This is a genomic window from Arthrobacter wenxiniae (assembly GCF_013376105.1).
Lineage (GTDB): Bacteria > Actinomycetota > Actinomycetes > Actinomycetales > Micrococcaceae > Specibacter > Specibacter wenxiniae.
In genome coordinates this window covers 282,854-338,670 of record NZ_JAAMFM010000001.1, presented here as the reverse complement: position 1 = coordinate 338,670, position 55,817 = coordinate 282,854, and the positions used below count along the sequence as shown (strand labels likewise).

Annotated in this window: 54 protein-coding genes and 1 riboswitch (2 of these 55 running past the window's edge); of the genes, 20 read left to right on the top strand and 34 right to left on the bottom strand. The window is 69.0% G+C overall.

Features of this window, described 5'->3' with window-relative positions; translation table 11 throughout:
* Window positions 1–860, top strand: the 3' portion of a protein-coding gene (locus tag G6034_RS01615; protein ID WP_176633333.1) for a UDP-N-acetylglucosamine 1-carboxyvinyltransferase. It extends 673 nt beyond the left edge of the window; the window shows 860 of its 1,533 coding nt (coding positions 674–1,533); the start codon falls outside the window, past its left edge; the stop codon is at window positions 858–860.
* Window positions 861–906: 46 nt separating this feature from the next.
* Here the strand turns inward: G6034_RS01615 and G6034_RS01610 are convergent, their stop codons facing one another.
* The 4 genes from G6034_RS01610 to G6034_RS01595 all read right to left on the bottom strand — a co-directional run bounded on the left by G6034_RS01610 (window position 907) and on the right by G6034_RS01595 (window position 4,122).
* Window positions 907–2,118 carry an O-succinylhomoserine sulfhydrylase gene (locus G6034_RS01610; RefSeq protein WP_176633332.1) on the bottom strand — a complete coding sequence of 404 codons (1,212 nt, stop codon included), beginning with the start codon at window positions 2,116–2,118 and terminating at the stop codon, window positions 907–909.
* Between the two features lie 66 nt (window positions 2,119–2,184).
* On the bottom strand, window positions 2,185–2,577 hold the full coding sequence (locus G6034_RS01605) for a rhodanese-like domain-containing protein (protein ID WP_176633331.1): 393 nt from the start codon (window positions 2,575–2,577) through the stop codon (window positions 2,185–2,187).
* Entirely contained in the window at window positions 2,574–2,834 is a 261-nt protein-coding gene (locus G6034_RS01600; RefSeq protein ID WP_176633330.1) for a DUF1737 domain-containing protein, read from the bottom strand. Before G6034_RS01600 ends, G6034_RS01605 begins: the two co-directional genes overlap by 4 nt.
* An 85-nt stretch (window positions 2,835–2,919) precedes the next feature.
* Window positions 2,920–3,042, bottom strand: a riboswitch (SAM riboswitch).
* Between the two features lie 162 nt (window positions 3,043–3,204).
* Window positions 3,205–4,122 carry an aminodeoxychorismate lyase gene (locus G6034_RS01595; RefSeq protein WP_176633329.1) on the bottom strand — a complete coding sequence of 306 codons (918 nt, stop codon included), beginning with the start codon at window positions 4,120–4,122 and terminating at the stop codon, window positions 3,205–3,207.
* A gap of 111 nt (window positions 4,123–4,233) precedes the next feature.
* On the opposite strand from G6034_RS01595, the gene cls reads away from it, so the two are divergent.
* Complete coding sequence (gene cls / locus G6034_RS01590) at window positions 4,234–5,712, top strand: cardiolipin synthase (RefSeq protein WP_425485438.1); 1,479 nt, start codon at window positions 4,234–4,236, stop codon at window positions 5,710–5,712.
* Window positions 5,713–5,878: 166 nt separating this feature from the next.
* Here the strand turns inward: cls and pabB are convergent, their stop codons facing one another.
* Genes pabB through G6034_RS01565 form a run of 5 tightly spaced genes read right to left on the bottom strand, consistent with a single transcriptional unit; the run spans window position 5,879 to window position 10,100 of the window.
* Window positions 5,879–8,014: an aminodeoxychorismate synthase component I gene (gene pabB / locus G6034_RS01585; protein ID WP_176633389.1), complete on the bottom strand. Its 2,136-nt coding sequence runs from the start codon at window positions 8,012–8,014 to the stop codon at window positions 5,879–5,881.
* A 43-nt stretch (window positions 8,015–8,057) separates the two neighbouring features.
* Window positions 8,058–8,561, bottom strand: a complete 504-nt coding sequence (locus G6034_RS01580; protein ID WP_176633328.1) for a low molecular weight protein-tyrosine-phosphatase — start codon at window positions 8,559–8,561, stop codon at window positions 8,058–8,060.
* A gap of 48 nt (window positions 8,562–8,609) precedes the next feature.
* Window positions 8,610–9,230, bottom strand: coding sequence for a LysE family transporter (locus G6034_RS01575; protein ID WP_176633327.1), 621 nt, complete (start codon window positions 9,228–9,230; stop codon window positions 8,610–8,612).
* 25 nt (window positions 9,231–9,255) lie between these two features.
* Complete coding sequence (locus tag G6034_RS01570; RefSeq protein WP_176633388.1) at window positions 9,256–9,732, bottom strand: GNAT family N-acetyltransferase; 477 nt, start codon at window positions 9,730–9,732, stop codon at window positions 9,256–9,258.
* Between the two features lie 17 nt (window positions 9,733–9,749).
* Window positions 9,750–10,100 carry an ArsR/SmtB family transcription factor gene (locus G6034_RS01565; RefSeq protein WP_176633326.1) on the bottom strand — a complete coding sequence of 117 codons (351 nt, stop codon included), beginning with the start codon at window positions 10,098–10,100 and terminating at the stop codon, window positions 9,750–9,752.
* 209 nt (window positions 10,101–10,309) lie between these two features.
* Between G6034_RS01565 and arsB the strand changes: the two genes are divergently transcribed.
* From arsB to G6034_RS01540, 5 genes are read left to right on the top strand one after another with little or no spacing between them, the layout of a single operon-like run.
* Window positions 10,310–11,296 (top strand): ACR3 family arsenite efflux transporter, encoded by a 987-nt coding sequence (gene arsB, locus G6034_RS01560; protein ID WP_218063458.1) that lies wholly within the window; start codon window positions 10,310–10,312, stop codon window positions 11,294–11,296.
* A 7-nt stretch (window positions 11,297–11,303) separates the two neighbouring features.
* Complete coding sequence (locus tag G6034_RS01555; RefSeq protein ID WP_176633324.1) at window positions 11,304–11,711, top strand: arsenate reductase ArsC; 408 nt, start codon at window positions 11,304–11,306, stop codon at window positions 11,709–11,711.
* The gene (locus tag G6034_RS01550) at window positions 11,708–13,090 is read left to right on the top strand and encodes an NAD(P)-binding domain-containing protein (protein WP_176633323.1); all 1,383 of its coding nucleotides are present in this window, start codon (window positions 11,708–11,710) and stop codon (window positions 13,088–13,090) included. Before G6034_RS01555 ends, G6034_RS01550 begins: the two co-directional genes overlap by 4 nt.
* Window positions 13,087–13,416, top strand: a complete 330-nt coding sequence (locus G6034_RS01545) for a hypothetical protein (protein WP_176633322.1) — start codon at window positions 13,087–13,089, stop codon at window positions 13,414–13,416. Before G6034_RS01550 ends, G6034_RS01545 begins: the two co-directional genes overlap by 4 nt.
* A 14-nt stretch (window positions 13,417–13,430) precedes the next feature.
* Window positions 13,431–13,952, top strand: a complete 522-nt coding sequence (locus G6034_RS01540; protein WP_176633387.1) for a DinB family protein — start codon at window positions 13,431–13,433, stop codon at window positions 13,950–13,952.
* Here G6034_RS01540 and G6034_RS01535 read toward each other — a convergent pair.
* Both G6034_RS01535 and G6034_RS01530 read right to left on the bottom strand, forming a co-directional pair.
* Entirely contained in the window at window positions 13,949–14,533 is a 585-nt protein-coding gene (locus G6034_RS01535; RefSeq protein WP_176633321.1) for a TMEM175 family protein, read from the bottom strand. The two genes, G6034_RS01540 and G6034_RS01535, sit on opposite strands and share 4 nt — an antisense overlap.
* A 24-nt stretch (window positions 14,534–14,557) precedes the next feature.
* Complete coding sequence (locus G6034_RS01530; RefSeq protein WP_176633320.1) at window positions 14,558–15,376, bottom strand: methyltransferase domain-containing protein; 819 nt, start codon at window positions 15,374–15,376, stop codon at window positions 14,558–14,560.
* A 348-nt stretch (window positions 15,377–15,724) separates the two neighbouring features.
* On the opposite strand from G6034_RS01530, the gene dnaK reads away from it, so the two are divergent.
* The 4 genes from dnaK (at window position 15,725) to G6034_RS01510 (ending at window position 19,817) form a co-directional block, all read left to right on the top strand.
* A complete protein-coding gene (gene dnaK, locus G6034_RS01525) occupies window positions 15,725–17,593 on the top strand; it encodes a molecular chaperone DnaK (RefSeq protein WP_176633319.1) in 1,869 nt (622 codons plus the stop codon).
* A gap of 2 nt (window positions 17,594–17,595) precedes the next feature.
* Window positions 17,596–18,189: a nucleotide exchange factor GrpE gene (locus G6034_RS01520; protein WP_176633318.1), complete on the top strand. Its 594-nt coding sequence runs from the start codon at window positions 17,596–17,598 to the stop codon at window positions 18,187–18,189.
* 162 nt (window positions 18,190–18,351) lie between these two features.
* Window positions 18,352–19,329, top strand: a complete 978-nt coding sequence (locus tag G6034_RS01515; RefSeq protein WP_176633317.1) for a DnaJ C-terminal domain-containing protein — start codon at window positions 18,352–18,354, stop codon at window positions 19,327–19,329.
* A 47-nt stretch (window positions 19,330–19,376) separates the two neighbouring features.
* Window positions 19,377–19,817, top strand: coding sequence for a heat shock protein transcriptional repressor HspR (locus G6034_RS01510; RefSeq protein ID WP_176633316.1), 441 nt, complete (start codon window positions 19,377–19,379; stop codon window positions 19,815–19,817).
* 14 nt (window positions 19,818–19,831) lie between these two features.
* Here G6034_RS01510 and G6034_RS01505 read toward each other — a convergent pair whose 3' ends face one another.
* The 4 genes from G6034_RS01505 to G6034_RS01490 all read right to left on the bottom strand — a co-directional run bounded on the left by G6034_RS01505 (window position 19,832) and on the right by G6034_RS01490 (window position 27,232).
* Window positions 19,832–23,269 (bottom strand): SNF2-related protein, encoded by a 3,438-nt coding sequence (locus G6034_RS01505; protein WP_176633315.1) that lies wholly within the window; start codon window positions 23,267–23,269, stop codon window positions 19,832–19,834.
* A 369-nt stretch (window positions 23,270–23,638) separates the two neighbouring features.
* Entirely contained in the window at window positions 23,639–24,547 is a 909-nt protein-coding gene (gene trmB / locus G6034_RS01500; protein ID WP_176633314.1) for a tRNA (guanosine(46)-N7)-methyltransferase TrmB, read from the bottom strand.
* Window positions 24,548–24,621: 74 nt separating this feature from the next.
* Complete coding sequence (locus G6034_RS01495; RefSeq protein WP_176633386.1) at window positions 24,622–25,920, bottom strand: MFS transporter; 1,299 nt, start codon at window positions 25,918–25,920, stop codon at window positions 24,622–24,624.
* A gap of 61 nt (window positions 25,921–25,981) precedes the next feature.
* Entirely contained in the window at window positions 25,982–27,232 is a 1,251-nt protein-coding gene (locus tag G6034_RS01490) for a M20 metallopeptidase family protein (RefSeq protein ID WP_176633313.1), read from the bottom strand.
* A 93-nt stretch (window positions 27,233–27,325) separates the two neighbouring features.
* Here G6034_RS01490 and G6034_RS01485 point away from each other — a divergent pair, with 93 nt between their 5' ends.
* Window positions 27,326–28,324: an Lrp/AsnC ligand binding domain-containing protein gene (locus G6034_RS01485; RefSeq protein ID WP_176633312.1), complete on the top strand. Its 999-nt coding sequence runs from the start codon at window positions 27,326–27,328 to the stop codon at window positions 28,322–28,324.
* 277 nt (window positions 28,325–28,601) lie between these two features.
* Window positions 28,602–30,281, top strand: a complete 1,680-nt coding sequence (locus G6034_RS01480) for a DEAD/DEAH box helicase (protein WP_176633311.1) — start codon at window positions 28,602–28,604, stop codon at window positions 30,279–30,281.
* Window positions 30,282–30,493: 212 nt separating this feature from the next.
* Here the strand turns inward: G6034_RS01480 and G6034_RS01475 are convergent, their stop codons facing one another.
* Entirely contained in the window at window positions 30,494–31,642 is a 1,149-nt protein-coding gene (locus tag G6034_RS01475; protein ID WP_176633310.1) for a cation:proton antiporter, read from the bottom strand.
* Window positions 31,643–31,706: 64 nt separating this feature from the next.
* On the opposite strand from G6034_RS01475, the gene G6034_RS01470 reads away from it, so the two are divergent.
* Window positions 31,707–32,060: a hypothetical protein gene (locus G6034_RS01470; protein ID WP_176633309.1), complete on the top strand. Its 354-nt coding sequence runs from the start codon at window positions 31,707–31,709 to the stop codon at window positions 32,058–32,060.
* On the opposite strand, the gene G6034_RS01465 is transcribed toward G6034_RS01470, so the two are convergent.
* The 4 genes from G6034_RS01465 to G6034_RS01450 form a co-directional block, all read right to left on the bottom strand.
* On the bottom strand, window positions 32,013–32,624 hold the full coding sequence (locus G6034_RS01465; RefSeq protein WP_176633308.1) for a HutD family protein: 612 nt from the start codon (window positions 32,622–32,624) through the stop codon (window positions 32,013–32,015). The two genes, G6034_RS01470 and G6034_RS01465, sit on opposite strands and share 48 nt — an antisense overlap.
* Window positions 32,624–32,857, bottom strand: coding sequence for a hypothetical protein (locus G6034_RS01460; protein ID WP_176633307.1), 234 nt, complete (start codon window positions 32,855–32,857; stop codon window positions 32,624–32,626). The genes G6034_RS01465 and G6034_RS01460 overlap by 1 nt, the downstream gene beginning before the upstream one ends.
* Window positions 32,858–32,866: 9 nt before the next feature.
* Window positions 32,867–33,892: an aldo/keto reductase gene (locus tag G6034_RS01455; protein ID WP_176633306.1), complete on the bottom strand. Its 1,026-nt coding sequence runs from the start codon at window positions 33,890–33,892 to the stop codon at window positions 32,867–32,869.
* A gap of 75 nt (window positions 33,893–33,967) precedes the next feature.
* Entirely contained in the window at window positions 33,968–34,369 is a 402-nt protein-coding gene (locus G6034_RS01450; RefSeq protein WP_176633305.1) for a YccF domain-containing protein, read from the bottom strand.
* A 141-nt stretch (window positions 34,370–34,510) separates the two neighbouring features.
* On the opposite strand from G6034_RS01450, the gene G6034_RS01445 reads away from it, so the two are divergent.
* Both G6034_RS01445 and G6034_RS01440 read left to right on the top strand, forming a co-directional pair.
* Entirely contained in the window at window positions 34,511–35,086 is a 576-nt protein-coding gene (locus G6034_RS01445) for a hypothetical protein (protein WP_176633304.1), read from the top strand.
* A gap of 6 nt (window positions 35,087–35,092) precedes the next feature.
* Window positions 35,093–35,611, top strand: a complete 519-nt coding sequence (locus G6034_RS01440; RefSeq protein WP_176633303.1) for a hypothetical protein — start codon at window positions 35,093–35,095, stop codon at window positions 35,609–35,611.
* Here G6034_RS01440 and G6034_RS01435 read toward each other — a convergent pair.
* The 6 genes from G6034_RS01435 to G6034_RS01410 form a co-directional block, all read right to left on the bottom strand.
* Window positions 35,608–37,218 (bottom strand): sialidase family protein, encoded by a 1,611-nt coding sequence (locus G6034_RS01435; RefSeq protein WP_176633302.1) that lies wholly within the window; start codon window positions 37,216–37,218, stop codon window positions 35,608–35,610. The two genes, G6034_RS01440 and G6034_RS01435, sit on opposite strands and share 4 nt — an antisense overlap.
* Before the next feature lie 48 nt (window positions 37,219–37,266).
* Window positions 37,267–38,250 carry an aldo/keto reductase gene (locus G6034_RS01430; protein WP_176633301.1) on the bottom strand — a complete coding sequence of 328 codons (984 nt, stop codon included), beginning with the start codon at window positions 38,248–38,250 and terminating at the stop codon, window positions 37,267–37,269.
* 176 nt (window positions 38,251–38,426) lie between these two features.
* On the bottom strand, window positions 38,427–39,086 hold the full coding sequence (locus G6034_RS01425) for a pentapeptide repeat-containing protein (RefSeq protein ID WP_176633300.1): 660 nt from the start codon (window positions 39,084–39,086) through the stop codon (window positions 38,427–38,429).
* Window positions 39,087–39,286: 200 nt separating this feature from the next.
* A complete protein-coding gene (locus G6034_RS01420; RefSeq protein WP_176633299.1) occupies window positions 39,287–39,712 on the bottom strand; it encodes an ASCH domain-containing protein in 426 nt (141 codons plus the stop codon).
* 9 nt (window positions 39,713–39,721) lie between these two features.
* A complete protein-coding gene (locus G6034_RS01415; protein ID WP_176633298.1) occupies window positions 39,722–40,606 on the bottom strand; it encodes a DUF4031 domain-containing protein in 885 nt (294 codons plus the stop codon).
* A 93-nt stretch (window positions 40,607–40,699) separates the two neighbouring features.
* Window positions 40,700–41,467 carry a MerR family transcriptional regulator gene (locus tag G6034_RS01410; RefSeq protein WP_176633297.1) on the bottom strand — a complete coding sequence of 256 codons (768 nt, stop codon included), beginning with the start codon at window positions 41,465–41,467 and terminating at the stop codon, window positions 40,700–40,702.
* 153 nt (window positions 41,468–41,620) lie between these two features.
* On the opposite strand from G6034_RS01410, the gene clpB reads away from it, so the two are divergent.
* On the top strand, window positions 41,621–44,239 hold the full coding sequence (clpB, locus tag G6034_RS01405; protein ID WP_176633296.1) for an ATP-dependent chaperone ClpB: 2,619 nt from the start codon (window positions 41,621–41,623) through the stop codon (window positions 44,237–44,239).
* 121 nt (window positions 44,240–44,360) lie between these two features.
* Here the strand turns inward: clpB and G6034_RS01400 are convergent, their stop codons facing one another.
* Window positions 44,361–45,722 (bottom strand): septum formation family protein, encoded by a 1,362-nt coding sequence (locus G6034_RS01400; RefSeq protein ID WP_176633295.1) that lies wholly within the window; start codon window positions 45,720–45,722, stop codon window positions 44,361–44,363.
* Window positions 45,723–46,039: 317 nt separating this feature from the next.
* Between G6034_RS01400 and G6034_RS01395 the strand changes: the two genes are divergently transcribed.
* Window positions 46,040–46,270 (top strand): DUF3073 domain-containing protein, encoded by a 231-nt coding sequence (locus tag G6034_RS01395; protein ID WP_176633294.1) that lies wholly within the window; start codon window positions 46,040–46,042, stop codon window positions 46,268–46,270.
* Window positions 46,271–46,456: 186 nt separating this feature from the next.
* On the opposite strand, the gene purM is transcribed toward G6034_RS01395, so the two are convergent.
* The 7 genes from purM to G6034_RS01360 all read right to left on the bottom strand — a co-directional run bounded on the left by purM (window position 46,457) and on the right by G6034_RS01360 (window position 53,887).
* Entirely contained in the window at window positions 46,457–47,602 is a 1,146-nt protein-coding gene (gene purM / locus G6034_RS01390; RefSeq protein WP_176633293.1) for a phosphoribosylformylglycinamidine cyclo-ligase, read from the bottom strand.
* A gap of 22 nt (window positions 47,603–47,624) precedes the next feature.
* Window positions 47,625–49,190: an amidophosphoribosyltransferase gene (gene purF, locus G6034_RS01385; protein ID WP_176633292.1), complete on the bottom strand. Its 1,566-nt coding sequence runs from the start codon at window positions 49,188–49,190 to the stop codon at window positions 47,625–47,627.
* Window positions 49,191–49,241: 51 nt separating this feature from the next.
* Complete coding sequence (locus G6034_RS01380) at window positions 49,242–49,580, bottom strand: hypothetical protein (protein ID WP_176633291.1); 339 nt, start codon at window positions 49,578–49,580, stop codon at window positions 49,242–49,244.
* Window positions 49,581–49,599: 19 nt separating this feature from the next.
* Window positions 49,600–49,956 carry a sterol carrier family protein gene (locus G6034_RS01375; RefSeq protein ID WP_343037889.1) on the bottom strand — a complete coding sequence of 119 codons (357 nt, stop codon included), beginning with the start codon at window positions 49,954–49,956 and terminating at the stop codon, window positions 49,600–49,602.
* A 12-nt stretch (window positions 49,957–49,968) separates the two neighbouring features.
* A complete protein-coding gene (locus G6034_RS01370) occupies window positions 49,969–50,973 on the bottom strand; it encodes an asparaginase (protein WP_176633290.1) in 1,005 nt (334 codons plus the stop codon).
* Between the two features lie 4 nt (window positions 50,974–50,977).
* Window positions 50,978–51,607 carry a hypothetical protein gene (locus G6034_RS01365; RefSeq protein ID WP_176633289.1) on the bottom strand — a complete coding sequence of 210 codons (630 nt, stop codon included), beginning with the start codon at window positions 51,605–51,607 and terminating at the stop codon, window positions 50,978–50,980.
* A gap of 78 nt (window positions 51,608–51,685) precedes the next feature.
* A complete protein-coding gene (locus G6034_RS01360) occupies window positions 51,686–53,887 on the bottom strand; it encodes a hypothetical protein (protein ID WP_176633288.1) in 2,202 nt (733 codons plus the stop codon).
* A 282-nt stretch (window positions 53,888–54,169) separates the two neighbouring features.
* Between G6034_RS01360 and purD the strand changes: the two genes are divergently transcribed.
* Window positions 54,170–55,462: a phosphoribosylamine--glycine ligase gene (gene purD / locus G6034_RS01355; RefSeq protein ID WP_176633287.1), complete on the top strand. Its 1,293-nt coding sequence runs from the start codon at window positions 54,170–54,172 to the stop codon at window positions 55,460–55,462.
* A 10-nt stretch (window positions 55,463–55,472) separates the two neighbouring features.
* Window positions 55,473–55,817, top strand: partial view of a phosphoribosylaminoimidazolesuccinocarboxamide synthase gene (locus G6034_RS01350; protein ID WP_176633286.1) — the beginning only. It continues 669 nt past the right edge of the window; only the first 345 of its 1,014 coding nucleotides appear in the window; the start codon lies at window positions 55,473–55,475; its stop codon lies beyond the right edge, outside the window.

Below are 55,817 nucleotides of genomic sequence, written 5' to 3'. Positions count from 1 at the left end.
CGGTCAGCGACGCCACGGACCGCACCTTTGTGCTGACCGAGCGCGGCGACACCGTCACGGAAAACGCCATCATGGCCGCCACGCACCGCGAGGGCACCACCGTGATCCGCAACGCCAGCCCCAACTACATGGTTCAGGACCTCTGCTTCTACCTGCAGGAACTCGGCGTCGAGGTGGAGGGGATCGGCTCCACCACGCTCACCATCCGCGGCAGGGCCCGCATCGACGTGGACATCGAGTACGCCCCGTCCGAGGACCCCATCGAGGCCATGAGCCTGATCACCGCGGGGATCGTGACCAAGTCGCGGGTCACGGTGACCCGCGTGCCCATCGAGTTCATGGAAATTGAGCTCAAGGTGCTCGAGCAGATGGGCTTCCGCTATCTCAAATCCGCCGAATACGTGGCCCGCAACGGCAAGACCCGCCTCGTTGACATCACCACGCTGCCCTCCGAGCTGCACGCCGCCCCGGACAAGATCCACCCCATGCCGTTCCCGGGCCTGAACATCGACAACCTGCCATTTTTCGCCGTCATTGCCTCCTGCGCCGAGGGCACCACGCTGATCCACGACTGGGTCTACGAGAACCGTGCCATCTACCTGACCGAGCTGAACCGCCTGGGTGCGGGCGTCCGCCTCCTGGACCCGCACCGCATCGACATCAAGGGCCCGACGGCGTGGCGCGCGGCCGAGATCGGCTGCCCGCCGGCCCTGCGCCCCGCGGCCTGCATCCTGCTGGCCATGCTCGCGGCCAAGGGCACCTCGGAGCTGCGGAACATTTACGTCATCGAGCGCGGCTACGAGGACCTGGCGGAGCGCCTGAACACCGTCGGCGCCGAGATCGAGTACTTCCAGGACTAGGTCCCCCAGCGCGGCCGGCCGTGATCTCCAACCTCGGCGGGAGGGGCTAGATCGAGGAGAGGGCCTGCTCCAGGTCCTTTGTCAGGTCGGCCAGGTCCTCCAGGCCCACGGAGAGGCGGAGGACGCCGGCGGACAGGCCGATGGCTGCGCGGCCCTCGGGCCCCATGGCCCGGTGCGTGGTGGTGGCCGGGTGGGTGATGAGCGACTTGGTGTCGCCGAGGTTGTTCGAGATGTCCACGACCCGCAGGGCGTTGAGGAGCTTGAAGGCGGCGTCCTTCCGGGTCCCCACGGCTGGCTGCGCCAGTTCAAAGGTCAGCACGGTGCCTCCTGCCTTCATCTGCTTCCTGGCCAGCTCGTACTGCGGGTGGGAGGGCAGCAGCGGGTACTTGACCCAACTGATCTGCGGCTGCGCCTCCAGGAATTCGCCCAGGGCCAGGGCGCTGGCGCACGAGGCGTTGACACGCAGGCCCATGGTTTCCAGCCCCTTGGTCAGCACCCACGCGTTGAACGCGGACAGCGCAGGGCCCGTGTGTCGCATCAGGTTCTTCACGGGGCCGTCGATGAACTCCTTGGTGCCCAGGATGGCGCCGCCCAGCACGCGGCCCTGGCCGTCGATGTGCTTGGTGCCGGAGTACACGATGACGTCAGCGCCGAAGTCGCCGCAACGCTGGAGCAGGGGGGTGGCGAAGACGTTGTCCGCCACCACCTGGGCGCCGGCCGCGTGGGCCAGCTCGCAGACGGCGGCGATGTCCACGATTTCCTGCATGGGGTTGGACGGCGATTCAAAGAAGACGGCGGTGGTCGGCACGGACAAGGCCGACCGCCACTGGTCCAGGTCCGGCCCGTCCACAAACACGGTTTCGACGCCCCAGCGCGGGAGCAGTTCGTTCAGGATCACAAAGCAGGAGCCGAACAGCGAGCGGGAGGCCACCACGCGGTCACCGGCCCCCAGCAGGGCGCCCAGGGCGGTGAAGACGGCGGACATGCCGGACGCCGTCGCAAAGCAGGCCTCCTTGCCCTCGAGCAGCCGCAGCCGTTCCTGGAAGGTGGCCACGGTGGGGTTGCCGTAGCGGGAGTACACGAAGCGGTCCACCTCGCCGGTGAACGACTGCTCCGCGTGCTCGGCGGATTCGTAGACGAAGCCGGAGTTGAGGAAGAGGGCCTCGGAGGTCTCCTGGAAGTTGCTGCGGTCCAGGCCGCCACGGACCGCCTGGGTCCCTTCGGCCCAACGGGCGGCATTTTCATTAAAGTTGCTCAATTGCGTGTGTTTCCTTAGCGTTCGCGGGTGGTGCCGGGTGCAGCCCCGGAAGGTGCGGGGGCGGGCTTACTTCCAGGGCAGCTTGCGGTTCTTCCAGCCGTTGACAACCCTGTCGCCATAGCCGTCGGGCACGCCCTCAAAGCCCTCGAGCACATTGAAGGCGGTGTACCCGGCGGCCGTGGCGGCCTCGGCGGCAGCGATGGAGCGCGCCCCGGAGCGGCACAAAACCACCAGTTCCTTGTCGGCGGGCACCGCCTTCCGCAATTCGGACACAAAGGCGGGGTTGGGCTCGCCGGAGGCAAGGCTCCACTGGATGAAGACCGGCTCCGCCGCCAGCCCGGAGGTGTCCGGGACGCCGATGTGCGCCCACTCGCCCGCCGTCCGCACGTCGACGAGGATGGCACCGGCGGCCACCCTGTCCCAGGCCAAGGCGGGTTCCAGGTCCCCGGCGTAGCTCACGCGATGCCCTCGCCGTCGAACTCCTCGGGGTCTTCCAGCCTTGACACGGCATTTGCCACGGCAGCGTCGGACGAGGCCACCGCATGGGGAAGGATGACGGCCTGGGCACAGATCACGGCCACGCCGTTGAAGGTCACGGCGGGGTTGCCGTGCAGGATGTAGCCCTCGGCCAGGGCGGCGGAGATCCGCTCGCAAAAGGAGCGGTCGTCCGGGCCGGTGATCAGCCGGTAGGTCAGCGGGGATTCTTCTGCGCTCATTGTGTACTCCTCCATGCAGGGGGCCGCATCTGCAAGCGGGTACCGGGCGGTGGACGGGCCAGTGGCACCGGGCAGACCGCGGGGCAGTTCGCGCTTGCAAGCCGCAGCCTTGGGTTGGCCGGGTTTGCCGAGTAGTCACCTGAGGCACCCCGCCGACACAGAGGGTTGCCGTCCAGCAAGTCAGGGCTTGGCGCTGGCACTCGTTACTCACTTGAAAACTAACACACCGCCCCCGGCCGGGGGACAGCCGGAGAGGGAAATATGGCGCAACATGACATTTTCGACCCCTGCGCGGCGGAGCGCGGCGCGGCCCATTGCGTTCCGCAGGCTGGGGGTCGAGGTCCCACCAACCGCCCCGCGCTGAAACGGCCTAGTGCGTTTGCGCGAGCAGCGCGCTGAGCTCGGCCGTCAGGCGGGCGCGCACCTCCGCCGTGCCGATCTCCGTGCCGTCAATGCTGTTGACAGGGGCGAGCAGCCTGATGCTGGAAACCAGCCAGACGGCGTCGGCGTCGAGCAGGTCCGCGGGCACCAGCGGGCCGTAGCCCAGCTCCCAGCCGGCCGCCTTCGCCGCCGTAAACAGGGCGCCCTGGGTGGTGCCGGGCAGGATGCCGCTGTCCAGGCTGGGGGTGATGAGCCGCTTGACGGGTGCTCCGCCGTCGTCCTTCAGGTGCGCCAGGAGGACGGACGACGTCGGCCCCTCCAACACGTGTCCGTCACTGCTTGTGAAGATCACGTCATCCGCGCCCTGGGCGTGGGCGTGGCGCAGGGCGGCCATGTTCACCGCGTAGGAAAGCGTCTTGGCGCCCAGCAGCAGCCACGGCGCCCGCTGCGCCACCGTGCTGTCGTAGCCGCGGTCCAGCAGGATCACGGCCAGGCCGTGGGCGCGCTGTTCGGCCAGGGCGGGGGGAACGGCGGTGGCCTGCACCCAGGACGTGGGCGAGCCGGCGCCCTCGGGGCCGCGGGTGGCGATCAGCTTGACCACGACGTTGGTGTTGCCGTCCTCGTCCGGCGCCGGGGGCGAGGCGGAGGCGAAGGCCCCGACCGCCGTCGCAATGGCACGCAGCCAGGCCTCCTCGCCGGGGACGTCCAGGCTGAGCGACTGGGCCGAGGCGGCGAGGCGGCCCAGGTGCGCCTGGACCTTGCGGGGGGCGCCATTGACGGCCAGCAGCGTTTCAAAAATGCCGTCGCCGCGCGTGACGCCCTGGTCGGTGGCCAGCAGGGCGGGCACGCCGGCGTCGGCAATGCGGCCGTCGGGGTGGGCGGGGTCCAAAAACACCAAAACAGTCATGGGTCGAGTTTAGTGCCCGGCAGGGGTGAATTTACTGCCCGAAACGTGTGCCGGCACCCGGTAGGCTAAGGTCACCCGAGGCGTCACTGGCGCCACCTGAGGAGGCACTGCTTGTTCTGGACAGCGTTCAGCCTGCCGGCCGGACCAGGCTGGCTCTCGGCCCTGCTGCTGCTCGCGGACCTGGTGATCCGCCTCGTGGTGCTGGGCATCATTCCCGGCAACCGCCGCCCCACCACGGCCATGGCCTGGCTGCTGTGCATCTTCTTCCTGCCCTACATCGGGCTGCTCCTGTTTCTCATGTTCGGCAATTTCCGGCTGTCGCGGCACCGGCGCGAAACCCAGGAGGCGGTCAACCGCCGCGTGGTGGAAGGGACGCGGGAGATCGCCAAACAGGTCACGCCCTACGACGGTCCGTCCTGGATCAACCTGGTCGTGGAACTGAACCGCAACCTGGGCTTCTTCCCGGCCCTGGGCGCCAACACGGTCCAGCTGATCAAGGGGTACCAGGAATCCCTGGACGCCATGGCCGACGCCGTCAGCGAGGCCACCGACTACGTCAACGCCGAGTTCTACATCATGAGTTCCGACTCCTGCACCGACCGCCTGTTCCGGGAGTTGGAGGCCGCCGCCGCACGCGGCGTCCGGGTGCGGGTGTTGTTCGACCACATCGGCTCGCTCCGCGTGCCCGGCTACCGGGACATGATCCGGAGGCTGGAGGCCAGCGACATCCAGTGGCGGCGGATGCTGCCGCTGCTGCCCGTGAAGGGCCAGTGGCGGCGGCCGGACCTGCGCAACCACCGCAAGATCCTGGTGGTGGACGGCCGCGTCGGCTTCACCGGCTCGCAGAACGTGATTGAACCGTCGTACCGCAAGAAGCGCAACGCCAAGGTGGGGCGCAAATGGGTGGAACTCATGGCCCGGCTCGAGGGGCCCATCGTGGGAACCCTCAACGTCATGTTCGCCACCGACTGGTCCAGCGAGACCGAGGAGAACCTTGAATCCCAGCTCGGCACGCACCACTGGGATTCGTTCGACGGCGGCGTGCTCTGCCAGGTGGTCCCCAGCGGCCCCGGCTTTGTCACCGAAAACAACCTGCGCCTGTTCAACACCCTGCTGTACTCGGCGGAGGAACGCATCACCATCTCCAGCCCCTACTTTGTCCCCGACGACTCCCTGCTCTACGCCATCACCACGGCGGCCCAGCGCGGCGTGGTGGTGGAACTGTTTGTCTCCGAAGTCGGCGACCAGTTCCTGGTCCACCACGCCCAGCGTTCCTATTACGAGGCGCTGCTGAAGGCCGGCGTGAAGATCTTCCTCTACCCCAAGCCGCTGGTGCTCCACGCCAAGCACTTCACGGTGGACGCGGACGTCGCCGTGATCGGCTCCTCCAACATGGACATGCGCAGCTTCTCGCTGAACCTGGAGGTCTCCGTCATGATGATCGACGCGGACGTGGTCCAGGACATGCACGGTGTCGAGGAGCAGTACCGGGCCGTCTCCCGCGAACTGCAGCTGGACGAATGGCTAACCCGCCCCATCCTGGCCCGCTACGTGGACAACGTGGCCCGCCTGACGGCCACGCTGCAGTAGGTTCCGGTGGTCGACGGGCGGTGGGCCGGCTTGTCCAGACCCAGGCGGCGGACCGGCGTTTTTCCGTCCGGCTATCCGACACTTCGGCCGCGGGCGGCCTCAGCGTCTCCTTTACGCCGGACTACAAAAAACTCCGGATCCGCCGCTCCGGCGGCGGCGCCGGTGCTCAGCCCGGGAAGTCGGCTCCCAGCGTCGACAGGACACCGTAGGCCTTGGCCTGGATCTCCTGCCATTCGGCGTCGTCGTCGGAGTCCGCCGTGATGGCGCCGCCGACCCCCAGCGAAAGGTGCGTGCCGCCGTCGTCGGTATCCTGCAGGACAAGGGTGCGTATGGTGACGGACAGGTCCAGGGCCGCATTGAGCGAAAAGTAGCCGATCCCGCCGGAATAGATGCCCCGCGGACCGGCCTCGAGGGAGTCGAGGATCGCCATGGTGCTGATTTTGGGCGCCCCTGTCATGGACCCCGCGGGAAAGGCCGCGGCCAGCGCCTCGGCGCGCGAACTGCCCGGAGCCAGCTGGGCCTCGATGGTGCTGACCAGCTGGTGCACCGTGGCGTAGCTTTCAATTTCGCACAGGCGCGGCACCCGGACGGTGCCCGGCACGGCGTTGTGCGAGAGGTCGTTGCGCAGGAGATCGACGATCATCACGTTCTCCGCCCGGTCCTTCAGCGAGGCGGCCAGGTCTGCCTTGAGCGCGGCGTCGGCCACGGGGTCGGCGTCGCGGCGGCGGGTGCCCTTGATCGGCTCGGCCCGCATGAGCCCCGCCGCGTCGATGCGCAGGAACCGTTCCGGGGAGGTGCTGCAGACCGCCGTGGCGCCCATGCGGAGGAACGCGGCGAACGGGGCGGGACTGCGGTGGCGCAGTGCCCGGTAGACGTCCCAGGCGTCCAGGCGTCCAGGCGTGTGCGCCTCCAGCTGCGTGGTGAGGCAGACCTCGTAGGAATTGCCCTCCCGGATCTCGGTGCGGCTGGCGGCGATCATGGCCTTGTACCTGGATTCGCCGTCGCGCAGGACGAACACCGGGGCCGGCAGCGGCGCCACGGGCGCGTCGTCGGTTTCGGCCAGCGCCGCGACCGCATCGCGGGCCCCGCGCGCCCAGTCCGCCGCCTCCTGGCCGGATGCCGGATGGTTGGCCTCGGCGAGGGTGAGCAGGAACAGGCACCTCTCCTGATGGTCGACGACGACGGCCCGCCCCGCGAACAGGAGTGCGGCGGTGGGGGGCGGGGTTGGCCCGGGCGGAGTGTTCGGCCCGGGCGGAGTGGCGCCGGCTGCCGCTGCCGCGTCCCGGGCGGCGGCCCCGCCGGTTTCGCCCTTGAGTTCGTACCCCAGCCAGCCGAGCCAGCCGAGGGTGAAGTCCCCCGGGTAGTGGTCGGGGGCGCGCACGGCCTTGCGGCCCCACACGGTGTCCAGCCAGCGGAAGAAGTGGCCGCGAATCCGTGCGGTCACCTCCCCGTCGGCCACGGTGGTGGTTCCGTCGGCGTGGGTGGCGGTGCGCCCAAAACTGCCAGAGGCATCGGCCATGATGGAGAACCGGGCGCGGCCGGCTGGGTCGGCACCCGCACCCGTCTGGTCGGCGGTGGAGCTGTCCAGCCACACGGCGTCCGTGGACCCGCCATAGAGTGCGGCGAAGAGTGCGGCCGCCGGCGGGTACGCGGCAACGCGGACGGCTGCGAATTCCAGTCCCCGGCGCCTGGCCAGTTCCGGCGCCAGGAGCGGTTCCAGGGCGGGCAGGCCGGCCAGTGCCGAGAGCACCCGCTCCGGCGCCCCGGCCACCCCCCGGGATCCGTCCACCACGATGTCGGCGGCGGCGGCCACGTCGCCGCCGGCAAAAAGTTCGTCCTCCTGCGCGGCCCAGCGGTCCCAGAATGGTGCGTAGGTCTCGCCGTCGCGCTCCAGTGCCCGGCGCCTGCGCGCCGGGGCCGGCGCCTCCACCCAGACCACCACATCCACAAGGGCCCTGGCAGCGGCGTGGGCGGCGCCCACCCCTTCCACCAGCACGACGTCGGCCGCGGCGGTGGTGCGGGAGCCGGCGTCGTCCGCGGGGCCCCAGTCCCCGGACGCCCAGTCCCAGGCGGTCCAGTGCGCGGTCCGGCCCTGGGCCAGCGGGGCGAGGACGGTGGAGACGTAGCGTTCCACGCCCTCGGCCAGGCCGTCCCAGCCGGGGTAGATGTCCTCGAGGTGGAAGAGCGAAACGGTGCGGTGGCGCCGGAGCAGGGCGGCCAGTTCAAGGGCCACTGTGGTCTTGCCCGCGCCGGAGCGGCCGTCGACGGCGATGATCACCGGGCGGCTGGGCCCACTGCGCAGAGGGTCCCGCGGCGGCCTTGCGGGCAGCGGGAGGTGCCGGGGATCAGCCACGGGCTGTGCCGTGAGCGGTGGCGTGTGCCAGGATGCCGGGGATGGCAGCGTGGATCATGGCCCAGCTGGCCTCAAAGTCGCTTCTGTCGCCGTACCAGGGATCGTAGATGCCCTGGGCGCTGCGGGGGGCTTGCGCCACGGCGGGATCGAAGGACCGCAGCATGCCCACCTTGGCCGCGGCTTCCGGCGTGGGGGCCAGGGCGTGCAGGGCGTCAAAATGGTCGGTGTCCAGGGCCAGGATGAGGTCCCGTTCGGCAAACCAGGCGGGGTCAAAGCTGCGGGCCTGGTGGGGATCCGCGGCGACGCCGTGGCGCGCCAGCGCGGCCGCGGCACGCGGGTCCATGGCGTTCCCGACTTCCCACGCCGTGGTCCCCGCGGAATCCACCACGACGTCAAGGCCGGCGGCTTCGGCGGCCCGGGCGAGCATGAACTGGGCCATGGGGGAGCGGCAGATATTGCCGGTGCAAACGGTGATGATCCGGTAGGGATTGCTCATGCGGCCAGTCTATCCAGCCCCCGGGCCCCTGGAGGCAGGCCGTCCGGCTCAGACCAGGGCCAGCAGGATCCCGACGCCGATGAACAGGATGCCAAAGATCCGGTTCAGCACGAGCTGGCCGCGCTCGCTGGTGGTCAGGTGTTTGAGCTGCTTTGCGCCGGCGGCGAAGATGAACCACATCACGATGATGTCAATGACCACCACGGTTGCCGTGAGGATGACGTATTGCGGCAGCAGCGGCCGTTCCGGGCGGATGAACTGCGGCATGAAGGCCAGAAAAAACACAATCGCCTTCGGGTTGAGCAGGTTCACCCAGAGCCCGCGGCGGAACATCGCGAACCCGTGCTCCACGGCGGCCGGTGCGCCTCCGGCGTCGGACGCCTCCGCCTTGGCCAACAGCTTGCGGACGCCCAGATAAACCAGGTAGGCCGCGCCCACGTAGCGGATCAGGTGGAACAGGAACGGCGAGCTGGAGACCAGGATGCCCACGCCCGCCGCGACGATGATGACGTGCATGACGAGCGCCAGCTGCTGGCCCAGAATGCCCCAGAACGAACGCCGGAAGCCGGACGTCAGGGCATTGGACATGGTGTTGATGGCGCCCGCGCCGGGAGTCAGGCTGATCATGGCGCCGGCGCCCGCAAGGGCCAGCCACAGGGAGAATTGCACCAGCCAATCCTACGGTCTGCGGGCGCTACAGCCGCAGCTCCACCAGGATCGTGTCCCGCCACGCCCCGGCGTACGGCCCGTACGTCATGAATCCGATCCGCTCGCGGCGGCCCACCCGCCGGAATCCGGCCTTGTCGTGCAGCGCCAGGCTTGGCAGGTTTTCGGCCAGGATGGCGGACTGGATGGTCCAAAATCCGCGTGCGCGTGCGCGCGCGGCCAGCGCGTTCAGCAGCGCCAGGCCCACCCCCTGCCCGGCCGCCGCGGGATCCACGTAGACCGAATGCTCGATGACGCCCCGGTACACCTCACGCGAGGACGCGGGCGTGGCCGCCACCCACCCTTGAACCGCGCCGTCGCCGTCCACCGCCACGACGCTCAGCCCGGGGATCCTGGTAGCCAGGAATTCCTCCCGTGAGGGCGGGGCCTCGGCAAAGGTGGCGCTGCCGCCGGCGATCCCGGCCGCGTAAATGCGTTCGACGCCGGGCCAGTGCTCCGCGCCCATCTCCCGGATCGTGGCGGTCACAGGGTGGTGACGCTGACGGCGGCGGCCTCGAGGGCGCCGGGCACCAGGGAGTAGTACGCCCAGGTGCCGCGCTTCTCCCGGTGCAGCAGCCCGGCGTCCACCAGGATTTTCAGGTGGTGGGAGACGGTGGGCTGGCCCAGGTCCAGCGGTTCGGTGAGGTCGCAGACGCAGGCCTCGCCGCCGTCGCCCGCCTTGACAATTGAAAGCAGCCGCAGCCGGTTGGGGTCCGACAACGCCTTCAAGACCCTGGCCCGGGCCTGCGCTTCCGCTGCACCGAGGGCGGGCCGGCCGCTGGGCGTGCAGCAGGCGGATTCCGCGGCGGAGGCAAGCGGCTGGAAGGTGTCCATGCCTCCATTATGCCCGTATATTGACAGTTGTCGATGCATGCACGGATACTGTGTATCGACAACCGTCAATCAATTGCCGTCATGGCGCCAGGAGACCAGTGAGCACGCATACCACCGCCCGGGCCGCCGCGGGCGGCTCGGCCGCCGCCGGCGGCTCGGCCGCCGCCGGCAAACTGTCCAGTCTGGACCGCTTCCTGCCCGTCTGGATCATGGCAGCCATGGCTGCCGGGCTGGCGCTGGGCCGGCTGGTGCCCGGCCTCAATGAGGCGCTGGACGCGGTGAAGGTCGGCTCGGTCTCCCTGCCGATCGCCGTGGGCCTGCTCGTCATGATGTATCCGGTGCTGGCAAAGGTCCGCTACCGGGAGACCGGGCGGGTGCTGGCGGACCGCAGGCTGCTCATCACCTCGCTGGTCATGAACTGGCTGCTGGCCCCGGCGTTCATGTTTGCCCTCGCCTGGATCTTTATCCCGGACCTCCCCGAATACCGCACCGGGCTCGTCATCGTGGGCCTGGCGCGCTGCATCGCCATGGTCATGATTTGGAACGACCTGGCCTGCGGGGACCGGGAGGCCGCCGCCGTGCTGGTCCTGATCAACTCCGTCTTTCAGGTAGTGGCGTTCGGCACGTTGGGCTGGTTCTACCTGCAGGTGCTCCCTGGCTGGCTGGGGCTTGCGACAACGGCCGCGGACTTTTCCTTCTGGGCCATTACCGCCTCCGTGCTCGTTTTCCTCGGCATCCCGCTGCTCGCGGGGTTCCTCACCCGCACCCTGGGCGAAAAGGCCAGGGGCCGCGACTGGTATGAGGGGAAATTTCTGCCGAAGCTGGGCCCGTGGGCGCTGTACGGCCTGCTCTTCACCATCACGCTGCTGTTCGCGCTGCAGGGGAACACCATCACCCAGCGGCCCCTCGACGTGGCCAGGATTGCCCTGCCCCTGCTGGTGTACTTCATTGTGGTGTTCGGTGCCGGCATGATGGCCGGCAAAGTCCTGAAGCTGGGGTATGCCAAGTCCACCACCTTGGCCTTCACCGCAGCCGGGAACAATTTTGAACTCGCCATCGCCGTGGCGATCGGCACCTTCGGCGTGGCAAGCGGGCAGGCGCTGGCCGGCGTCGTGGGCCCCTTGATCGAAGTGCCTGCCCTCGTGGCCTTGGTCTACGCCGCCCTGTGGGCCCGCAAACGTCTTTTCACACCCTAGGAGAACCATGGACACCGCCAAGAAACCCTCCGTCCTGTTCGTCTGCGTGCACAACGCCGGACGTTCCCAGATGGCCGCCGCCTATCTCACCGCCCTTTCCGGCGGGGCCGTGGAAGTCCGCTCGGCCGGCTCCGAGCCTGCAGAATCGGTCAACCCGGCCGCCGTGGCCGCCATGGCCGAGGACGGCATCGACATGTCCGCCGAGATCCCCAAGGTGCTCACCACGGACGCCGTGAGGGAGTCCGACGTCGTCATCACCATGGGCTGCGGCGACACCTGCCCGATTTTTCCGGGCAAGCGCTACGAGGACTGGGAGCTTGAGGACCCGGCCGGGCAGGGTGTGGACGCCGTGCGCCCCATCCGCGACGACATCAAGGCCCGCGTCCAGTCCCTGCTCGCGGAGCTGCTGCCATGAAAGCCGGCCTGCCCGTCATCGTGATCGGCGCCGGGCCGGTTGGCCTTGCGGCAGCGGCCCACCTGCTGGAGAACGGGCTCACACCCCTGGTCCTGGAGGCCGGTCCCCGGGTGGGCGAGGCCATCCGTGCCTGGGGCCACACCAGGCTGTTCTCCCCGTGGAAGTACGACGTCGATGCCGCCTGTGCGCGGCTCCTCGCCGCGGACGGGTGGCTGGCCCCACGGGACACGGCACTGCCCACAGGCGAAGCGCTGGTTGCGGACTATTTGGAGCCTTTGGCAGCCACCGTCGCACTTGCCCCACACATCCGCACCGGGGCCGAGGTCATTGCCGTCAGCCGTGTGGGCCTGGATAAAACCCACTCCCGCAACCGGGACGATACCCCGTTCCTGGTCCGGATTGCTGGCGCAGGTGGCTCCTTTGAGGATCTTCAGGCCCGGGCCGTCATTGACACCTCCGGCACGTGGCGCACGCCCAACCCGCTGGGCCAGGCGGGGCTCCCTGCCGCCGGGGAGACCGAAGCCGGGACGCGCATCACTGCGCCGCTGCCCGACGTCACGGGCCGGGACCGCGCCCAATTCGCCGGCCGCCATGTGCTGGTGGTGGGGGCCGGACACTCCGCGGCCAACACGCTGCTGGCCCTGGGCGAACTGGCGGCGGCTGAGCCGGGCACCCGGATCAGCTGGGCCGTGCGCGGCGCCTCCGCAGCCGGGGCGTTTGGCGGCGGGGACCTGGACGGGCTCCCGGCCCGCGGCCGGCTCGGCACCCGGCTGCGCAAGCTCGTGGAGTCGGGTGCGGTGGAGCTGCACACCTCCTTCACCATCACGGCAATCACCACGTCGACGGACGGGCTCGTCGTGCACGGGGCCACCGCGGACGGGGCAGTTGACCTGGCCGTGGACGTGGTGGTGCCGGCCACGGGCTTCCGCCCCAACCTGGACATCCTGAAGGAACTGCGGCTGGAGCTGGATCCCGGCGTAGAGGCGCCGCGGGAGCTGGGGCCGCTGATCGACCCGGAATTCCACTCCTGTGGCACCGTCCCGGCCCACGGGGCCAAGGTCCTGGCCCACCCGGAAAAGGACTTTTACCTGGCCGGCATGAAATCCTACGGCCGTGCGCCAACGTTCCTGCTGGCCACCGGTTACGAACAGGTCCGCTCCATCGCCGCCGCGCTCGCCGGCAACCAGGCCGCCGCCGACGCCGTCCACCTGGAACTTCCCCGCACGGGCGTCTGTTCTTCCGACCTTGGCAGCGGTGACGACGAACAATTTGCGGAAGCCGGTGCGCGGGAGACCTCCTGCTGCGGAACGAACGACCCGGTGCTGCTTGGTTATCCCGCGCGCACCGGACCGCTGAAAGGCGGGAGAATGGAGGCATGACCATGGAACTGCGCACCATCCCCGGCTGTCCCCACAGTGCCTCCGCCGGTGAGCTGTTTGCCCGCGCCCTGGCCCTTGAGGGCCTGAACGCGGCGCCGCTGGCCGTGCGGGAGATCCACTCCGAAGACGACGCTGCGGAACTGGGCTTCCACGGCTCGCCGACCTTCACCATTGACGGTGCGGACCTCTTCCCCGTGGACACCGAACCGGCCGTGACGTGCCGCGTCTATCCAACACCGGCAGGCCTCGCCGGGCAGCCGGACCTGGACACCCTGCGCGGAGCCATCCGTGCCGCGGTCGGCGTCTCCGCCGGCAGCGCAGGGTAAGGCATCCCGTGGACATGCGTGGAGAGCGGACCATGGCGGACTACCAGCGCGCCTGCCGGGAACTGGACGCCTATTTGGCCCGGGCAACCCCCGCGCAGTTGAAGGCCCGCAGTGCCGGGACCCGCTGGAACAATGAGGAGCTGCTGTTCCACATGGTCTTCGGATTCATGGTGGTGCAGGCGCTGGTGCCGCTGGTCAAAATGGTCAGCAGGCTCCCCCGGCCGTGGGGCCGCGCGTTTGCCCGCACCTTGAACGCGGCCACCGTGCCGTTTGACATCGTGAACTTTTGGGGCTCGCGCGCCGCCGCGCTCGTGTTCAACCACCGGCGGATGTCGCGGAAAATGCACGCCACCACGCGCCAACTGACGGCCGCGCTGGAAGGCGAGTCCCCGGCGTCGTTGGCCAGGTGCATGGACTTCCCTGGCCGCTGGGACCCCTTCTTCCAGCCCTCCATGGCACTGGCGGACGTCTACGCCTACCCCACGCTGCACTTTGACTTCCACGCCAGGCAGTTGTCCCTCGGCGCCGACGGTTAGGCCCCACCGCTTCGCAGCACGCGCTCCATGCCGCGGTCAGGCACCAGCCAGATGGCGGCCACCGCGGCGTAGGCGGCCAGCCCGAAAGTGGGCGAAACGAAGGCAAGCGCACACCCCGCAATGTAGATGACGGGCGAGATGCGGGCCTTGACGTTCCTCCCCAATGCCCCGGCCAGGCGCCCGCCCGGACCCTGCTGGCGGATGAACCCCGCCTGCAGGATGGCGTAGGCGACGGCCGCCAGCAGCAGGTTGACGCCGTAGATGAAGACCGGCACCACGGCGAACCCGGACTCGTCCATCCACCGCGTCATGAACGGCACCAGGGACAGCCAGAACAGCAGGTGCAGGTTGGCCCACAGGATGCCTCCGGTCACCTCATCGGCCAGCTTGATCATGTGGTGGTGGTTGTTCCAGTAGATGCCGATGTAGATGAAGCTCAGCAGGTAGCTCAACAGGGTCGGCAGGATGCTTGCCAGCCCCGTCCAGTCACCGGTTGCCGGTGTCTTGAATTCCAGCACCATGATGGTGATGATGATCGCCAGAACGCCGTCGCTGAGCGCCTCGAGCCTGTTCTTTTCCATACTCTTCCGCGCGGGTCCGGGCGGCTAGGCCCGCGCGATGATTTCGCCGTTGGGCATGAGCAGCCAGCCGTCCTTCGACCCGCCCCAGCGCCGCCAGCCCGCCGCCATCCTGGCCAGCCCCGCAGCGTCGGCCATCCCGTAGGCGACGGCCTGCTCGGCGAAGGCCGACTTCTCCACCCGGTCCGCCCACACCCCGGATATCCAGGCCCGTTCGCCGTCCGTGGCGTAGAGCCAGTTGGCCGACGACGGCGCCACGTCCGTCAGTCCCGCGGCCAGCGCCCAGTGGACCAGGCGCCGCCCGGCGTCGGGCTCGGCGTTGTTGTGCCGGGCCACCCGCTGGTACACCTCCATCCATTCGTCGAGTTCGGGCAGTTCCGGGTACCAGGACATGCCGTGGAAGTCCGCGTCCCGCACCGCCACGATGCCGCCGGGCCGGGCCACCCGGCGCATCTCGCGCAACGCCTCAACCGGGTCCGTCAGGTGCTGCAGGACCTGATGGGCATGGACCACGTCAAAGGTGCCGTCCGGGAAGTCGAGGTCGTAGATGTCGCCCGTGTCAAAGCTGAGGTTGGCCAGGTGCTGCTCCGCCGCCAGCGCCGTCGCGGCCGCCACCACCTCGGGCGAGCGGTCCAGCCCCAGCACCTCGCCGGGTGCCACCAGCCGGGCAAAGTCCGCCGTGATGGTGCCGGGACCGGCGCCAACGTCCAGCACCCGGAGGCCGTGGGTGAGATGGGGGATGAGGTATGCCGCCGAATTGGCCGCTGTCCGCGACGCGTGGGATCTCAGCACGCTTTCGTGGTGGCCGTGCGTGTAAACATCTCCGGGGCCGTTTTCAGCGTTCATAAATGGGAGTGTATGCCCGGCCGGAGCCGGGCGCCACGCCCGCCCAAACCTTGAAGTGGAGCGCCGTTGGGTGTCAATGAGGCTCCACTCTTAAAGCTGAGCATCATTGGGGCCCCACGACGCCCAGCTTCCAAGCGGCTCGGCACGGCGGGGCACGGAACCCGGGCCCCCGCCGTCGTCCGATTCCGCCTACGGTGAAAGTTGAGCCAACAACGCTCAACTTCATTTGACATGGGAACGAGCCTGAGTAAAGTTGAGCCCAGAACGCTCAATACCCGCTGGTTGGGCGAACCCGCAGCCACCCCGGCGCGGACTTGTTCACACGGCGGCCCATGAAAGGAACCACTTATGTCACGTGCCGTAGGTATTGACCTCGGAACCACCAACTCTGTCGTCTCCGTGCTGGAAGGCGGCGAGCCCACCGTCATCGCCAACGCCGAAGGCGGCCGCACCACCCCGTCAGTTGTTGCCTTCTCCAAGAGCGGGGAAGTCCTGGTCGGCGAAATCGCCAAGCGCCAGGCCGTCAACAACATCGAGCGCACCATCGCCTCCGTCAAGCGCCACATGGGCACCGACTGGAGCATCGCGATCGACGACAAGAAGTACACGGCGCAGGAAATCTCCGCGCGCATCCTGATGAAGCTGAAGAACGACGCCGAAGCCTACCTGGGTGAAAAGGTCACCGACGCCGTGGTCACCGTCCCGGCCTACTTCAACGACGCCGAGCGCCAGGCCACCAAGGAGGCGGGTGAAATTGCCGGCCTGAACGTGCTGCGCATTGTCAACGAGCCCACCGCTGCCGCCCTCGCGTACGGCCTGGACAAGGGCAAGGAAGACGAGCTCATCCTGGTCTTCGACCTTGGCGGCGGCACCTTTGACGTCTCCCTGCTGGAAGTTGGCAAGGACGAGGACGAGTTCTCCACCATCCAGGTCCGCGCCACCTACGGCGACAACCGCCTCGGCGGCGACGACTGGGACCAGCGCGTGGTTGACTACCTGCTGAACCAGCTCAAGGTCAAGGGCATCGACCTGTCCAAGGACAAGATTGCCCTGCAGCGACTGCGTGAAGCCTCCGAACAGGCGAAGAAGGAGCTCTCCTCCTCGACGTCCACCAACGTCTCCCTGCAGTACCTCTCCGTCACCCCCGACGGCCCGGTGCACCTGGACGAGCAGCTGACCCGCGCGAAGTTCCAGGACCTGACCAAGGACCTGCTCGAGCGCACCAAGAAGCCGTTCAACGACGTCATCAAGGAAGCCAACATCAAGGTTTCCGACATTGACCACATCGTGCTGGTTGGCGGCTCCACCCGCATGCCCGCCGTCTACGACCTGGTCAAGGAACTGGCCGGCGGCAAGGAGCCCAACAAGGGCGTCAACCCGGACGAGGTCGTCGCCGTTGGCGCCGCACTCCAGGCCGGCGTGCTGAAGGGCGAGCGCAAGGACGTCCTGCTCATCGACGTCACCCCGCTGTCCCTGGGCATCGAGACCAAGGGCGGTGTCATGACCAACCTGATCGAGCGCAACACGGCCATCCCGACCAAGCGCAGCGAAACCTTCACGACCGCCGACGACAACCAGCCGTCCGTGGCCATCCAGGTCTTCCAGGGCGAGCGCCAGTTCACCCGCGACAACAAGCCGCTGGGCACCTTTGAGCTGACCGGCATTGCCCCTGCGCCGCGTGGCGTCCCGCAGGTTGAGGTCACCTTCGACATCGACGCCAACGGCATTGTCCACGTGTCCGCCAAGGACAAGGGCACGGGCGCCGAGCAGTCCATGACCATCACCGGCGGCACCGCGCTTTCCAAGGACGACATCGAGCGCATGGTCCGCGAGGCCGAGGAACACGCCGCGGAGGACAAGGCGCGCCGCGAGGCGGCCGATCTCCGCAACTCCGCCGAGCAGCTGCACTACTCCGTGGACAAGGTTCTGGCGGACAACGACGACAAGCTGCCCGAGGACGTCAAGAACACTGTCAAGGCCGACGTCACCGAACTCAAGACGGCGCTGGCCGGCGATGACGACGACGCAGTCAAGACCGCGTTTGAGAAGCTGCAGGCTTCGCAGTCCAAGCTCGGCGAGGCCATCTACGCCGCCGCATCCGCCGAGGGTGCCGCGTCCGCCGCCGGTGCCTCCGAGGGGGCCGCATCGGAGGGTTCCGCCGACGAGGACATCGTTGACGCTGAAATCGTCGACGAAGACGCAGACGAGAAGAAGTAGCCATGTCTGAATCCGTAAACCCCGATGAGGGCAAGCCGGAGAACGATCCGGTGGGTGAGCCTGTCGAAACTCCCGGGGAAATCCCCGCCGACACCAACGGCGACGCCCTCTCCCAGGCGGAGGAGATCCTCAACGGAGTCGAGGTTCCTGCCGAGGAGTCGGTGGCGCAGGGCAGCGGGGCGGGTGAGGCGGCGGAGCTGAAGAACGACCTTCTCCGCCTGCAGGCCGAGTACGTCAACTACCGCAAGCGTGTGGAGCGGGACCGTGCCGTGGCCGGCCAAATGGCCGTGATCGGCGTGCTCAACTCGCTGCTGCCGGTGCTGGACGACATTGACGCGGGCCGCACCCACGGCGACATCGTCGACGGGCCGTTTGCCGCCATCGTCGCCAAGCTGGAGACCACCTTGGAAACGTACGGGCTTGAGCGGATCGACGCCACCGGTGTCCCGTTCGACCCCACCGTGCACGAGGCACTCATCCAGCAGCCCGGTGGCGACGTCGAGATTGACACGGTCAGCCAGGTGCTGCGCAAGGGCTACCGGTCCGGCGAACGCGTCCTGCGCGCCGCCCAGGTGGTTGTGGCAGTACCGGAATAACCCAGCCGTTGGCCGGGCGCCCGTTGGTCGATCCCCAAGCCCGCCCAGTCTGAATTCGCTGGAGCGAATTCAGACTGGGACCCGCGGGCTGGTGGGCCCATGTGGGGACCAGGGCGCCCGACCACCGGCATTTGAACCACTAACTTTGGAAGAGGAGGCGTCTTGGCAAGTCAAGACTGGGTCGAAAAGGACTTTTACAAGATTCTTGGGGTGGCCAAAGATGCGTCGGACGCCGACATCAAGAAGGCCTACCGAAAGCTCGCCCGCAAGTACCACCCGGACACCAATCCCGGTGATGCCAAGGCGGAAAGGACTTTCAAGGACGTCTCCGAGGCGTACTCCGTGCTCTCCGACAAGGAAGACCGCGAGCAGTATGACGCCATCCGCGCCATGGGCGGCGGTGCCCGGTTCAGTGCCGGCGGCGCCGGCGGGCAGGGCGGGCCGGCCGGCTTTGAAGACGTGTTCGGCGACCTTTTTGGCGGCGGACGCGGCGGGGCCCGCCGCGCCTCGCCAGGGTTCGGCGGCTCGGGGCTTCCCCCCGAATTTGCCGACCTCTTCGGCACCGGCGGCTTCGGCGGCTACCAGCCGGCGCCCACCAAGGGCGGGGACCGGACGGCGTCGACCAGCATTTCCTTTGCCGGCTCCATCCACGGCACCAAGATCGGCCTGCGCGAGCCCAGCGGCGAGGTTATCGACGTGCGCATCCCGGCCGGGATCAGGGATGGCCAGAAAGTCCGGGTCAAGGGCAAGGGCCAGGCCGGTGCGGCCGGACCGGGCGACCTCATGGTCACCGTCAATGTCAAACCGCACGACTTTTTTATCCGCGACGGCAACAACATCCGGATCCACGTGCCGGTGACATTCCCGGAGGCGGCGCTCGGGGCTGACATCAGCGTCCCGACCCTCACGGGTGAGTCCGTCCGGGTCCGGGTCCCCGCCGGGACGCCGTCCGGGCGCACCCTGCGGGTCAAGGGCGCCGGCGTGAAGACGTCGAAGGCCTCCGGCGACCTTCTGGTCACGATCGACATTTCCGTCCCGCAAAAGCTGAGCCACGAGGCGGAGGAGGCTGTGAAGGCCTTTGCCGCCGCCACCGCCGACGGCGACCCCCGCGCGACCCTGAAGGACAAGGCGAGGCTGTAGCAATCCCAACCGCCGGAACCACCGCCGCCGCAAGGAAGGAGACCACCATGAACCTTGACCCCCATGCGCCCATCTTTGTGATCTCCGTGGCGGCCGAACTTGCCGACATGCACCCGCAAACCCTCCGCCAGTACGACCGCCTGGGGATTGTGAAGCCCAACCGGGCGCCGGGGCGGTCGCGGCGGTACTCCCAGCACGACGTCGACAAGCTCCGGGAGGTGCAGCGCCTGTCCCAGCAGGGCGTCTCGCTTGAGGGGATCCGGCGGATCATGCAGCTGGAAAACCAGGTGGAGGCGCTCCGCGCCAAGGTGGTGGAGCTGGGCGAGCGGCTCGAGTCAGTGACGGCGGAAATGGAGTCGCGCCCGCCCCGGGCCAACAGCCGCGTGTTTGCGGCTGGCCTGTCCGGCGGCGACATTGTGGCCCTGGCCCGGGGCCAGCGCCCGCGCGCGCGCAGCCAGGCCGTCGTCATCTGGCGCCCGCAGCGCTGACGGCCTGACCCCCGCTACTCGCTGAACAAGCCCGCCAGGTCCGTGGCGGTCAGCGCGCCCCCGGCCAGGGAGTCCCCGCTCATGACGTCGGAGAACAGCTGGGACTTCTTGGCCTTGAGCGCCATGACCTTTTCCTCGATGGTGTCCTTGGCCACCAGCCGGTACACCATCACGTTCTTCTTCTGGCCGATGCGGTGCGTGCGGTCCACGGCCTGGGCCTCGGAGGCCGGGTTCCACCACGGGTCCAGGATGAACACGTAGTCGGCCTCGGTCAGGTTCAGCCCGAACCCGCCGGCCTTAAGGCTGATGAGGAACAGCGGGGCGGTCCCGTTCTTGAAGTCCTCGACCACGGCGGCCCTGTTCCGGGTGGAGCCGTCCAGGTAGGTGAAGGGGATCTCCTCCGCGATGAGCCGCTCGCGCACCTTGCCCAGGAAGCCGGTGAACTGGCTGAAGATCAGCGCCCGGTGGCCTTCCTTGACCACGTCCTCGAGCTGTTCGAACAGCACGTCAAGCTTGGAGGAGCGCACGCCCGCCTGGCCGTCGTCGACCAAGGTGACGTCCAGGCTGAGCTGGCGCAGCAGGGTCAGCGACTGGAAGATGGTGAAGCGGTTCTTGTTGACATCCTCCAGGAGCCCCAGGATCTTGGCCCGCTCCCGCTGCAGGTGGGTCTGGTACACCTTCTGGTGCCGGGCATTGAGCACCACTTCCAGGATCTGCTCCTGCTTGGCAGGCAGGTCCTTGATGACCTGTTCCTTGGTGCGCCGGAGCATCAGCGGCTTCACCCTGCTGCGCAGCTTCCCCAGCAGCTTGGCGTTGCCGTTTTTTTCAATGGGGCGCTGGTAGAACTCGGCAAAGCGCTTGGGGCTGGGGAACAGGCCCGGGGCCACGATGGACAGCAGGGTCCACAGTTCCATCAGGTTGTTTTCCAGCGGGGTGCCGGTCACGGCCAGCTTGAACGGGGCCTTGAGCTTCCGGGCGCACTGGTACGCCTTCGACTGGTGGTTCTTCACGAACTGGGCCTCGTCCAGGATCAGCCCGGCGAAGGCCTGCATGCCGTACTCGGCAAAGTCGATGCGGAACAGCGCGTAGGAGGTGATGACAATGTCCGCGCCGGCAAAGAACGCCGCCGAGTCGATCCCGCTCTTGGCAAAGGTCTCGGGAACCGTCACCACCTTCAGCCCGGGCGCGAATTTCACGCTTTCACTGGCCCAGTTGCCCACCACGGACGTCGGGGCCACCACCAGGAACGGCAGCGCATTGCTGCCGCCGGCCTTGACTTCCGTGATCAACGCCAGCGTCTGCACGGTCTTGCCCAGGCCCATGTCGTCGGCCAGCACCCCGCCGAGCCCGTGCGTGTACAGGAAGTTCAGCCAGTTGAATCCCTCGCCCTGGTACGGCCGCAGCGTGGCGTTGAGCGCAGGGGGAGTGGGCAGCGGGTCCACGGCACCGCCGTCGAGCAGTCCGGACACGGATTTCCGCCACGCTTCCGCCTGCTCGTCCACGATCCCCAGCTGGGCCAGCTCGTCCCACAGCCCGGCCTGGAAGCGGCTGATCCGCAGCTCGCCGTCCTTGAGGTCGTTCATGCCGCGGGCCTCGTCGATGAGTGCGCGCAGCTCGTGCAGCTCGGGGCGGTCCAGCGAGAAGTAGGCGCCGCTGGGGAGCAGCATCCGGCTTTGCCCCGCCGCCAGGGCGGAGAAGACGGCGGCGAAGGAGACGAACTGGCCTTCCACCGTGATCACGATGCCCAGGTCAAACCAGTCGCGCTCATCCGTGGCGTGCGTGGAGATCTTCACGATGGGCGCCTCGGTGACCTCGCGGTAGCTGGCAATGTCGCCACTGGTCTCCACCGTGACCCCGGGCAGTTCGCGCAGCCGCGGCAGCACGGTTTCGGTGAACGCCATGGTGTCCAGGCCGGTCAGCGTGGCCGAGCCGGCCAGTTTGGGCTCGCCCCACGCGCTGTTCGCGGCCGCGCCCATGGCCGCGACCTCCAGCCAGGGCTGGCCGACGCTCTCGATGATGCGTTCCTCGGCACCCGCGTCGCGCACTGCCGCTTCCCCCGGTTCGGGCCACAGCGGGCGGGAATTCACCCGGTTTCCCACCTGGTAGTGCCATTCCCAGTGCAGCCGCAGCGTGTGGTCCCCGCCGTACGCCGCCAGCAGCGACAGCTCGGGCTCCACGTACGCCGGCAGCTCCACCGACTGGTCCGCGGAGACCACGGGCGCCGACTGCTTCAACTGCGGGTAGAACTGCGTCAGGAACTTTTCCTCGCCGCTGGCCGGCACGTGCACCGCCTGCCCGTGCAGGGCAAACTCCAGCATTTGTGCCGGAGTCCCCGCCGCCAGCGGCGCCAGCGTAATGGTTCCCCGCACGACGGCGTTTCTCCCCGAGGTGCCGCTCCCCACGTTGGGCAGGGCGTCCGTCTGGTCGCTGAAGAACAGGCCGTGCACCGGGTTGCCGATGGTGCCCACAATGTCCTCGGTGACGGACGTGCCGCCCACCTCGATCAACGGGCCCACGTCCAGCCCGCCGGAGCCGGCCCGGGAGACGTCCAGCTGCACCGTGGCGCCGTCGGAGGATATCCGCACGGGGTCCCCGGTCCCGGCCTGGACCAGGGCCACACCGTGCTTGGGCGCGTCGGCCAGCAGCTGCCACAGGTTGCGCCCGGCAAAGTCATTGACGGCAAGCCACGACGCGGCGCTGCTGTGGCTGTAATGCCGCGGGCTGTGGGAGGTCAGGAATTCGCTGAGCCACTCCAACTGCGCGGGGTCGTGCTGGCGCCCATACCCAAGGTAGCCCAGCGTGTTCCAGCTGATTCCCGTCTTGACCCACTTGCCGCGGGTGCCCATGACCACGGGCCGGACGTTGAGGATCGGCGCGGACGCCACCTTGCCGCCCTTGCCCCGGTAGGAGAAGCGCGGCGGCGGCAGCTGGAGCTCGAACTGCAGTCCCAGGGCGGGTGCGTCGGAGGACGGGGCGTTTGTGGCGGGCGGCAGCAGCTGGGCCAGGGACGCCTCCCAATCGGCGGCTTCCGCACCCGGCGCGGCCGCGGCCTTGCCGGCGGTCCCCGCCTTGCCTCCCTTGGCGTTGGCCAGCAGCGTTTCGAGGTAGGTCGGTTCGTGGACGGTTTCCTCGGGGACAAAAAAGTCCTGAAAATTGGGGTCGGACTCGGCGGCGGCAATCAGGGCCACCACGTGCTTGCAGTTCTGGCGTACGGGGCAGTTGCAGATGCCCACCCGGCAGGCCACCACGCCGTCGTGCTCGCGGACCAGCTTGGCCGTGGAGCGGTAGGGGGTGGTGCCCACGACCTTTCCGGACAGCAGCCCGGTGGCCGGTTCCAGCGTGATGTCGTGCACCCGGCCGTCGGCGGCGTAGGCGCGGCCGGCGGCGATGGAATTTTCGGTGAACTCGGCGATCCGCGTCAACAGTCGCGATTCGGCGGTGGAATACGTCACGTAAGGTGTCTTCCTGGCGGGTCCGTGCGGCCCCAATCGTGGAACCTCATCTAACCAATCTTAGGCGGGATTGCCGCTTGGTTTCATCCCGCGGCCCGCCCTGCCTCCTGCGGCGCCCCCAGTCAGGCGCCGGCGCGGTGGGCGCGCAGCACAATCGCAGCACAATCGCGGCCACTTCGCCGGTGGCGTCGGCGGGGGTCCGGAGGCGGACCCTGAGCCCGAAGGCGTCATCGGGACGGGTCCTGACCGCCTCCAGCCACCACGGCACGGCGTGTCCGGTCCGGCGCGGCAGCAGGCCGGCCATCCAGTCCGGCATTTCCTGCCAGCTCCTGACTTGCGTTGCCGGGCCGGGGGCCTCCGCCATCGTGCCTACTTCCGCCGAAAGGTGAGGTCGAAGATCACGCGCCCGGCCTTGTGCGCCTTGTTTTCAAAGCTGGTGAGGATGCGCCCGTCAAAGCGGGGGGCCCAGCCGCCGTCGGTGTCCGGCTCATCGCTTTGTTCGCGGTCGACGCCGGTGAGCCGCGCCTGGGTGAGGGGGCTGGCGGCACCGGCCCGTTCGCCGTCGTGCACGTTGTCAAAGTCGGGGGAGGAGGCGCCCACCTCGCGCATCTGCTCGGCGTAGGCGGACCAGTCCGTGGCCAGGCGCCAGAGCCCGCCCGGCGCAAGCACGCGGGACACGAGCGGGGCGAAGGAGTCCTTCACCATGCGGCGCTTGTTGTGCTTGGTCTTGTGCCAGGGGTCGGGGAAGAACACCCACACCTCGCTGACTGTGCCGGCGGGGAGCATGGTGCCCAGGACCTCGGGCGCGTTGGCCTGGACCACCCTGACGTTGCCAATCTCCGCGGCCACAATTTTTTGGATGGTCTGGGCGAGCCCCGGCGTGTAGACCTCCACGGCCAGGAAGTCCTTCCCCGGGTTTTCCGTGGCGGCGTGCACCACGGCCTCGCCCAGCCCGGAGCCGATCTCCACGACCAGCGGTGCGGTGCGGCCAAACTCGGCGGCGGCGTTGAAAACGTACTCCGGGTGCACCGAGGTGTCCGCGATGTGGCGGGGGACGTCGACGGCGAGGGTGGCGGCGTGGTCGTCCCAGGCCTTTTGGCGGCGCCCCTGCAGGCGCGTCCCCCGGCGCACAAAGGAGACGGGCTGCGTGCGGTAGGTGCCCTCGGCCGCCTGGCTGCCCGGTGTGACCGGCCGGGGCGTGCCGTCCTGGCTGCGGGGCGCCTTCCGTCCGTCCGGGGACGCGGGGGGAACGGGCGCGGAGGCTGGGGTTTCACTCATCGACGTTAAGCGTACCGGTGCCGGCGGGCATTGAGGCTGCGCACGCGTGGCACCCGGCGGACCGGGGCAGCAGGCTACGCCGCCGGCTCCTCAGCCAGGTCCTTGCCCCTGGTTTCCGGGATGGTGAAGACGAACACCGCGCTGATGAGCAGCAGGACCACGGCGTAAACGCTGAACAGCACGCCCAGGTGCACGGACCCCAGCCAGGACTGCAGGTAGGGGGCGGTGCCGCCGAAGACGGCCACGCAGATGGAGTAGGGGACGCCCACGCCCACCGTGCGGATGCTGGTGGGGAAAAGTTCGGCGTAGACGGCCGGCACAATCGAGGCGCTGGCCGCGATGAAGATGAGCATCACGGACATGCTGACCGCCAGCTCCCAGGGCTGGTCCTTGAGCAGCCAGGTCATCGGGAAGTGCATGACGGCGGCACCGAGGGCGCCGGCCAAAAGGACCTTCCTGCGGCCGATCCGGTCTGACAGCCTGCCCCAGAACGGCAGGGCAACAATGAAGACGACGTTGCCAATGACGCTGGCCCACAGTGCCGCGCCGCGGTCCATGCCGAGGTCGGTGGCCGCGTGGCTGGGTGCCACCACGCCCCAGATGTAGTAGACAACCGTCAGGCCCACAGTCAGGCCAATCACCTGCAGGGCCTGCTTGCGGTGGCGGACAATCTGCGGCCACATCGGGGCGCGCTTGGCCTTCGCGTCCTCCCCGGTGAAGACCTCGGACTCGTGCAGGCGCGAACGCATGAACAGGGCGTACAGGCCCAGCACGGCGCCGACGGCAAACGGCACGCGCCAGCCCCACGCCTGCATGTCCACCTTGGGCAGCACCAGCGTCATGACGGCGCCCAGCAGCGTCCCGAACAGAATTCCGGCCGTGCCGGACGTATAGATCAGCGTGGCCCAGAGGCCGCGCCTTTCCTTCGGCGCCATCTCCGACAGGTACGTTTGCGACGACGGCAGCTCGCCGCCGTGGGCCAGCCCCTGCAGGAGGCGGGCCACCAGCAGTGTTGCCGATGCCAGGGCGCCAACCTGGGCGTAGCCGGGGGCGACGGCGATGAGCAGGCTGCCCGCCGAGGCAAGGCCGACGGCCAGGGTCATGGCGGACTTGCGCCCGATCCTGTCCCCGATCCAGCCGAACAGGAAGCCGCCAAAGGGGCGGGCCACAAAGCCCACGGCGAAGATGGCCAGGGTGGCCAGCACGGCCGAGGTCTTGTCCGCCTTGCTGAACAGGGCCCCGGCCAGGAAGGGGGTGAACGTGGCGTAGACGGCCCAGTCGTACCATTCGACGGCATTGCCGATCCCGGTGCCGACCAGGGTCTTGACCAGCTTGCGGCGTTGCGGGGCGGCGCCGGGAACGGAGCCTGCCATTGGGGCAGCTGCGGGGGTTGCGGAGCGGAGTGGTGTTTTCATGGTGGGCAACCTTTGACGGTCAGTTGGCGGCGAAGGCCGGCCGGGATGCGGACAGGGACGCCAGGCGGCTGGCGGCCAGCTCGGCGTAGAGGGCGGCGCCGTCGGTGAGGACGGCGTCGTCGAACGTGGCGTAGGGCGAGTGGTTGAACGCCGTGGCGGTGTGGTCCTCTCCCGGGGCCACGGCGCTGAGGCCGATGAAGGTGCCGGGGACCGCGGCCATCACGCGCGAGAAATCCTCGGAGCCGCTGATGGGGGTCGCCAGGCGGGTCAGGCGTTCGGCGTTGAACAGGCCGGAGATGACGCCCTCGGCAAGTTCGGTTTCGGTGATGTCGGTGATGCTGACGGGATATTCGCCCTGGTAGTCCACGTCCACGTCAAGCCCGTGGGCCGCCGCGATGTTCGTCACCAGGCGGGGCGCGGCCAGGCGCATCTTCTCGCGGGATTCCTCGGAGAAGGTGCGGATGGTGGCCTCGAAGCGGGCCGATTCCGGGATGATGTTGCGCTTGCTGCCGGCCTGGAGGACCCCCACGCTCAGCACGACGGGATCGAACATGTCGAACTGGCGGGTGACCATGACCTGCAGGGCGGTGACGATCTCGGTGATGACGGGCACGGGGTCCTTGGCCATGTGCGGGGCGGAGCCGTGTCCGCCGGCCCCCAGGACGGTCACCACCAGCCCGTCGGAGGCGCTCATCATGATGCCGGGCTTGGTGACGAACTGGCCGTGGGGCGCGATCGCGGAGAAGACATGCATGCCGAACGCGGCGTCGGCGCGGCGCCCGGCGGCATCCAGGACGCCCTCGCGGATCATGACGGATGCGCCGTCGAGCCCTTCCTCGCCCGGCTGGAACATCAGGACCACATCGCCGGCAAGGTGCTCGCGCCGGTCCGCCAGGAGGGTGGCCGCGCCGGTGAGCATGGCCGTGTGGAGGTCGTGGCCGCAGGCGTGCATGGCGCCGTCAACGCGGGAGGTGTAGGCGACGCCGCTGCGTTCCTGGACCGGCAGGGCGTCCATGTCGGCGCGGAGCAGGACCACCGGCTTGACGGCGTCCGGGGCCGGGCCCCGCACCGGCCCCTGGCCGCCGCCGCGGAGCACGGCGGTGACCGAGGTGGTGTCCGTGCCCAGCGTAATCTCGTAGCCCAGTCCGTCCAGGGCCTTGAGCACGCGCTCCTGGGTGCGCGGCAGGTCCAGGCCGATCTCCGGATGTTGGTGCATGTCGTGGCGGAACCGGACCAAGTCCGGGGTGAGGTCTGCGGGGGAAAGCGGCATGGGGGCTCCTGTAGCGGTTGACTGTCCCTCCAGTGTGAGGTGAGATGCATCACAGCTGTCTAAATCCATGGAATTATGTAAAAGTTGGTGTAAATGGCGAATTCTCGTGCACCCTTGAGTGAAGAGGACCTGGCACTCATCCAGGCCCTGCAAATTGCCCCGCGCGCCGGCTGGACCGACGTCGGCGCCGTCTTGCGCGTCCACCCCACCAGCGCGGCGGCCCGCTGGGAGCGCCTGGCGACCTCGGGCGCCGCCTGGGTGACGGCCCACCCGATGGGGGACCCCCAGGAAGTGTCGTTGTCCTTCATCGGCGTGGATGCCGTCATGGAAGGCCAGGGCCACGTGGTGGAGGAGCTGTGCGCCATTGGCGAGGTCATCACGGTGGAGCAGACCGCGAGCAGCCGCGCGCTCATCCTGACAGTCATCACGGAGTCCATGGCCCAGCTCAGCGGGGATGTCATCCCACGCATCCGCGCCATTGACGGCGTCCTCGGCTACAACGTATCGCTCTGCACGCGCCAGCACTTCAACGGCAGCTCCTGGCGGCTGAATGTGCTCTCCCGGGGCCAGCAGCAGCAACTCCGGGCACTGGCCCGGACGGAGCCCGTGCCCGGACACCTGCCGCAAAGCCACTTGGCCCTGCTGCCGCCCCTGGCCCGCGACGGCCGGGCCACCGCGGCCGCGATGGCCCGCGAACTGGGGCGGACGCCGGCAACGGTGCAGCGGCAGCTGAACAGGGTCCTCGCCTCAGGCGCCCTGTCCCTGCGCTGCGACATGGCCCAGCCGCTCTCCGGCTATCCGGTGACCTGCCAATGGTTTGCCAAGGTGCCTGCCGGCCGGCACGAGGCAGCCGCCGCGGCCCTTCGGCGGCTTCCCTACGTCAGGTTCATCGCCTCGACGACGGGGTCAAGCAACTTCACCATCATCATGTGGCTGAGATCCGTGGCGGACATCATGGACGTGGAACTGACGCTGCAGCAGGACATCCCCGGCATCGAATTGCAGGAAACCGTGGTGATGCTGGCCTGCGCCAAGCGGGTGGGCAGGAAGCTGCGCCTGGACGGGACGGCGCTGGAGGCGGTGACCCCATGACGTGGAGCCCGATTGGACCCTGGCGGCGCGCCACGTGCCAGGTGGTGAAAGGTGAGATGACCCACCCAGGTGACCGTCCGGCGTCGTGCCACTGCTAGACTGTGAGGACTTAATGCGTTTCCAGCGCATTCTGCGTCGATGAACGCATTCAACTTGTCCCGCATTGGATTTGCTGCAAAGCATCTGCGGTTGACACGCTCTGGCATTGAATCGGCGAACCCGCGGTCAAAACTGATCGTGGGCCGTTGAACCGCCTTTAGAAGGATTCCCTCTTTACATGACTACTTTTGCTGCCCTTGGCGCGCCCAAGGAAATTGTTGCCTCGCTTGCCTCCAACGGCATTGAGGAAGCATTCCCCATCCAGGTCAAGACGCTGCCGGACACCCTGGCCGGCCGCGACGTCCTGGGCCGCGGCCGCACCGGCTCCGGCAAGACCATCGCCTTCGCCATCCCGCTTGTGGCCCGCCTGGCCGAGCGCGAGGCGCCCTACTTCCGCAAGCCCGGCCGCCCCATGGGCCTGGTCCTGGCACCGACCCGCGAGCTGGCCACCCAGCTGAACAACACCATCGAGCCGCTGGCCAAGGCCATGGGCCTGAACACCACCGTCATCTACGGCGGCGTGTCCCAGGCCCGCCAGGAAAAGGCGCTGCGCGCCGGCGTGGACATCGTCATTGCCTGCCCGGGCCGCCTCGAGGACCTCATGAAGCAGCGCATCGTGTCGCTGGAAAGCGTGGAGATCACGGTCCTGGACGAGGCCGACCACATGGCCGACCTCGGCTTCCTGCCCGTCGTCAAGCGCCTGCTGGACACCACCCCGAGCAAGGGCCAGCGCATGCTGTTCTCCGCCACCCTGGACAACGGCGTGGACAAGATCGTCCAGCGTTACCTCTCCAACCCGCTCACGCACTCGGTGGACGAGGCCACGGCTGCCGTGTCCACCATGGAGCACCACGTCCTGGTGGTCAATGACCAGACCGTCAAGAAGCAGGTCCTCGTGGAACTGGCTTCGGGTGCCGGGCGCCGCATCCTGTTCATGCGCACCAAGCACCACGCCCGCAAGCTCGCCAAGACCCTGACCGACGCCGGCATCCCCGCCGTCGACCTCCACGGGAACCTTTCGCAGAACGCCCGCGACAGGAACCTGGCCGAGTTCTCCACCGGCGGCGTCCGCGTCCTGGTGGCCACCGACGTCGCCGCCCGCGGCGTGCACGTCGACGACATTGAACTGGTCATCCACGTCGATCCGCCCACGGAGCACAAGGCGTACCTGCACCGTTCCGGCCGCACGGCCCGCGCCGGGTCCGACGGCGTGGTGGTCACCCTGACGCTCCCCGAGCAGCAGAGCGACGTCAAGAAGCTCATGCGGGCGGCGGGCGTCGACGTGAACTTTGAGCGCGTCACCGCCTCGTCGCCGTCCGTGGCCGCTCTGGTGGGCGAGGTTGCCGGCAAGATTGACCCCCGCACCCGCGCCGCGCTGCTGGCAGCCAAGGCTCCGGCACAGGGTGCCGGCCAGTCCACGGGCGCCAACGCCGAGCGCAAGCGCGCCCGGCGCGGTGCCGCCCCCGTCGCCGGGGGACGTGGCGGGCGCGGAGGGCGCGGCCGTGTGTCTGCCGACGCCCCCGCCGAGGGCAACCGTTCCGAGCGCCGCGAAGGCCAGCCGCAGGGTGCCCGCTTCGGTGGCTCCGGCCGCCCGGCCCGCGCCGCCGGCGAGGGCCGCCCCGCCCGCGACGGCGACGTGGCCCGCGGCAAGCGCGCCCCGCAGGGCTCCACGCACCGCAACGACGCCCCCCGCAGCGCCCCCCGCTCCACGGGCTCCGGCGCCGTGTGGTCCTCCACCACCGGCGGCACGTCCGGCGGCAGCTTCAACGCCACCAGCGGTGGCTCCGGCCGCCCGGCCCGCGCCGGCGGCGCACGCCGCGCCTCGGCACCCGCCTCGAACCAGCGCCGCGGGCGCTGATCCGCGCCACCCCACCGCGAGGGGCCCACGCCCGCAGGGTTCCCTGACCGGGGAACGAGGTTAGGAGCGGGTGGGGACGACGCCGGCACCCAGGGTGGGTGCCGGCGTCGCACTTTAAGGGGCCACAGGGTGCGGCGCGGGATCGATGTTGCAAATTTTGGGCGGCAAGCGCCGGTCGAACTGCCGTGTTCCCGCTCCGGAGGGCTGGCGCCCTACCCCCGCGGAGGGGCGGGTGCCGCAGCGGTGGCGGCGAACCCGCCCGAGGCGGCAGTGGCGGCGGCGATCGTGACCAGGGCGCCCAGGATCAGGGCCGCGGGTTCGCCCGGTGCCAGCAGGTTTTCGTGCAGGCCGATGGTCGCGGCGGCGATGGGCACGCCCAGCTGCGAGGCGGACAGCACGCCAAGCGGCAGGGGCAGCCCGAAGAGCCGCATGAGCGCGTGAACGGCAATGGCCGCAGCGCCCAGGGCAAGGCCGAGGACGATCATGGCCGGGTGGGCGGCAAGCTCGTGCAGGTTCAGGGAGGCGCCCAGCCACAGGAAGAACAGCGGGCCGAGGAACCCCTCGGTGATGGCGAACAGCTGGTGTGCGAGGCGCCGGGGCTCGCCCACGGCCGACACCGCCAGGCCGAACGCGAATCCTGCCAGCATGATCGACACGTGGCTCCAGACGGCCAGGCCGGCCAGCGCGAACAGGATGGCGAGCTGGATGCGCAGTTCCAGGGCAAATTTCCGCTCCTCGGACAGGCGGTGGATGCGCCGCCGGGCGCGGGAGCTGTCCGCCCCGCGCAGGATGAAGTACACGGCGCCGGAACAGGCCAGGACGGCCAGGGAGCCCAGCGCGGCCCTGCCGGCCGTGGCCGGGTTGAGTGCCAGCGGCAGGGCGACGATGGCCAGGGTGTCCGCGATGGCCACCTGGGCGGTCATGGCCAGGACGCCGGGCCCGGTCAGCCGCAGCGAGCCGACGATCGGCAGCACCAGGGCCGCGGACGAGGATGCCAGCAGCACGGCGTAGAGGACCGCGTGGCCGCCGCCGAACAATGCCGCGAGTCCGATCCCCGCCGCGGCCGCCGCGGCGGCGACCGCCAGAAGGCGCAGCGCCCCGCTGCCCAGCGCGGAGCGGATGTGCCGGTCCCGCACGGGCACCTGGGTTCCGGCCACGAACATGACCAGCGCAAAGCCCATGTCCGCCAGGAACGTGAAGGTCGGCTCGGCCGGGTCCACGAGGGCAAGCCCGGCGCGGCCCAGGACGATGCCGGCCAGCAGCTCGCCCACCACCACGGGCACGTGCCAGCGGCGCGGCAGGGCCAGCAGCGGCCCCAGCAGCGCGGCCACGCAGATCAGGGCCAACCCCGGAAATCCCATGCCCGCCTCCTGGAACGTGATGGTGGTTCATAGACTATTGCACGCGCGCGCCCGAGGATTTAGCGTGGACTCAACAGCCACCGCGCCCCGCGTGCTGGCGCATCTGTTGACGGGAGCTAGGGCCATGGCTGCAGGCGACGTGGAAATTTCAACACTTGTCCCCGAAGGCGAATGGACGCAGGAGTCACTGGCCGATCTGGTCAGGGGCTACGAGCGCAAGATCGCCGAGATGGGCGCGCGGCCCGGGGAGATCAAGTCCCACGTGGACCACACGGCCCGCGGAGGCGTTAAAATCCGTGTCGTGTGGGAGAAGGACGACGCGCCCAGGGCGCCTCAAACTGCCCAACGGCACGACGCGCCCGCCGCCGCGTCAGGCGGGGTCGACGCTCAGCACGGCAAGGAACCCGCGGCCGGATAGGTGCGGCATGTTTTTGGCGCCCGCCACGGCGTCGAACCTGCCCAAGATGTCGGTGACATGGGCGCCTGAGGGGTTGCCGGAGCCGTCCGTCCCTTCCTGGACCACGTCCGCGCTGCCCTGCAGGAGCACGGCGAACTGGCCGGCAAATAACGGGTGCGGGCGCTTCCTGGACAGCTCGAGGATGGTGGCGTAGCCCTTGAACACGCCGCGGCGGGTCATCAGGTTCAGGTCCATGAGGGAACCTGTGGGGAGGGTGGCGGAGGTGCTGGAATCGCCGGAGAAGCGGAAGGGGCGGAACTTTTCCAGGGCTTGTTCGGTGCGGTCAACGGTCAGGGCGATGAGGTCGCCGTCGATGATGGTCAGGATCCGGTCAATGCCGGGGAGCACCGAGAAGGGGCCGGCCTTGGCCACTTCGGCGATGCTGATGCGCCAGTCCCAGGGATCGCCCTTGGCGCCGGAGCCGAGCGTGATGGAGCCCGCGGTGCCGGCCGCGATCTGGCGGGTGGTCCCGCCGCCGTTGGCCCATGGCGCCGGCGTGAGGGAGGCGTAGCGAACAATCTCCACTATTTTTCGTCCACATTCCTGATGCTGTACACGTGCACGCGCTTGGGCTCGGCCTTCCGCCTGCGCGCCTGCTTCTTGTAGTACGCCCAGGCGCCGGAAATGGCGATCGAGACGCCAAACGCCAGCACAATCTTCAGGGGCAGGCCGAAGCGGGCCAGCGACAGCACCAGGCACATGGCCGCGAAACTGGCGAACTGGACCGTGATGTCCAGCCAATCGGCTTTTTTACGCATACGGCAAGCTTACGCGCCCGGCGCCTGCTGCTCCCGGCCCTGCGACACCCAGGAGGGGTCCTTCGCCCGGGAACCGACGACACCGTCCGCCGCCTTGCCCAGCACGTCCAGTTGCGCCGGGGTGAGGTCAAGGGCGAGTGCGCCGAGGTTCTCGTCGATGCGTGCGGCCCTGCGGGTGCCGGGAATTGGCACCACCGTGGCATGGAGGGTGCGGCCCTGCGCGTACAGCCACGCCAAGGCCACCTGCGCCGGCGTCGCCTCCCGGCCCAGGGCCCCGGTGAGTTCCTCCGCGACCTGGCGGACGGCGTCGACCACGGCCTGGTTGGCGTCGATGGCGCCGCTGGCAAAGCGGGGGATGGTGTGGCGGAAGTCGCCGGGGCCCAGGTCCCGGGCGTGGACCGTGCCGGTGAGGAAGCCGCGGCCCAAGGGGGAGTAGGGGACCATGCCCACCCCCAGCTCCGCGGCGGCCGGGACAACGTGCGCTTCCACGTCGCGGCTCCAAATGGACCATTCGCTTTGCACCGCGGCGATGGGGTGGACCGCGTGCGCGGAGCGGAGTTCGTCGGCCGTGACCTCGGACAGGCCCAGGTGGCGGACCTTTCCGGCGGCCACCAGCTCCGCCATGGCGCCGACGGTCTCCTCGAGGGGCACGCGGACGTCGCGGCGGTGCATGTAGTAGAGGTCGACATGGTCCGTGCCGAGCCGCCGGAGCGACTGGTCGATGGACTCCCTGACGTGGGCGGCGTCGCCGCGGATCTCCGAATAGCCCGTGGCCGGGCTGCCCACCAGGGCAAACTTGGTGGCCAGCTGGACCTCGCCCCGCCTCGTTTTGAGCAGCCGGGCGATCAGTTCCTCGTTGGAGCCGGCGCCGTAGATGTTCGCCGTGTCAATGAACGTCACGCCCACGTCCACCGCGTGGTGCAGGGTCTTCAGGGCCTCGGCCGGGTCAACCTTGCCATAAACGGGGGTGAGCGCCATGCCGCCAAAGCCCAGCGGGCCCACTTCAAGAGTGTCTCCAAGCAGGATCTTGTGCATGGGTCAAGCGTAGACCGCGCCACGTCCGCAGGAGCGTCCGCCGCCATGCCCGCCGGGGCCCCGGGAGCGGGAAAATTACCGGTAGGAACCGGCAAACGGCCGGCCGGTCGGCACAATCTGCTTGCCCAAGGGCATGAGGGAGACCGGGATCAGCTTGATGTTGGCGATGGCCAGCGGGATTCCGATGATGGTGAGCGCCATGGCGATGGCCGTGGCGACGTGGCCGATCGCAATCCAGATGCCGGCCACCAGGATCCACACGACGTTTCCGAGCGTGCTGGCCAGGCCCGTGCCGCCGGGCTTGTCCACCACGGTCCGGCCAAACGGCCACAGCGCGTAACCGGCGATCCGGAAGGATGCGATCCCCCACGGGATCGTGATGATGAGGGCGCAGCAGACGATGCCGGCCAGGAAATAGCCCAGCGCCAGCCACAGGCCGCCAAAAACCAGCCAGATGATGTTGAGGATTGTCTTCACGCTTCCATTCTGCCCCGGCGGGCGCGGGAACGCATCAGGGATCACCCTGAGCGGATCCCTGATCTTTGGCCGCGCAGCCGGTGCTACGCTGATTTGCACCGAACGTGATTCCCCGCTGCACAGTTAAGGAACGCACAAGCCATGGATTTTGGCACCGTTATCTTGATCATCGCCCTGGTGGCCATCGCCGTAGTGGTGGGCGTGGGCGTCACGCTTGCCGTGCTCATTTCCCGCGGCGTCCTGAGCCTGGTCAACAAGTCCAAGCCCAAGTACGAGCTCGCCAAGCGCAACGCCTTCAAGGTCCGGGCCCAGTCCACGGCCGGTCCCCTGGGCGACGTCATGAAGCAGCGGATCCGGCTCCAGGAATCCCTCGAGGCCACCCAGCGCAGCCTGGCCGTGGCCCAAAGCACGCGCCAGTACACGGGCAACCTGGACTCCATCTTCGGCACCCTCCGGCAGGCCGGCACGGTGCTGGAGAACCAGCTGCTCGTGGCGCAAAGGGAGCCGGACCCGGCCGTGCAGGCCGCCTACGCCCAGACGCTTGGCGGGCAGGTCGCGCAGGTCATCCAAACCTCCACCGGCATCCGCAGCGCCCTGGCCGCTGCCGCCGCGCCGATGACCGACGTCGACGTCAAGGACCTCACGCGCACGCTGGAAATCGAGGCCACCATGCTGAAGAACTGGTCCGCCACGTACACGGACCTTGGCGAATCCTGATCCGCCATGGGAATCCTTGGCAGGCTCTCCGGCGCCTTCCGGCGCAGGCCCGCCGCCGTTAAGGAGGCCGCGGTGAAGCGCGACGCCGATCCGTCCGACGCCGGCCAGCTCACCCTGGGCGCCGCGCAGCTCAAGCAGCTGGCCGTGCTCTCCCGGATGCGCCGCGGCGTGGCGGATGTTTCGATCAGCCGGCAGCGCCTGGACCTTCAGGCCGCGGACCTCAGGAAGGCCATGGACTCGCTCGAGTCGCAGGCGTCGGCGGCCGCCGGTGATGCGGGGGCGGCAGGGTCGGCCCGCGCCCGGCTCACCATCATGGGCGAACAATACGGCGACCTCGTGTCCCAGCGTGACGCCCTGGCCGAGCAGGAATCGATGCTGACCGCCGAGCTGGCCCAGCTGCAGGCCCGGGTTGCCGGCTTCAACGTCACGGCCGAGACGCTCAAGGCCGCCCAGGCCGCGGCCGACGCCCGGCACACCATCGCCCGGTCGCTGAAGGACCTGCAGGAACCCCGACCGGACCACTAGCTGGACTCGGTGACGTCCCCGGTGGTCGTGTTGAAGGCGAAGGATCTGGCGGCTGTCTCGGAACCGGAGACAAGGGTGAACACCACTTCGGCCCGCCCGGCGGCCAGCTCCGCAGCCGTCACGGTGTGGTTCGCCGTGAACGCCAGGCTGGCGCCCGAGGCCAGCGCTTCCGCACCCGCCACCGCGGCACCGTCCACCCGGACCGCAAGGCCGGCCGCCGCGGCGCCCCGGTTTTCCACCCTGCCGCTGAAGGCCAGGAGGTCCCCGGCCTGGTGGCCCGGGGCGGCGGGCCCGTAGTTGAGGTCCTGGGATGCGCGGTTGGAGAGCACCTGCGGCGCCTCCGCCGTGTAGCCTTGCCCCACCTCCTTCCAGGCGGATGCGTCCCAGCCGCCGTCGGTCTGGGCCAGCGTGTGGCTTTCGCCAATGCTGCGCCACACGGCCGGCCGCGCGGGCGTGACCGAACGCAACACCACGTCCAGGGCGAGGCGGCCGGCGAAGGCGGTGCCGCCGTCGTGCGTCAGGGCTGCCGCCGGTGAGGCGAGGAGTTCCCGCGGCTCGACGGTGGTGAACACGATTTCCTGGTAGCCCTGGCGCTCGTAAAGCACGCCGACGCGGCCGTCGGGGAGGCGTGCCGCCGTGGAGTATTCCGAACTCCCCGGGCACAGCACGACGGCGAAGGGCCACGTTGCGCCGTTGTCCTGCGAGAGCTTGAGGAGGGTGTTGCGGCGGAGCTGGGAGTCGTGGTTATGGGTGGCGATGAGCCAGTTTTGCGTTTCCGGCGTGGTCAGGCCGGTGACGTTGGGGAGGCCGTCGAAGCGGGCCAGGGAGCCGTTGTCGCTGGGGTCCGGCAGCTCCGGGTGCGGCAGGGCGGGGGTGTAGCTGTGGCCGCCATCCGTGGAGAGCGCGGTGAGCCGGTGCGGGGTGGCGCGCGAGTGCAGCAGCAGGGTGCCGTCGGCGAGGGCGGCGGCCTTGTTTTCGTTGGCGCTCGTCTGGCCGGCGGTGGGGACGAATTCACCCAGGGTCCACGTCCCGCCGTGGTCGTCGCTGTACGCGCTCGCCGCCTTGATGCCGCCCCTGTGGAGAACCACGAACTGCTGGACCAGGCGGCCTTCGAAGGGCCCGGTGTGGATCTGGATGCCGGCGCCGGCGGCGGCAAACAGGCCGGTGATGCCCGCACGTTTGAGCATGGGGGTGAGGCGGCGGTGTTCCCAGGTGGCGCCGTCGTCGTCGGAAAAGCTGAGGTCCGCGTGCTGGATGGCGTCCTCGTCGCCGAGGCCCTCCGCCGCCTCGAAGAAGCCGGCGTGCGTGCCCGCGGCGTGGAACAGGAAGATGCGGCCGGTCCCTGTGTCGACGAGCAGGCTCGGGTCGCCGTAGCCGTCCAGGCCCGTGCCGGTGCGCACGGTTTGCTGCGGTCCCCACGTGTGGCCGTTGTCGGTGCTGCGGCGCAGGAGCAGGTCGATGGGGTTGGGGAGGTCGTCGAGGTTGGGGCGTCCGTCATAGGCGGCCAGGAGCGTGCCGCGGGTGGACACCGCCAGCGCGGGGATGCGGTACTGGCGGTGGCCGCCCGTGCCGCGGCGGGCCAGGACGTGTTCGGGGCGGGAAGTCATGCCTACCAGCGTAGGGGCTTTCCCGTGGCGGGTCGCCCCCGCGGCACCTTACCTGTAGAGCGACTTCAGCCCCGCCTCGTCGTAGCGGGTGCCGGCCGTGCTGCCCGCCGGGGCGGCGGCGTCCAGGGCTTTGAGGTCCTCTGCGGAAAGCTCGATGCCCGCGGCGGCCACGTTTTCCTCCAGGTACGTGCGGCGCTTGGTGCCGGGGATGGCGCAGACGCCCTGGGCCAGCACCCAGGCCAGGGCCAGCTGCCCCGCCGTGACGCCCTTGTCGGTGGCGAGGGCCTTGATCTGGTCCACCAATTTCAGGTTGGACGCGAGGTTTTCGGTGGTGAAGCGGGGCATGGCGCGGCGCCAGTCGCCCTCCGGCAGATCGTCCGGCGTGCTGATCTTTCCGGTCAGGAAGCCCCTGCCGAGCGGCGAGTAGGCCACATAGCCGATGCCGAGCTCGCGGACGGTGTCCAGCACGCCGTTGCCCTCGGGGTCGCGCTCAAAGATGGAGTATTCGGTCTGCAGGGCGGTGATGGGGTGGACGGCGTGGGCCCGGCGGATGGTTTCCGGGGCGGCCTCGGACAGGCCCAGGTAGCGCACCTTGCCTTCCTGGACGAACTCGGCCATGGCGCCCACGGTCTCCTCAATGGGGGTGTTGGGGTCCACCCGGTGGAGGTAGTACAGGTCCACGGTCTCCATCCGCAGGTTGCGCAGGGAGCGCTCCAGCGCCTTGCGCGCGTAGGCGGGGCTGCCGTTCACGGCTGCGCGGCCCCCGTCGTCCGTGATCTCCGTGCCAAACTTGGTGGCCAGGGCGTATTCGCCGCGGCGGTGGCCGATGGACTCCGCGATGAGCCGCTCGTTGAGGAAGGGGCCGTAGAGCTCGGCGGTGTCGATCAAGGTGATCCCAAGGTCAAGGGCACGGTTCAACGTGGCGGAGGATTCGGCGTCGTCCCTGTCCCCGTAAAACGCGCTCATGCCCATGGCGCCCAAGCCCTCGACGGAGACCTCCAGGCCCTGGCTTCCCAGTTTCATCGTCTTCATGGTGCTCCTGCCTTTGGTGTGGATGGCCCGGAACTGCCCTGGCGGACGTGTTCCGGGCTGGTGGGTCCATCAGAATGTTCCTGCAGATGCGCTCCCGGTGCAAGGGGTGTGCGGCTGGCAGTTCGCTGGCAGTCCGGTTTGAGGGCGGTCGACGGCGGGCGGCCCGGGCTGGGCGGTCAGGCGACGGTGATGCCCAGGTGGGCGGCCAGGATGGGGGCCAGCAGGCCGAGCTGGAACTCGTCGATCACCGCACCGGCCAGCGAGCCGACGCCGTGCAGCGTGCGGAAGCCGGTGCTGCGCAGGTCCACGTCCTTCAGCGTTGCCTGCTGGATGTCCAGCGTGCCGATGCGGCAGTTAATCAGGGCCAGGCGGGTGACGGCGGCGCCCCCCAGGTCCAGTTCGCCAATGATGCAGTCGCTGATCTGCAGGTCCGTGACCTTGGCGGCGCGCAGGTTGAGGAAATCCAGTTTGCCGCCGTCGATGCGCACGTTGGCCCAGGTGCTGTCGTAGAGCTCGGCCGATCCCCAGCGCGGCGTGGTGATTTCCACGTCCCGCCAGCTGGTGCGCGAGGCCTTCAGCACGGGGGCGAAGCTGTCCGTGAGCCGCGTGTCGCGGAATCTGGTGCCACGGAGTTCAGCGCCGTTGAAGGTGGGGGCGTCAAGCTGGCATTCCAAAAAATCCGTGGAACTCAGGTCCACGCCGTCGAAGGAGGGGCGGATGAAGTGCTGGCCGTCGTAGGTGCCGCCCGGGCCGAAGAAGGCGTCCTCGTTTTTCACCAGGTTGTTCAGTTGGACGGGATCAAGGCGGGGCGGGCGGGGCGTGGATTTGGGGGCCATGGCCCAAGCCTACCGAGCGGCGGTTCCGGCTGATTTTTGCCAACCATTTCCCCTCATGTTGGGCCCGCCGCCAGATGCCCCTTCCGTTTCATCGTCGAAGCGGATGGCCAGCGTTGACAAATGCATTCCGTCCGGAGCTTGCGGCGCGGCCCCGACGGCGCCCTGCCCCGCCGGCCAGCTGCGGACAATGCCGTGGCTGCTCACGGCAGCCGTTGGATCAGGCGGAAGCGCTGGAGCACCAACAGGGTGCTGTCCGTGACGGTGAATTCGGGATCGTTGAGGGCGCGGCGCATGTCCGGTGAATGCCAGAATTCTTCATGCACCGCGCGCCACTCGGCCACGGTGGTGCAGCCCTCACCTTCGTCCAGGGCGTGCTGCAGGTCCACGTCGGCGAGCCGCGCGAGGCGCACCTCCGTGACCTCGATGACGGCCACCTTGTTCCCCTTGGAGTCCACCACCACTTTCCGGTCGCCGGCCACCGGCAGGTCCTCCTGCTCCACCTCATGCTCAAGGGCGGTACCCGTGGTCGACGTCTTGGAACCGTCGAGAATTGCGGCCACCAGCTGGTCCCGCAGGGGGCCCGGGAAGGCAAACTCGGCGATCGGCAGTTGGCTGTAATCCGTCATGTGGCCAGCCTACGTTCCGCCTATTTGCAGCAGCTGTGCTAATTCCCCGTGGAGGTTCAGCGCAGCCTGGCCGGCCCACAATTCCCTGCCCCGTGGGGTGTGGAAGAGCGGTTCGAGCGCCAGCAGCTGGCGCACGACGGCCGTCCTCCCGATGTCGAAATTGGCTGGCGGTATGTGCGCATAGTCCGCGCGGACCCCTGCAAGATAGCGTACATACGCGTCCGGCGACCCCCCGAGGACGGCGAGGTCCGCGTCACAAAGGAGGGCTCCGGCGTCGTCCGTGATGCTGGGGGAGTGGGTGGCGGTCAGGCGGACCAGCCGCGGCACCTCCGCGAACTCCATGGCGGGGACCTGTCCTTCTAAGCGCGCTTGTGCCAACAAGGCCGAATCCTCCTCATCGCGTCCGGCCGTGCCGTTATGGACGGCGTCGTGGAACCATGCCGCCAGGACCACGGGCCGGGGCGGGTCGCCGTCAGTGAGAAGGTCAAGCGCCTCCAACACGGCCAGCAAATGGGTGGCGGAGTGGTAGTGCCGGTGGGGTTCGTTCCAACGGGCCAGCAGCTCGGCGCCCAAGCCCGGCGCGGATGGCAGGAGTGAATCCCAGCGGTACTGCAGGGCCGTTCCGACGGACTTGCTGCGGTGCCGGGCCCTGATGCGCAGACCCGATGCGGCCAGGGCCCGGACCAGGTCCCTGCCCGAAACCGGCCGGGCCCCTGCTGCGACCAGGTCCCGGTAGATCCGTTCCGGAACGTCGTAGTGGTCCAGGTCGAAGGCCCGCCCACTCACGCCGGCCGCCGTGGCAAACTCGTGGAGCTCGGCCAGGGAGGTGTCCGACACCAGGTGCGAGAAGACCGTCCCATGGGCCGGCCAGAGCGGCGGATCGATCAAGATCATGGCCCCAGCTTAGGCCGGTCCCTCCCCGGGTAGTGCGGGAGCGTTGGTGGGAAGTGCCCCGGTTGCAACCGGGCGTCGGTGGACGCGGCGGGTCTAGAGGTTTTGCTCCGCGTAGAGGGCCAGGGCGTCGCGGACAAACGTTGCGCCCGCCTCGCCGCCGTAGTTCGCGCCAAAGCGGGGATCGGCCACGTACATTGCGCCCAGGCCAGTCACGTAGCCGCGCACGTCCCCGCCGGGGGCGGAGGCGGGCGTGCCCGGAATGGATGCCAGCCACTCGACGTGGCGGCGGGCCAGCTCCTGCGCCCCGGGGGAGGACGCGGAGGCTCCGCCGGCAGCGGCCGCGATCCAGTCGCGGTTCAACGCCGCCTGGCGTTCCTTCCAATCCGCCCGCGCTGTGGCGCCCAGCCCGCGCCACCAGGAATCGCCGCGGGCGTAGGCGTCCTTGCCCCAGCGTTCCTCCACCTCGTCCCGGTATTGCGTGTGGTCAAAGCCATCAAACATGTTCTCGGCCATGATGTTTTTTCCTTTCAGCACTGACGCAATGGTCTCTTCCACGGAGGCAATCTGCCGGGCCAGCCGCTCCTGCTCGGACCGCAGCCAGCCCACGTGCGCCTCGAGCGCAGCCACGGCCGACTCCTGATGTTCCAGGACGGCGGCAATCGCCGGCAGGCCCAGGCCAAGTTCCCGCAGCAGCAGGATCCGCTGCAGGCGGACCAGGGCCGCCTGGTCGTAGTGCCGGTAGCCGTTGCCGGCGACCCTGCTCGGCGTCAGCAGCCCCACCGAATCGTAGTGCCGCAGCGTCCGGCTGGTGGTGCCGGCCAGGGCGGCAATGCGGTGAATGGCCCAATCGGTTTCCTCCATGCCACCGACTCTAAAGGTTGACGCAACGTCAAGGTCAAGCGGGAATTTCGCCGTGGGAAAAAAACCCGGGCGCAAACGCCCATCTATGAAGTTGAGCGTATTAGACTCAACTCTGACACCATCGCTTCCACGCAGCCCTTGAAAGGACCTCTCTTGGACGCCAAATTCACCACTAAGAGCCAGGAGGCTCTTTCCGCCGCAGCCATGAACGCCTCCACGGCCGGCAACCCCACGGTGGAGCCCGCCCACCTGCTCAAGGCCCTCATGGACCAGCGCCAGGGTGTCGCCGTCGCCCTCCTGAAGGCGGCCGGCGTCGACCCGGACGTGGTCAGCGTCGCGGCGAGCACCGCCATCCGCAACCTCCCGGCGTCGTCCGGAACCTCGGTGGCACAGGCCCAGCTGGGCCGCAACACCCTGCTGGCCGTGCAGGCCGCGCAGCAGGCCGCCGAGCGCATGGGGGACAGCTTCGTCTCCACGGAGCACCTCCTCCTGGGCCTGGCGGACGACGCCGGCGCGACGGGGGGTGCCCTCCGCCAGGCGGGTGCCACCCGCCAGGCGCTCGATGCGGCGCTGCCCAGCGTCCGCGGCGAGGGGAAGGTCACGAGCCCGGACCCGGAAAACACGTTCAAGGCGCTGGAGCAGTACGGCCTGGACATGACGGCCGTGGCCCGCTCCGGCAAGTTGGACCCGGTCATTGGCCGCGACTCCGAAATCCGGCGCCTCATTCAGGTGCTCAGCCGCCGCACCAAGAACAACCCGGTGCTCATTGGCGAGCCCGGCGTGGGGAAGACCGCCGTCGTCGAGGGCCTGGCCCAGCGCATGGTGGCCGGCGACGTCCCCGAATCCCTGCGCGGGAAGTCCCTCATCAGCCTGGACCTGGCTTCGATGGTGGCCGGGGCCAAATACCGCGGCGAATTCGAAGAACGCCTCAAGGCCGTGCTGGAGGAAATCAAGTCCTCCGACGGGCAGATCGTCACCTTCATTGACGAGCTGCACACCGTGGTGGGCGCCGGCGCGTCCGAAGGGTCCATGGACGCCGGCAACATGCTCAAGCCCATGCTGGCACGCGGCGAGCTGCGCCTCATCGGGGCCACCACGCTGGATGAGTACCGCGAAAACATTGAGAAGGACCCGGCGCTGGAGCGCCGCTTCCAGCCGGTTTACGTGGGCGAGCCCAGCGTGGACGACACCATCGGGATCCTGCGCGGCCTGAAGGAACGCTACGAGGCCCACCACAAGGTCCAAATCGCCGACTCGGCCCTGGTGGCGGCCGCCACGCTTTCCAACCGCTACATCTCGGGCCGGCAGCTGCCGGACAAGGCAATCGACCTGGTGGACGAGGCCGCGTCCCGCCTGCGCATGGAGATCGATTCGGCGCCGGAGGAGATCGACCAGCTCCGCCGCGCCGTGGACCGGTTGACCATGGAGGAACTGGCGCTGTCCGGGGAAACCGACGAAGCCTCCGCGGAACGGCTCGAGACCCTGCGCGCCGACATGGCGGACAAGAAGGAGGAGCTGGCCAGCCTCAATGCGCGCTGGGAGGCCGAGAAGGCGGGCCTGAACCGCGTGGGAGAACTCAAGGCGAAGCTGGACGAGCGCCGTTCCGTGGCGGACAAGGCGCAGCGCGACGGCGACCTGGAACTCGCCTCACGGATCCTCTACGGCGAACTGCCCGCGCTGCAGCACGAACTGGACGCCGCGGCCGCCGAGGAGCAGACCGAGAAGAAGGACCTGATGGTGGCCGAGGAGGTTACCGCCGACGACATTGCCGAGGTCATCTCGGCCTGGACCGGCATTCCCGCCGGGCGCATGTTGCAGGGCGAAAGCCAGAAACTGCTGAACATGGAGCAGGTGCTCGGGGCGCGCCTGATTGGCCAGGCCAAGGCCGTGGCGGCTGTCTCGGACGCGGTCCGCCGCGCGCGTGCCGGCATCAGCGACCCGGACCGCCCCACGGGATCCTTCCTGTTCCTGGGACCCACGGGCGTGGGCAAGACCGAGCTCGCAAAGGCCCTGGCGGACTTCCTCTTCGACGACGAACGCGCCATGATCCGCATCGACATGAGTGAATACTCCGAGAAGCACTCGGTCTCCCGGCTGGTGGGTGCCCCTCCCGGCTATGTGGGCTACGACGAGGGCGGCCAGCTCACGGAGGCCGTCCGCCGCCGTCCCTACTCGGTGGTGCTGCTGGACGAGGTGGAAAAGGCCCACCCGGAGGTCTTTGACATCCTGCTCCAGGTGTTCGACGACGGACGCCTCACCGACGGACAGGGACGCACCGTTGACTTCCGCAACGTCATTGTGGTGCTGACCTCCAACCTGGGCTCGCAGTTCCTGGTGGACCCGTCGCTGTCCGACGACCAGAAGCACAAGGCCGTCATGTCGATCGTGGAGGCGTCGTTCAAGCCCGAGTTCCTGAACCGCCTGGACGAGATCGTCATGTTTGACGCGCTGAGTGTGGACGAGCTGTCCCAGATTGTGGACCTGCAGGTGCAGTCGTTGGCTTCACGCCTTGCCGGGCGCCGCCTGGCGCTGGAGGTGACGGACTCGGCCCGGGCCTGGCTGGCCCTCTCCGGCTACGACCCCGCGTACGGTGCCCGTCCGCTGCGCCGGCTGGTCCAGCGGCAGATCGGCGACCGCCTGGCCCGCGAGCTGCTGGCCGGCACCATCGGGGACGGGGACACGGTCCTGGTGGACACGGCCACGGACTTCGACGAGCTCGCCATGGATAAGGTGCCCGCTGGTGAGTCGGGGCTCACCGTGCGCCGGAAGTAGCTGCGCGGCACGTATCTGGGACGGCAGGGGCTGCACCGGTCGGAACGTCTCGCCCGGTGCAGCCCCTGTGCACCCCCTGGGCACGGCCTGTGCACCCCCTGGGCACGGCTGGATCCGGTTGCTACGGGATCAGTGAAGTCAACAGGTGATCGCCCGTCGGGTCGGTAACGATGCAGTCAACCCGACGGTCGTTGGCGGTGTCCCATGTGGTTTCTGACGGGTAGGCCTTGAATTCCTTCAGGCCCTTGTAGGACTTGGTGGCATCCGTGTACTGGACGGACTGGCAGACCGCGGCGGCCTGCGCCTTGAGCACATCGTCGCCCGGGAAGGGCGCCGACTCCGTGAGACGGGTGGATCCCACCACCTGGGCCGAATGCGGGCTGTTGCAGACCACCACATCGGCGGCCTGGTTGATGCCGGCATAGCCGCGCAGGCAGTCGCCCGCCAGCCAGTCCTCCGGCGAGGCCCGTGGCGCGATGACGTCCGCCGGATTTGCGGTCGCGGCCGAAGTGGTTGCGTCCACGGCGGGTGCGGCGGCCTTGTTGCCGCCCGTGGCGATGCCCAGCACCAGCCAAATCAAGAGCGCCACCAGAATGAGCGCCACAATGACCACGCCGACGACAATGATCAATTTGCCGCGCGTTCCCTGCTGTCCGGCTCCGTCGGGGAGGCGGCCCTGCTCCCAGGGCTGGCTGGCGCCCGCCCGGCTCACATCAGGCTTGCTGCTGTAGCCCGGCTGGCCGGGCGCGGGCGGGATGGGTGGGAGGCCAGGCTGGTCCTGGTGCCGCCCGGCAGGTGCCACCGGCTGGGCGCCGCCAACGGCGCCCTCGGCGCCCTCGGCAGCCTTGATGGCGGCAGCGCCGGCCGCCGCGGCGTCCGCTTCGCCCTGGGCATGCTGCGCCGGTGACTGCCAGGCGTTGGCCTTCGGCTGCCAGGGTGTGGAGGACTGCTGCCACGGTGTGGACGACTGCTGCCACGGCGTCTCCGGGCGGCGCCAGCCGGATCCGTCGTCAATCCCGCGTCCGACGCGGTGCGGGCCGGCCTCCGGCGCGCCCGGCCGGCCGTCGTCGTGTGCCTCCGGAGCCTCGTGTGCCTCCGGAGCCTGTGGGACGGTTGCCCCGGCCGTCCGCAGAACGTTGGTTTCGTCAGCCTTCCAGTTACGCTGGCGTTCCGGCACTTCGAAGTCCACGGCGGCGGGGGCGATGGAGGAGATGACTTCCGCGGCGCCGAGCTGGGTGGAGCGTTCGGCCTCACGTTCAACTTCAGCGGTCTCGGCCTCGACCTTTTCCAGCTCCACGCTGTCGGCCGCCTCCGCGCTGATCCTGGCCTCGCCAAGCTCCGGTTCGGAGAGCTCGAAGTCGACCCCGGAAACCGCAGGTTCCACGCGGGCGGCGGCCGTGTCGGCGGCATCCGCATCCGGTGCCTTGCCGCCCGTGGGCGGCTCCCCGGCCGGGTGCCCGTTTGCCTGCTCGTGTTCGTTCATGAAGAACTGGCCTTCCCTGCTGCGCCGGCTGCCGGCACGTTTTCTACTGCCTGGACAAAAGGAAAAGGGCTTCGCCGATGGCGCAAATGTGGTTCCGCCTGCGGGAGACAACTCCCCGTCTTCTTGACTCTATCGAATATTCCGCGGCCGTAACGGAATATTATTGGCCGGGGCGTGGGCAGGACGATTCGGGGGCGGGCGCAGCCACCGCCGAACTCATGTAATCTAGGAGTACGACAAATTGACCGAATATTCCGGAGCCTCGCTCTCAGCCCGAGCGGCCACCTCCGGTCCAAGTGTAAAAAGGGGGTCACGCCATGGGGCGCGGCCGTCAAAAGGCGAAGGCAACCAAGCAGGCTCGGGACATCAAGTACTACTCCCCGAACACTGACTATTCAGCTCTGCAGAAAGAGCTCGGTGGAACCACTCGGCGAGCCCCGAGCCGCCACATGGAGGTTCCTGCAGAGCCTGATTACTCGGCATATGAAGATAAATATGCGGATCAGTTTGGGGACGACGACGAGGCTGACTCCCGCCGCATCGGCTAGGAGCGCTTAGCCCGCCAAACGCGACAAACCCTGCACGACGCAGGAGCTGGAAAGCTCAGGCGGCGGGCGGGGATTTTGTTGTTCCCTGCTGCCCCAGCAAAAAAATGCCGCCGCTCCCGCATTATGCCGCCGGTATAGCGGTGGCATTTTGCGGGAGCGGCGGCATTCTTCGTGAGAAGAGAGAGGTTACAGCGCGTAGTCGCCGACCAGCCGGACGGCACCGCCGTCGACGCCCTTGGCGCCCTGCGTGTAGTCGGAACCGGAACGGTCCGCGTGGGACGCCTCAGCGGTGACAGTGCCCATGACCCACGACGGCAGGCCGCGGGCATTCAGGCGCTCCACCGCGGCGTCGGCGGCGCCGGCCGAGACGACTGCCACCATGCCAACGCCCAGGTTCAGCGTGCGCTCCAGGTCGGCCAGCGGCACATTGCCCAGCTGCGAAACCAGGCTGAAGATGGCCGGCAGGCTCCAGGTGGATCGGTCCACCGTGGCAAGGAGGCCCTGCGGCAGGACCCGGGCGAGATTCGCGGCGAGGCCGCCGCCGGTGACGTGGCTGAAGCCATGAACGGCCGCTTCCTGCGTGACCGGCAGGAAGCGTGCCAGGTCAAGGCAGTCCGCGGCGTACACGCGGGTGGGTTCCAGGAGCTCCTCGCCCAAGGTCCGGCCAAACTCGGAGACCTGGCGGTCCAGGGCCCAGCCGGCGTGGTTGATGACGCGCCGGACCAGCGAGTAGCCGTTGGAGTGCAGGCCGGAGGAGGCCATGCCGATGATGACGTCGCCGGCGCGCACGCGCGCAGGTCCCAGCAGCAGCTCGGCCTCGACCACGCCGGTGCAGGCACCGGCGACGTCGTACTCGTCGGGGGCCAGCAGGCCCGGGTGCTCGGCCGTCTCCCCGCCCACCAGCGCGGTTCCGGCCACCGTGCACGCGGAGGCGATGCCGCGGACAATGTCCGCCACGCGCTCCGGGACAACCTTGCCGGTGGCAATGTAGTCGGTCATGAACAGCGGTTCCGCGCCCACCACCACGATGTCGTCCACCACCATGCCGACCAGGTCGAAGCCGATGGTGTCATGGATGTCCATGGCCTGGGCGATGGCCACCTTGGTGCCCACGCCGTCCGTGGACGTGGCCAGATACGGCTTCTTGTACGTGAGCAGCTTGGAGACGTCGTACAGCCCGGCGAAGCCGCCGAACCCGCCCACCACTGACGGGCCGTGCGTGGCCTTGACGGCTTCCTTCATGAGTTCGACGGCGCGGTCCCCGGCCTCGGTGTCAACGCCGGCGCTGGCGTAGGTGATGGCGGTGGCGGATTCCTGGGAGGCGTTGGTCATGGCGTCTCTTTCTGGGAAGTACTTAGGAGCCATCTGCGGCAGAGCGGTCTTGGTCAGTCAGGAGGGATTCCAGCTCGGCATCCGGGCCCGGGTCGCAGCCGGTGGACGCGGTGGCGTCGCCGGGCGCGGTGCGTTCGAGCAGGTTCTTGCCCAGGCGGTCGCTGGACGGCAGCTCAATCGGATACGTGCCGGTGAAGCAGGCCGTGCACAGCCGTTCGCGCGGCTGCAGGGTGGCGTTGATCATGCCGTCCTCGGAGATGTACGCGAGCGAGTCGGCGCCGATCGACTTGCTGATCTCGTCCACGGCGGCGCCGTTGGCAATCAGTTCGGCCCGGGAGGCAAAGTCGATGCCGTAAAAGCAAGGCCAGCGTACGGGCGGGGAGGAGATTTTCACGTGGACTGCGGCGGCGCCGGCTTCGCGCAGCATCCGCACCACGGCGCGCTGGGTATTGCCGCGGACAATGGAGTCGTCAACCACCACGATCCGCTTCCCGCGGATCACCGACTCCAGGGCGTTGAGCTTGAGCCGGATGCCAAGCTTGCGCAGCGTCTCGCTGGGCTGGATGAAGGTGCGCCCAACGTAGGCGTTCTTGACGAAGCCGTGGGCAAACGGGATGCCCGACTGCTCGGCGTAGCCAATGGCGGCCGGGGTGCCTGACTCGGGGACCGGGATGACCAGGTCCGCCTCGGCGCTGTTTTCGCGGGCCAGCTGGCGGCCCATCTCCACGCGGGACTCGTACACGGACCGGCCGGCGATGGTGGCGTCCGGGCGGGCCAGGTACACGTATTCAAAGACACAGCCGGCGGGCGTGGCCGGGGCGAAGCGCTGGGTGCGCACGCCGTCCTCGTCGATGGCGATGAATTCACCGGGCTCAATTTCACGGATGAAGCTCGCGCCCATCGTGGCCAGGGCGGCACCTTCGGAAGCGACCACCCAGCCGTTTTCCAGGCGGCCCAAAACCAGGGGGCGGACGCCGTGGGGGTCGCGGGCGGCGTAGAGGGTGTGCTCGTCCATGAAAACAAAGCAAAACGCTCCGTGGACCCTGGGGAGCAGCTCGATGGCAGTGTCCTCGAGCGAGCGGCCCGCCTCACCCTTGAGCAAGGTGGTGACCAGCGCGGTGTCCGAGGTGTTTCCCTGGGCCATTTCCCCGGAGGTGGGAACCCCGTCCTTCGCCACGACCATGTCGTAGAGTTCGGCCGAGTTGGTCAGGTTGCCGTTGTGTGCCAGGGCGACGGTGCCGCTGCCGGTGGCGCCCAGCGTGGGCTGGGCGTTGGCCCAGTTGGAGGAGCCGGTGGTCGAATACCGGCAGTGGCCCACGGCAATGTGCCCGGTCAGCGTGTTCAGCGTGGATTCGTCAAAAACCTGGGAAACAAGCCCCATGTCCTTGTAGACGCTGATCCGCGCGCCGTCGCTGGTGGCGATGCCCGCCGATTCCTGGCCGCGGTGCTGCAGCGAATACAGCCCGTAATAGGTCAGTTTTGCCACTTCTTCGCCGGGCGCCCAGATCCCTAGGACACCGCACGCGTCCTGGGGTCCCTTTTCGCCGGGCAAAAGGTCATGTGATAGTTTTCCGTCTCCGCGAGCCACGAGAAAATTATCTCACGTAATGGCAACGGGCTCTGACGCCCGTCCGCGCGCTCAGGCTCCCGCGTGCCCGGATTCGTCCTCCGGGACGGACTCCACCACCGCCGTGCCGGCGCGCCGGACGCTGCGGCGGTCAATGACGAGGGCCGCCACGGCGCCCAGACCGATCCCGGGAAGCATCAGCAGCACGGCAAAAAAGCCGAATACGCTGCCGGCGTCAAATTGCTCCGTCCCGTTGGACATGAGGGTCAGGGCGCCGGCCACGATGACGCCCACCAGGGCGCCGGCCACCATGAAGGGAACGTACTTGGGTGCGCGGCGAACCGTGAGTCGGCGGCGCTGGGCAGGTGCCTGCGCGGCACCGGCTGCGGGGTCAACGGGCTGGGAAGTCATAACTACAAGGGTACCTGCCCTACCCCAGGGGCAGTTCCCCCGAGAGGTCGGCCCGCAGCCCGGAAGCCGCCACCAGGCCGCGATCGACGGCGTCACCCCAGCCGGTCTGTCCGGTCACCAGCGCCAGCCAGGTTCCGGCGTCGCACTCCACCACATTGGGCGGGGTGCCGCGCGTGTGCCGCGGGCCCGCAATGCACTGGGTGACGCCGAAGGGAGGCACCCGCACCTCGACGGAGTTCCCGGGGGCCCGGGCGGAGAGTTCCTCCAGGGAGTAGCGCACGGCCATGGCCGTCACGCTGCGTGCGGTGTCCCCGCGGGCCCAGGCGTCCAGGGCCGCCCTGCCCTCGGCAATGTCAATCCGGCGTCGGGAAGCCACGGCGTGTGCCCGTCAATCCAGGAGGGCACTGACGGCGTTGCCCAGGCGGAGGCTCCCGGCGGGGTGGGTGCCGCCCATGATGGGCGGGACCACCTTGGCCAGGACGGCCGCCACTGCCGGGACGTCCAGGGCCCCGCAGGCCGCCAGCAGCGTCAGCGCCACCAGGGTGGCGGCGCGGCCGTTGCCGTCGAGCATCTTCACGGCCACTGAGGCGCCGGAGGGCGCGGCCATCGCCAGGACGCCCTCGGCACCCAATTTGGCGAGGACGCCCAGCTCCTCCATGACCACTGTGTTGGGGCGGCCGTGGCCCTCCACGGCCCACGGGTAGTCGAGCATGGACGTGGCCACTGTGGCGGCCCGGGCGTTGGCGGACGTGTCCGACGGCGCCTTGGCCAGCGTGCTGAAGGCTCGCGCCAGGCCCTTGAGCGTGACGGACATGACAGGCGCGCCGCACCCGTCAATGCCCGTGTGCCGGACGGGCTGGCCCGTGTATTCCTCCAGGACCCTGCGCACCGCGCGCTGCATGGGGTGGTTGGGTTCCAGGTACCCGGCGGTGTCCCAGCCATTTTCGGTGCAGGCCCACAGGAACGCCGCATGTTTTCCGGAGCAGTTCATGGCGATCCTGGACTTGCCGCGGTCGGTGCGCACCCGCCAGGCACGGGCTTCGGGATCGGCGGGCCACGCGGCGGGGCAGCGCAGGTGGTTCTCGCTCAGGCCGGCCGCCTTGAGCATCCCGTCCACCACGTCCATGTGCTCCAGTGAGCCGGCATGGCTGCCGGCCGCGATGGCCACCTGCGGGCCGCGCAGCGGCACCCCCGACTGCATGGCGGCGAGTGCCTGGAAGGGCTTGACGGCCGACCGCGGAAAGATGGGGGAGTCGATGGCGCCCAGGGACGTCACCACCGAGCCGTCTGCCGCCACCACCACGGCCGATCCGACGTGCCGGGACTCCACAAACCCGCTGCGTTCCAGGACGGCGAGTTCAACGGCGTCGTGCGCCCGGAAGGTCTGGATCATGGTGTCATCCTAGCGACATCTGCGCTCCCTGGCGGTGCGGCGGGCCGGGCGGCTGGTGACCACTTGACGGACCTGCCTGGAAGGGTGTGGCCAGTCCCGGCGAAAGCTTGACGGCCAGGGGGACCTTTCCGGCGGGGGCGGCCTTCGCCGCGGCGGCGGAAATGGCGTCCATGTGTGCGGCGGCCACGTAGATGGTGACCGTGCCGGTGCGTCCGTCGCTGATGATCCTGTGGATCGAGGCGGCCTGTTCCGGCGGCAGCGATGCCTGCCAGGCGGCGACGGCCCGCACCGCGGCCGCCAGCTGTACGGCGTCAAAGGCGACCAGTTTCGGCACGGCGCCGGTCCTGGAGACAACCTCTTTCGCCTCCTTGGTGGTGACCGCCACGTGCAGCCGGCCGCCTTCGATCCAGGAGTCGGCATAGGCGCTGCCGAGCTTCGATTTCAGCGTGTCGTTGAGCTTGAGCAAATCGGTGGACTGCCGGGCGGTCTGTGTGGACCCGCCCGGTGGCGGTCCGCCCGACGGCGTTGCCGCCGGAGGGGTGCCCGGGGACCGGTCCGGCACGCATCCGCTCATGCCCAGCGCACCTGTCATGGTGGCGGCGGCGATGACCAATGCGATCTTCCTGCCGTTCATCCCATCCTCCAAGCCGTTGAACAATCAAGCCGTTGAACAATTCGCCCGCTGCAGCTTTCAGGCTGCAAGGTGGTGCTGTCAGTGTGCCCTCTTGCGGCGGCCAAACAACAGGAATGCCGCGCCGGCCAGCAGCAGCAGTGCGCCGGCAGCACCGACTGTGGCCGCCGTGCCCGGGACGCCGGTTTCCGCCAGGCCGCCGCCATCGACGTGGCCCAGGAGTGCGGCTGCCGCCGGCGGGGCCGGAAGGGCAACCCTGAACGCGGCGGTCGCCGCGGCGGAGTCGTTCCAGTCCGCCAGGGTCTGCCTGGCCGTGACCGAATAGCGCCCCGCGGTCAGTGCCGGGGACGCCGCCACGGACCAGCGGCCGCCGGCGCCCACAACGGCCGTGCCGGTGACGCTGCCGCTCAGCACCACCGTGGCTCCGGGCTTACCGGTGCCTGAGACGGCCGTGACAGGGGCAGTTGCCGAGCCGTTCGGTGCCGGGGACGTGAAGGCCGGTGCGGCCAGCGTCTGCCTGATGACAGTGACCTTGAACGTGGCCTTCGCCGAGGTGCTGAATCCGCTCCCGGCCCGGGCCGTGAGCGTGAAGCTGCCGAACGTGGTGGGGGCCTTGATGGCCCATGTGCCGTTGGCGCCAACCGGAACCGTGCTGGTTCGCCCGCCCACGGTGGCGGTCACGGTGGTTCCCGCAGGGGCGCCGGCAACCTTTCCCGTGATGGGGGCTGAGCGGTGGACGGTGCCGTTGTTGGCGGGGCTCGTCAGCGTGGGGGAATTGAGGAAGATCTTGACCGTGTAGCCGTTCGTGTGGGCCAGTGCGTCCACCAGGTCCGTGCTGAAGGTCCAGGCCGTCCCATCCCCGTCCGTGCCCCCTGCGCTGATCATGCCGACTGCTGTGGTGCCGGAGATGACGGCGCCGCCGGAATCGCCGGGGCCGCTTACCATGTTGTCTGAACCGAAGCCCCACACGGCCCGAACATCAGCGGGGTTCGTGGGGTCCGGGACGCCGCCGACCAGGAAGATGCCGACCTCCGTGACGGTGCCGCAGGTCCATCCGGTGGTGCGCGCCGACTTGCAAATTTCAGCGCCCACCACGGCAGTGGACACGCCGGTGACCCTGGTGGCCGTTGCGGGAAGGTTGGACGGATCGGTCCAGTGTGTGGCGAGGGGAAGCTGAGTCAGGCCCGGGGCGATGTTGTCAATGACGGAAACGTCGGTTCCAATGTTGCCGAGGTCACCGGGGTCGGAGGTCGGCGTGAGCCCGGTGACAGGGCTGTTGCCGGGTCCGCCGAACTGGGAGAAGCCAAAGGTGCCCAGGCTGCCCAGCAGCGCGATGCCGGGACCTGCCGGCCTGCCGGCAGCGTCATGCACCGGGTCGGTGAGCATTGGGTCCTTCAGGGCCCCGTCCGCGGTGCAGTGCCCGGCGGAAATGACGGCGGGCCGCCCTGACCTGTCAAAGCCGTTCCAGCCGATCGAACACGTTTCGTAGTGGTTGCCGGAGACCTGGCTGGCGTAGCCCTGACCGTTCACCACGTCGCCTCCATAGGTGGCGGCCGGCCCGTCTGCCGCCTCGACCACCACGTTGTTGTATTTCGCCGCAAAGTCCGTCACGGACTCCTGTGACGCCGCCGCAAAGGACCGGAACGACGGGGTGGTGGATCCGTTGGCGGGGTCGCTGGTGCGGATGACGTGTTGGCCGGCCGCGTTGACCATGATGGACTGCAGGTTCCTGGCGCCAAAGGCGTGGACGTACGCGGCAAGCAGGGTTTTCGCGTCGGCGTCCTTCTTTTTCACGCCAACCATGTAGGCGGGGGCCGCCTGGACGGGGGCGATGGAGACCTTGGTGTTGACGCCGGCCTGTTTGGCGGCCTGATGGGCCGCGGCGGGGACCGAGGTCACCACCTTGATGGTGTCCCCGGCCACGGAGACGGCGGCGTTGGGATCCGCCTTCTTGACCTCGGCATCGATGGTGGCAGCCTTCGCGGCCAGCTCACCGTTGGCCTCAAAGCCGGCAACCGTCTGGCCAAGGTCGCGCTTGAGCGCCGCTTCCAGCCCTGCGGGCTGCGCCCCGGCAGACGGGGATGCACTGGCGGCAGACGGGGAGGCGCTGGCGGCCGGTGCGGACGCGCTGGACGGTGCGGCGCTGGACTGAACTGTTGGCGCCGGTTCGCTGAAGGGCGCCGCGGAGGCCGCGCCTGCGGCAAAGGTGCCGCCGCCCAGAATCGCAGCTGCGGCGCAGGCCGCCCCCGCGCGCCTAAGGAATGCCCGCGTGGTTGCTTGCATGTACTTGTTCCCCTTGAAGGTGTGGCCGGGCTGACGGTGCTGGTCGAGTGAGCGGCAATGCAAGTGCGACGGCGGTTGCGCCGGCATGACCGTGCCGGGGCGCCCGACCCTCGTCACGCTATCAAGTGGATTTTGGGCGGGCAATGGCAGGCGGCGCCCGCGCCGTGTGTTACGCAGGGAGGGGCCAGGTCCAGGGGCAGGAGCTGCCCCTGTTACGGGGGGCCGGTTCCATGCAGCACCGCTGTTTACGGGCCCCGCCGCCGCGCCAAGTACGCTTGTAGCGTGAAGGTCCTAGTGATTGGCCCCGGCGGCCGCGAACATGCCATTGTCCGATCGTTGCTGCGTGACCCCATCGTGACGGAGGTCCACGCGGCACCCGGCAACGCCGGAATCGCCGAAATTGTGCCCACGCACAGCATTGACGCCAACAGTCCCGCCGCCGTGGCGGCCCTTGCCGTGAGGCTGGAGAGCGACCTTGTGGTGGTGGGCCCCGAGGCGCCCCTGGCCGCCGGCGTGGCCGACGCCGTGCAGGCCGCCGGCATCCCCGTCTTTGGACCCAGCCGCGAGGCCGCCCGACTGGAGGCCTCCAAGGCATTTGCGAAGGTGGTTATGGCCGAGGCCCAGGTGCCCACCGCCATGGCCAGGGTCGCGGCCACGGCGGAGGAGGCGTCCGATGCCCTGGACGCTTTCGGCGCCCCGTACGTGGTCAAGGACGACGGCCTGGCAGCCGGCAAGGGCGTGGTGGTCACCAGCGACCGCGGCGAGGCCGTGGCCCACGCCCAAGCCTGTTTTGACGCCGGCGGAACGGTGGTCATTGAGGAGTATCTCGACGGCCCGGAAGTTTCCCTCTTCGTGCTGGCCGACGGCCGGACCGTGGTCCCCCTGGCACCCGCACAGGACTTCAAGCGCATCTTCGACGGCGACGAGGGCCCCAACACCGGTGGAATGGGCGCCTACTCGCCGCTGGAATGGGTTCCGGCAGGCCTGGTCAAGGACGTCGTGGACCGCGTGGCCCAGCCCACCATTGACGAAATGGCCCGCCGCGGAACCCCGTTCACGGGAGTCCTGTACTGCGGGCTGGCCCTGACCAGCCGCGGCATGCGGGTCATCGAGTTCAACGCCCGTTTCGGCGACCCCGAAACGCAGGCGGTCCTGGCCCGCCTCAAGACGCCCCTGGGCAGCCTCCTGCTGGCGGCCGCCAAGGGCCAGCTTGACGAGGTGGACGAGCTCCGCTGGGCACCCGAGACGGCAGTCGCCGTGGTCCTGGCCAGCGCCAACTACCCCGGCACTCCGCGCACCGGGGACCGCATCCGCGGGCTGAAGAAGGCCCGGCGCGTCGACGGCGTGCATGTGCTGCACGCCGGCACGGCCGTGGACGACGACGGCAACACCGTCAGCGCGGGCGGCCGCGTCCTCGCCGTGGTGGGCGTGGGCGCCGACCTGGAAGACGCGCGCGAAAAGGCGTACGCGGGCATCGCGGAGATCTCCCTGGAAGGCGGCCAGTACCGGACGGACATCGCAGCCAAGGCCGCGCGCGGCGGCATCACGGTGGCCGGCCCGGCCGCCCAGGCATAAGGAACAAGCAATGACTTTGGCACCAAGCACCGCTCCCGCCCTGCCGGGCTGGAAACACGTCTACTCCGGCAAGGTCCGAGACCTCTACATCCCGGTGGTCGATCCCCAGACGCTCCCCGGCCTCGCAAGCTCCGCTGGGGCCCCTTCGCGGCCGGGGCCCCATGTCGGGACCCAGGGCTCGCCAGGCTCAAGCACCGGAACCCCCTTCGCCGGGCGGACCGACGTGGTCCTGGTGGTGGCCAGCGACCGGATCAGCGCCTTTGACTCCATCCTGGCCAGCGAGATCCCGGACAAGGGGCGGGTCCTGACGCAGCTGAGCCTGTGGTGGTTTGAGCAGCTCGATGTCCCCAATCAC

Bases quoted from the DNA above. Each gene is read 5' to 3' on its own strand.
- G6034_RS01490 (WP_176633313.1), bottom strand. From the start codon at position 27,232: ATGCCGCTTTCCCCCGCAGACCTCACCCCGGACTTGGTCCGGTTCCGC.
- purM (WP_176633293.1), bottom strand. From the start codon at position 47,602: ATGACCAACGCCTCCCAGGAATCCGCCACCGCCATCACCTACGCCAGC.
- G6034_RS01430 (WP_176633301.1), bottom strand. From the start codon at position 38,250: ATGAAGACGATGAAACTGGGAAGCCAGGGCCTGGAGGTCTCCGTCGAG.
- G6034_RS01555 (WP_176633324.1), top strand. From the start codon at position 11,304: ATGGACACCGCCAAGAAACCCTCCGTCCTGTTCGTCTGCGTGCACAAC.
- G6034_RS01400 (WP_176633295.1), bottom strand. From the start codon at position 45,722: ATGAACGAACACGAGCAGGCAAACGGGCACCCGGCCGGGGAGCCGCCC.
- arsB (WP_218063458.1), top strand. From the start codon at position 10,310: ATGGCAGCCATGGCTGCCGGGCTGGCGCTGGGCCGGCTGGTGCCCGGC.
- dnaK (WP_176633319.1), top strand. From the start codon at position 15,725: ATGTCACGTGCCGTAGGTATTGACCTCGGAACCACCAACTCTGTCGTC.
- G6034_RS01455 (WP_176633306.1), bottom strand. From the start codon at position 33,892: ATGCACAAGATCCTGCTTGGAGACACTCTTGAAGTGGGCCCGCTGGGC.
- G6034_RS01600 (WP_176633330.1), bottom strand. From the start codon at position 2,834: ATGAGCGCAGAAGAATCCCCGCTGACCTACCGGCTGATCACCGGCCCG.
- G6034_RS01445 (WP_176633304.1), top strand. From the start codon at position 34,511: ATGGATTTTGGCACCGTTATCTTGATCATCGCCCTGGTGGCCATCGCC.
- G6034_RS01420 (WP_176633299.1), bottom strand. From the start codon at position 39,712: ATGACGGATTACAGCCAACTGCCGATCGCCGAGTTTGCCTTCCCGGGC.
- G6034_RS01535 (WP_176633321.1), bottom strand. From the start codon at position 14,533: ATGGAAAAGAACAGGCTCGAGGCGCTCAGCGACGGCGTTCTGGCGATC.
- G6034_RS01360 (WP_176633288.1), bottom strand. From the start codon at position 53,887: ATGCAAGCAACCACGCGGGCATTCCTTAGGCGCGCGGGGGCGGCCTGC.
- G6034_RS01485 (WP_176633312.1), top strand. From the start codon at position 27,326: ATGGCGAATTCTCGTGCACCCTTGAGTGAAGAGGACCTGGCACTCATC.
- G6034_RS01540 (WP_176633387.1), top strand. From the start codon at position 13,431: ATGCGTGGAGAGCGGACCATGGCGGACTACCAGCGCGCCTGCCGGGAA.
- G6034_RS01595 (WP_176633329.1), bottom strand. From the start codon at position 4,122: ATGACTGTTTTGGTGTTTTTGGACCCCGCCCACCCCGACGGCCGCATT.
- G6034_RS01565 (WP_176633326.1), bottom strand. From the start codon at position 10,100: ATGGACACCTTCCAGCCGCTTGCCTCCGCCGCGGAATCCGCCTGCTGC.
- G6034_RS01480 (WP_176633311.1), top strand. From the start codon at position 28,602: ATGACTACTTTTGCTGCCCTTGGCGCGCCCAAGGAAATTGTTGCCTCG.
- G6034_RS01395 (WP_176633294.1), top strand. From the start codon at position 46,040: ATGGGGCGCGGCCGTCAAAAGGCGAAGGCAACCAAGCAGGCTCGGGAC.
- G6034_RS01380 (WP_176633291.1), bottom strand. From the start codon at position 49,580: ATGACTTCCCAGCCCGTTGACCCCGCAGCCGGTGCCGCGCAGGCACCT.
- G6034_RS01520 (WP_176633318.1), top strand. From the start codon at position 17,596: ATGTCTGAATCCGTAAACCCCGATGAGGGCAAGCCGGAGAACGATCCG.
- G6034_RS01460 (WP_176633307.1), bottom strand. From the start codon at position 32,857: ATGCGTAAAAAAGCCGATTGGCTGGACATCACGGTCCAGTTCGCCAGT.
- G6034_RS01570 (WP_176633388.1), bottom strand. From the start codon at position 9,732: ATGGGCGCGGAGCACTGGCCCGGCGTCGAACGCATTTACGCGGCCGGG.
- G6034_RS01435 (WP_176633302.1), bottom strand. From the start codon at position 37,218: ATGACTTCCCGCCCCGAACACGTCCTGGCCCGCCGCGGCACGGGCGGC.
- G6034_RS01510 (WP_176633316.1), top strand. From the start codon at position 19,377: ATGAACCTTGACCCCCATGCGCCCATCTTTGTGATCTCCGTGGCGGCC.
- G6034_RS01410 (WP_176633297.1), bottom strand. From the start codon at position 41,467: ATGGAGGAAACCGATTGGGCCATTCACCGCATTGCCGCCCTGGCCGGC.
- G6034_RS01425 (WP_176633300.1), bottom strand. From the start codon at position 39,086: ATGGCCCCCAAATCCACGCCCCGCCCGCCCCGCCTTGATCCCGTCCAA.
- G6034_RS01550 (WP_176633323.1), top strand. From the start codon at position 11,708: ATGAAAGCCGGCCTGCCCGTCATCGTGATCGGCGCCGGGCCGGTTGGC.
- trmB (WP_176633314.1), bottom strand. From the start codon at position 24,547: ATGAGTGAAACCCCAGCCTCCGCGCCCGTTCCCCCCGCGTCCCCGGAC.
- G6034_RS01545 (WP_176633322.1), top strand. From the start codon at position 13,087: ATGACCATGGAACTGCGCACCATCCCCGGCTGTCCCCACAGTGCCTCC.
- G6034_RS01475 (WP_176633310.1), bottom strand. From the start codon at position 31,642: ATGGGATTTCCGGGGTTGGCCCTGATCTGCGTGGCCGCGCTGCTGGGG.
- G6034_RS01365 (WP_176633289.1), bottom strand. From the start codon at position 51,607: ATGAACGGCAGGAAGATCGCATTGGTCATCGCCGCCGCCACCATGACA.
- G6034_RS01580 (WP_176633328.1), bottom strand. From the start codon at position 8,561: ATGAGCAATCCCTACCGGATCATCACCGTTTGCACCGGCAATATCTGC.
- G6034_RS01370 (WP_176633290.1), bottom strand. From the start codon at position 50,973: ATGATCCAGACCTTCCGGGCGCACGACGCCGTTGAACTCGCCGTCCTG.
- G6034_RS01495 (WP_176633386.1), bottom strand. From the start codon at position 25,920: ATGGCAGGCTCCGTTCCCGGCGCCGCCCCGCAACGCCGCAAGCTGGTC.
- G6034_RS01415 (WP_176633298.1), bottom strand. From the start codon at position 40,606: ATGATCTTGATCGATCCGCCGCTCTGGCCGGCCCATGGGACGGTCTTC.
- G6034_RS01440 (WP_176633303.1), top strand. From the start codon at position 35,093: ATGGGAATCCTTGGCAGGCTCTCCGGCGCCTTCCGGCGCAGGCCCGCC.
- G6034_RS01530 (WP_176633320.1), bottom strand. From the start codon at position 15,376: ATGAACGCTGAAAACGGCCCCGGAGATGTTTACACGCACGGCCACCAC.